Annotated in this window: 56 protein-coding genes (1 of these 56 cut by a window edge); 20 read left to right on the top strand and 36 right to left on the bottom strand. The window is 74.6% G+C overall.

Annotation, left to right across the window (positions count from 1 at the left end):
• Positions 1-79, top strand: partial view of a phosphoenolpyruvate carboxykinase (GTP) gene (locus tag ACFQ8Y_RS09375; protein WP_430585290.1) — the end only. It extends 1,859 nt beyond the left edge of the window; 79 of the gene's 1,938 nt are visible here — the last part of the coding sequence; its start codon lies beyond the left edge, outside the window; its stop codon occupies positions 77-79.
• Positions 80-149: 70 nt separating this feature from the next.
• Here ACFQ8Y_RS09375 and trpS read toward each other — a convergent pair whose 3' ends face one another.
• Positions 150-1,253 carry a tryptophan--tRNA ligase gene (gene trpS, locus ACFQ8Y_RS09370; protein WP_430550643.1) on the bottom strand — a complete coding sequence of 368 codons (1,104 nt, stop codon included), beginning with the start codon at positions 1,251-1,253 and terminating at the stop codon, positions 150-152.
• Positions 1,254-1,487: 234 nt separating this feature from the next.
• Between trpS and ACFQ8Y_RS09365 the strand changes: the two genes are divergently transcribed.
• Positions 1,488-2,678 (top strand): hypothetical protein, encoded by a 1,191-nt coding sequence (locus ACFQ8Y_RS09365; RefSeq protein ID WP_430585289.1) that lies wholly within the window; start codon positions 1,488-1,490, stop codon positions 2,676-2,678.
• A gap of 6 nt (positions 2,679-2,684) precedes the next feature.
• On the opposite strand, the gene ACFQ8Y_RS09360 is transcribed toward ACFQ8Y_RS09365, so the two are convergent.
• Entirely contained in the window at positions 2,685-3,731 is a 1,047-nt protein-coding gene (locus ACFQ8Y_RS09360; RefSeq protein ID WP_430585288.1) for a proline racemase family protein, read from the bottom strand.
• Positions 3,718-4,845, bottom strand: a complete 1,128-nt coding sequence (locus tag ACFQ8Y_RS09355) for an alcohol dehydrogenase family protein (RefSeq protein WP_430585287.1) — start codon at positions 4,843-4,845, stop codon at positions 3,718-3,720. The genes ACFQ8Y_RS09360 and ACFQ8Y_RS09355 overlap by 14 nt, the downstream gene beginning before the upstream one ends.
• 153 nt (positions 4,846-4,998) lie before the next feature.
• On the opposite strand from ACFQ8Y_RS09355, the gene ACFQ8Y_RS09350 reads away from it, so the two are divergent.
• Positions 4,999-5,451 carry a tRNA (cytidine(34)-2'-O)-methyltransferase gene (locus tag ACFQ8Y_RS09350; protein ID WP_430550774.1) on the top strand — a complete coding sequence of 151 codons (453 nt, stop codon included), beginning with the start codon at positions 4,999-5,001 and terminating at the stop codon, positions 5,449-5,451.
• Between the two features lie 30 nt (positions 5,452-5,481).
• Here the strand turns inward: ACFQ8Y_RS09350 and ACFQ8Y_RS09345 are convergent, their stop codons facing one another.
• Positions 5,482-6,384 carry a PhzF family phenazine biosynthesis protein gene (locus ACFQ8Y_RS09345; protein ID WP_430563223.1) on the bottom strand — a complete coding sequence of 301 codons (903 nt, stop codon included), beginning with the start codon at positions 6,382-6,384 and terminating at the stop codon, positions 5,482-5,484.
• Positions 6,381-7,139: a DeoR/GlpR family DNA-binding transcription regulator gene (locus tag ACFQ8Y_RS09340; protein WP_430585286.1), complete on the bottom strand. Its 759-nt coding sequence runs from the start codon at positions 7,137-7,139 to the stop codon at positions 6,381-6,383. The genes ACFQ8Y_RS09345 and ACFQ8Y_RS09340 overlap by 4 nt, the downstream gene beginning before the upstream one ends.
• A 51-nt stretch (positions 7,140-7,190) precedes the next feature.
• Here ACFQ8Y_RS09340 and ACFQ8Y_RS09335 point away from each other — a divergent pair, with 51 nt between their 5' ends.
• From ACFQ8Y_RS09335 to ACFQ8Y_RS09320, 4 genes are all read left to right on the top strand, one after another.
• Complete coding sequence (locus ACFQ8Y_RS09335) at positions 7,191-7,568, top strand: DUF4406 domain-containing protein (protein ID WP_430563221.1); 378 nt, start codon at positions 7,191-7,193, stop codon at positions 7,566-7,568.
• A complete protein-coding gene (locus tag ACFQ8Y_RS09330) occupies positions 7,565-8,215 on the top strand; it encodes an NUDIX domain-containing protein (RefSeq protein ID WP_430585285.1) in 651 nt (216 codons plus the stop codon). Before ACFQ8Y_RS09335 ends, ACFQ8Y_RS09330 begins: the two co-directional genes overlap by 4 nt.
• Positions 8,216-8,231: 16 nt before the next feature.
• Positions 8,232-8,903 (top strand): AIM24 family protein, encoded by a 672-nt coding sequence (locus ACFQ8Y_RS09325; protein WP_430563219.1) that lies wholly within the window; start codon positions 8,232-8,234, stop codon positions 8,901-8,903.
• Positions 8,904-8,964: 61 nt separating this feature from the next.
• Positions 8,965-9,417, top strand: coding sequence for a hypothetical protein (locus tag ACFQ8Y_RS09320; RefSeq protein ID WP_430585284.1), 453 nt, complete (start codon positions 8,965-8,967; stop codon positions 9,415-9,417).
• Positions 9,418-9,440: 23 nt separating this feature from the next.
• Here the strand turns inward: ACFQ8Y_RS09320 and ACFQ8Y_RS09315 are convergent, their stop codons facing one another.
• The 4 genes from ACFQ8Y_RS09315 to ACFQ8Y_RS09300 form a co-directional block, all read right to left on the bottom strand.
• Entirely contained in the window at positions 9,441-9,827 is a 387-nt protein-coding gene (locus ACFQ8Y_RS09315; protein ID WP_430563217.1) for a VOC family protein, read from the bottom strand.
• 31 nt (positions 9,828-9,858) lie between these two features.
• Entirely contained in the window at positions 9,859-10,059 is a 201-nt protein-coding gene (locus tag ACFQ8Y_RS09310; protein ID WP_430585283.1) for a hypothetical protein, read from the bottom strand.
• A gap of 1 nt (position 10,060) precedes the next feature.
• Entirely contained in the window at positions 10,061-10,780 is a 720-nt protein-coding gene (locus ACFQ8Y_RS09305; RefSeq protein ID WP_430550655.1) for a ThuA domain-containing protein, read from the bottom strand.
• Positions 10,781-10,865: 85 nt separating this feature from the next.
• On the bottom strand, positions 10,866-11,453 hold the full coding sequence (locus tag ACFQ8Y_RS09300; RefSeq protein WP_430585282.1) for a TetR/AcrR family transcriptional regulator: 588 nt from the start codon (positions 11,451-11,453) through the stop codon (positions 10,866-10,868).
• 91 nt (positions 11,454-11,544) lie between these two features.
• Here ACFQ8Y_RS09300 and ACFQ8Y_RS09295 point away from each other — a divergent pair, with 91 nt between their 5' ends.
• Positions 11,545-11,985, top strand: coding sequence for an anthrone oxygenase family protein (locus ACFQ8Y_RS09295; protein ID WP_430550657.1), 441 nt, complete (start codon positions 11,545-11,547; stop codon positions 11,983-11,985).
• A gap of 46 nt (positions 11,986-12,031) precedes the next feature.
• Here the strand turns inward: ACFQ8Y_RS09295 and ACFQ8Y_RS09290 are convergent, their stop codons facing one another.
• From ACFQ8Y_RS09290 to ACFQ8Y_RS09240, 11 genes are all read right to left on the bottom strand, one after another.
• Positions 12,032-13,207: an acetyl-CoA C-acyltransferase gene (locus ACFQ8Y_RS09290; protein WP_430585281.1), complete on the bottom strand. Its 1,176-nt coding sequence runs from the start codon at positions 13,205-13,207 to the stop codon at positions 12,032-12,034.
• Positions 13,204-13,908 (bottom strand): 3-oxoacid CoA-transferase subunit B, encoded by a 705-nt coding sequence (locus tag ACFQ8Y_RS09285; RefSeq protein ID WP_430550659.1) that lies wholly within the window; start codon positions 13,906-13,908, stop codon positions 13,204-13,206. The genes ACFQ8Y_RS09290 and ACFQ8Y_RS09285 overlap by 4 nt, the downstream gene beginning before the upstream one ends.
• Entirely contained in the window at positions 13,905-14,693 is a 789-nt protein-coding gene (locus ACFQ8Y_RS09280; protein ID WP_430585280.1) for a CoA transferase subunit A, read from the bottom strand. Before ACFQ8Y_RS09280 ends, ACFQ8Y_RS09285 begins: the two co-directional genes overlap by 4 nt.
• The gene (locus ACFQ8Y_RS09275) at positions 14,690-15,634 is read right to left on the bottom strand and encodes an HpcH/HpaI aldolase/citrate lyase family protein (RefSeq protein WP_430563210.1); all 945 of its coding nucleotides are present in this window, start codon (positions 15,632-15,634) and stop codon (positions 14,690-14,692) included. The genes ACFQ8Y_RS09280 and ACFQ8Y_RS09275 overlap by 4 nt, the downstream gene beginning before the upstream one ends.
• Positions 15,631-16,149, bottom strand: coding sequence for a MaoC family dehydratase (locus tag ACFQ8Y_RS09270; protein ID WP_430550662.1), 519 nt, complete (start codon positions 16,147-16,149; stop codon positions 15,631-15,633). The genes ACFQ8Y_RS09275 and ACFQ8Y_RS09270 overlap by 4 nt, the downstream gene beginning before the upstream one ends.
• A gap of 90 nt (positions 16,150-16,239) precedes the next feature.
• Complete coding sequence (locus ACFQ8Y_RS09265) at positions 16,240-17,427, bottom strand: acyl-CoA dehydrogenase family protein (protein WP_430550663.1); 1,188 nt, start codon at positions 17,425-17,427, stop codon at positions 16,240-16,242.
• The gene (locus ACFQ8Y_RS09260) at positions 17,424-19,676 is read right to left on the bottom strand and encodes an acetyl/propionyl/methylcrotonyl-CoA carboxylase subunit alpha (protein WP_430585279.1); all 2,253 of its coding nucleotides are present in this window, start codon (positions 19,674-19,676) and stop codon (positions 17,424-17,426) included. The genes ACFQ8Y_RS09265 and ACFQ8Y_RS09260 overlap by 4 nt, the downstream gene beginning before the upstream one ends.
• Positions 19,677-19,681: 5 nt before the next feature.
• Complete coding sequence (locus ACFQ8Y_RS09255) at positions 19,682-21,319, bottom strand: carboxyl transferase domain-containing protein (RefSeq protein ID WP_430563208.1); 1,638 nt, start codon at positions 21,317-21,319, stop codon at positions 19,682-19,684.
• Positions 21,316-22,683, bottom strand: a complete 1,368-nt coding sequence (locus ACFQ8Y_RS09250) for a dihydrolipoamide acetyltransferase family protein (protein WP_430585352.1) — start codon at positions 22,681-22,683, stop codon at positions 21,316-21,318. Before ACFQ8Y_RS09250 ends, ACFQ8Y_RS09255 begins: the two co-directional genes overlap by 4 nt.
• Complete coding sequence (locus tag ACFQ8Y_RS09245; RefSeq protein ID WP_430585278.1) at positions 22,683-23,708, bottom strand: alpha-ketoacid dehydrogenase subunit beta; 1,026 nt, start codon at positions 23,706-23,708, stop codon at positions 22,683-22,685. Before ACFQ8Y_RS09245 ends, ACFQ8Y_RS09250 begins: the two co-directional genes overlap by 1 nt.
• The gene (locus tag ACFQ8Y_RS09240) at positions 23,705-24,979 is read right to left on the bottom strand and encodes a thiamine pyrophosphate-dependent dehydrogenase E1 component subunit alpha (protein WP_430585277.1); all 1,275 of its coding nucleotides are present in this window, start codon (positions 24,977-24,979) and stop codon (positions 23,705-23,707) included. Before ACFQ8Y_RS09240 ends, ACFQ8Y_RS09245 begins: the two co-directional genes overlap by 4 nt.
• A gap of 140 nt (positions 24,980-25,119) precedes the next feature.
• On the opposite strand from ACFQ8Y_RS09240, the gene ACFQ8Y_RS09235 reads away from it, so the two are divergent.
• Entirely contained in the window at positions 25,120-25,593 is a 474-nt protein-coding gene (locus ACFQ8Y_RS09235) for an Lrp/AsnC family transcriptional regulator (RefSeq protein ID WP_430550669.1), read from the top strand.
• Between the two features lie 23 nt (positions 25,594-25,616).
• Here the strand turns inward: ACFQ8Y_RS09235 and ACFQ8Y_RS09230 are convergent, their stop codons facing one another.
• The 5 genes from ACFQ8Y_RS09230 to ACFQ8Y_RS09210 form a co-directional block, all read right to left on the bottom strand.
• The gene (locus tag ACFQ8Y_RS09230) at positions 25,617-26,075 is read right to left on the bottom strand and encodes a hypothetical protein (RefSeq protein WP_430585276.1); all 459 of its coding nucleotides are present in this window, start codon (positions 26,073-26,075) and stop codon (positions 25,617-25,619) included.
• A gap of 83 nt (positions 26,076-26,158) precedes the next feature.
• On the bottom strand, positions 26,159-26,800 hold the full coding sequence (locus ACFQ8Y_RS09225) for a nucleoside/nucleotide kinase family protein (protein ID WP_430563203.1): 642 nt from the start codon (positions 26,798-26,800) through the stop codon (positions 26,159-26,161).
• A complete protein-coding gene (locus ACFQ8Y_RS09220; RefSeq protein ID WP_430585275.1) occupies positions 26,797-27,771 on the bottom strand; it encodes a PfkB family carbohydrate kinase in 975 nt (324 codons plus the stop codon). Before ACFQ8Y_RS09220 ends, ACFQ8Y_RS09225 begins: the two co-directional genes overlap by 4 nt.
• Before the next feature lie 35 nt (positions 27,772-27,806).
• Positions 27,807-28,868, bottom strand: a complete 1,062-nt coding sequence (mgrA, locus tag ACFQ8Y_RS09215; protein WP_430550673.1) for an L-glyceraldehyde 3-phosphate reductase — start codon at positions 28,866-28,868, stop codon at positions 27,807-27,809.
• 43 nt (positions 28,869-28,911) lie between these two features.
• Positions 28,912-31,212 carry an LLM class flavin-dependent oxidoreductase gene (locus ACFQ8Y_RS09210; RefSeq protein WP_430585274.1) on the bottom strand — a complete coding sequence of 767 codons (2,301 nt, stop codon included), beginning with the start codon at positions 31,210-31,212 and terminating at the stop codon, positions 28,912-28,914.
• A gap of 112 nt (positions 31,213-31,324) precedes the next feature.
• On the opposite strand from ACFQ8Y_RS09210, the gene ACFQ8Y_RS09205 reads away from it, so the two are divergent.
• On the top strand, positions 31,325-31,843 hold the full coding sequence (locus tag ACFQ8Y_RS09205; protein WP_430585273.1) for a MarR family winged helix-turn-helix transcriptional regulator: 519 nt from the start codon (positions 31,325-31,327) through the stop codon (positions 31,841-31,843).
• Positions 31,844-31,930: 87 nt separating this feature from the next.
• Here ACFQ8Y_RS09205 and ACFQ8Y_RS09200 read toward each other — a convergent pair whose 3' ends face one another.
• The 3 genes from ACFQ8Y_RS09200 to ACFQ8Y_RS09190 are packed head-to-tail and all read right to left on the bottom strand — an operon-like array spanning position 31,931 to position 35,146.
• A complete protein-coding gene (locus ACFQ8Y_RS09200) occupies positions 31,931-33,253 on the bottom strand; it encodes an ABC transporter substrate-binding protein (RefSeq protein WP_430585272.1) in 1,323 nt (440 codons plus the stop codon).
• A gap of 29 nt (positions 33,254-33,282) precedes the next feature.
• Entirely contained in the window at positions 33,283-34,230 is a 948-nt protein-coding gene (locus ACFQ8Y_RS09195) for a carbohydrate ABC transporter permease (protein WP_430563198.1), read from the bottom strand.
• The gene (locus tag ACFQ8Y_RS09190) at positions 34,223-35,146 is read right to left on the bottom strand and encodes a carbohydrate ABC transporter permease (protein WP_430550678.1); all 924 of its coding nucleotides are present in this window, start codon (positions 35,144-35,146) and stop codon (positions 34,223-34,225) included. Before ACFQ8Y_RS09190 ends, ACFQ8Y_RS09195 begins: the two co-directional genes overlap by 8 nt.
• 190 nt (positions 35,147-35,336) lie before the next feature.
• Between ACFQ8Y_RS09190 and ACFQ8Y_RS09185 the strand changes: the two genes are divergently transcribed.
• The 3 genes from ACFQ8Y_RS09185 to ACFQ8Y_RS09175 all read left to right on the top strand — a co-directional run bounded on the left by ACFQ8Y_RS09185 (position 35,337) and on the right by ACFQ8Y_RS09175 (position 40,038).
• On the top strand, positions 35,337-37,298 hold the full coding sequence (locus tag ACFQ8Y_RS09185) for a DUF6807 family protein (RefSeq protein WP_430550679.1): 1,962 nt from the start codon (positions 35,337-35,339) through the stop codon (positions 37,296-37,298).
• A 39-nt stretch (positions 37,299-37,337) separates the two neighbouring features.
• A complete protein-coding gene (locus ACFQ8Y_RS09180) occupies positions 37,338-38,495 on the top strand; it encodes a Gfo/Idh/MocA family protein (RefSeq protein ID WP_430585271.1) in 1,158 nt (385 codons plus the stop codon).
• A 67-nt stretch (positions 38,496-38,562) separates the two neighbouring features.
• Positions 38,563-40,038 carry a polysaccharide lyase family 1 protein gene (locus ACFQ8Y_RS09175; RefSeq protein ID WP_430585270.1) on the top strand — a complete coding sequence of 492 codons (1,476 nt, stop codon included), beginning with the start codon at positions 38,563-38,565 and terminating at the stop codon, positions 40,036-40,038.
• Positions 40,039-40,133: 95 nt separating this feature from the next.
• On the opposite strand, the gene ACFQ8Y_RS09170 is transcribed toward ACFQ8Y_RS09175, so the two are convergent.
• From ACFQ8Y_RS09170 to ACFQ8Y_RS09155, 4 genes are all read right to left on the bottom strand, one after another.
• Positions 40,134-41,513 (bottom strand): Gfo/Idh/MocA family protein, encoded by a 1,380-nt coding sequence (locus tag ACFQ8Y_RS09170; RefSeq protein WP_430585269.1) that lies wholly within the window; start codon positions 41,511-41,513, stop codon positions 40,134-40,136.
• Between the two features lie 132 nt (positions 41,514-41,645).
• Positions 41,646-42,692, bottom strand: coding sequence for a beta-ketoacyl-ACP synthase III (locus ACFQ8Y_RS09165; protein WP_430550683.1), 1,047 nt, complete (start codon positions 42,690-42,692; stop codon positions 41,646-41,648).
• A 101-nt stretch (positions 42,693-42,793) separates the two neighbouring features.
• Positions 42,794-43,471: a SprT-like domain-containing protein gene (locus ACFQ8Y_RS09160; RefSeq protein WP_430585268.1), complete on the bottom strand. Its 678-nt coding sequence runs from the start codon at positions 43,469-43,471 to the stop codon at positions 42,794-42,796.
• A 130-nt stretch (positions 43,472-43,601) separates the two neighbouring features.
• Positions 43,602-44,306: a FadR/GntR family transcriptional regulator gene (locus ACFQ8Y_RS09155; protein WP_430550685.1), complete on the bottom strand. Its 705-nt coding sequence runs from the start codon at positions 44,304-44,306 to the stop codon at positions 43,602-43,604.
• A gap of 197 nt (positions 44,307-44,503) precedes the next feature.
• On the opposite strand from ACFQ8Y_RS09155, the gene ACFQ8Y_RS09150 reads away from it, so the two are divergent.
• The 3 genes from ACFQ8Y_RS09150 to ACFQ8Y_RS09140 are packed head-to-tail and all read left to right on the top strand — an operon-like array spanning position 44,504 to position 47,669.
• The gene (locus tag ACFQ8Y_RS09150) at positions 44,504-45,325 is read left to right on the top strand and encodes a (Fe-S)-binding protein (protein ID WP_430563190.1); all 822 of its coding nucleotides are present in this window, start codon (positions 44,504-44,506) and stop codon (positions 45,323-45,325) included.
• Positions 45,322-46,896: a LutB/LldF family L-lactate oxidation iron-sulfur protein gene (locus tag ACFQ8Y_RS09145; protein WP_430585267.1), complete on the top strand. Its 1,575-nt coding sequence runs from the start codon at positions 45,322-45,324 to the stop codon at positions 46,894-46,896. Before ACFQ8Y_RS09150 ends, ACFQ8Y_RS09145 begins: the two co-directional genes overlap by 4 nt.
• Positions 46,893-47,669: a lactate utilization protein C gene (locus tag ACFQ8Y_RS09140; protein ID WP_430585266.1), complete on the top strand. Its 777-nt coding sequence runs from the start codon at positions 46,893-46,895 to the stop codon at positions 47,667-47,669. Before ACFQ8Y_RS09145 ends, ACFQ8Y_RS09140 begins: the two co-directional genes overlap by 4 nt.
• Here the strand turns inward: ACFQ8Y_RS09140 and ACFQ8Y_RS09135 are convergent.
• Both ACFQ8Y_RS09135 and ACFQ8Y_RS09130 read right to left on the bottom strand, forming a co-directional pair.
• Positions 47,634-48,671, bottom strand: a complete 1,038-nt coding sequence (locus tag ACFQ8Y_RS09135) for a CU044_5270 family protein (RefSeq protein WP_430585265.1) — start codon at positions 48,669-48,671, stop codon at positions 47,634-47,636. The two genes, ACFQ8Y_RS09140 and ACFQ8Y_RS09135, sit on opposite strands and share 36 nt — an antisense overlap.
• Positions 48,671-49,294 carry an RNA polymerase sigma factor gene (locus ACFQ8Y_RS09130; protein ID WP_430585264.1) on the bottom strand — a complete coding sequence of 208 codons (624 nt, stop codon included), beginning with the start codon at positions 49,292-49,294 and terminating at the stop codon, positions 48,671-48,673. The genes ACFQ8Y_RS09135 and ACFQ8Y_RS09130 overlap by 1 nt, the downstream gene beginning before the upstream one ends.
• Positions 49,295-49,407: 113 nt before the next feature.
• On the opposite strand from ACFQ8Y_RS09130, the gene ACFQ8Y_RS09125 reads away from it, so the two are divergent.
• Entirely contained in the window at positions 49,408-50,076 is a 669-nt protein-coding gene (locus tag ACFQ8Y_RS09125) for a uridine kinase (RefSeq protein ID WP_430563185.1), read from the top strand.
• 50 nt (positions 50,077-50,126) lie between these two features.
• The gene (locus ACFQ8Y_RS09120) at positions 50,127-50,501 is read left to right on the top strand and encodes a VOC family protein (protein ID WP_430585263.1); all 375 of its coding nucleotides are present in this window, start codon (positions 50,127-50,129) and stop codon (positions 50,499-50,501) included.
• A gap of 10 nt (positions 50,502-50,511) precedes the next feature.
• Here the strand turns inward: ACFQ8Y_RS09120 and ACFQ8Y_RS09115 are convergent, their stop codons facing one another.
• On the bottom strand, positions 50,512-51,081 hold the full coding sequence (locus ACFQ8Y_RS09115) for a DUF1697 domain-containing protein (RefSeq protein WP_430550693.1): 570 nt from the start codon (positions 51,079-51,081) through the stop codon (positions 50,512-50,514).
• A gap of 161 nt (positions 51,082-51,242) precedes the next feature.
• Between ACFQ8Y_RS09115 and ACFQ8Y_RS09110 the strand changes: the two genes are divergently transcribed.
• Positions 51,243-52,487, top strand: coding sequence for a glycosyltransferase (locus tag ACFQ8Y_RS09110; protein ID WP_430585262.1), 1,245 nt, complete (start codon positions 51,243-51,245; stop codon positions 52,485-52,487).
• A gap of 9 nt (positions 52,488-52,496) precedes the next feature.
• On the opposite strand, the gene ACFQ8Y_RS09105 is transcribed toward ACFQ8Y_RS09110, so the two are convergent.
• Positions 52,497-53,510 (bottom strand): LacI family DNA-binding transcriptional regulator, encoded by a 1,014-nt coding sequence (locus tag ACFQ8Y_RS09105; protein ID WP_430563184.1) that lies wholly within the window; start codon positions 53,508-53,510, stop codon positions 52,497-52,499.
• Between the two features lie 188 nt (positions 53,511-53,698).
• Here ACFQ8Y_RS09105 and ACFQ8Y_RS09100 point away from each other — a divergent pair, with 188 nt between their 5' ends.
• On the top strand, positions 53,699-54,406 hold the full coding sequence (locus ACFQ8Y_RS09100; protein ID WP_430563183.1) for a GntR family transcriptional regulator: 708 nt from the start codon (positions 53,699-53,701) through the stop codon (positions 54,404-54,406).
• Positions 54,407-54,415 lie beyond the last annotated feature (9 nt).

The following is a 54,415-nucleotide window of genomic DNA, read 5'->3' as shown; positions in this document are numbered from 1 at the left end:
CTTCGAGACCTTCGGCGACCGGGTGCCCGACCAGCTCTGGGCGCAGCTCTCGCTGCTGCGCGACCGGCTCGGCGCCTGACCCACAGACCCGGGCCCGCCGGAGAGGCACCGGCGGGCCCGACCCCTCTCGCTCGGAGCGGTGCCTGCGGTCAGGCGTAGACCGTGCCCATGAGGTCGCGGACGTCGGCGAGGGTGCGCTCGGCGACCTCGTTCGCCCGCGCGTTGCCGCGGGCGAGCACGTCGCGCACGACGGCGGGACCGTCGGCCGCCAGCGCGGCCCGCCGCTCGCGCAGCGGGCGCAGGCCCTCGACGACGGCGTCGGTGACGACCGCCTTGAGCCGCCCCGCCCCGGCGTCCCCGACCGACGCGGCCAGGTCCTGCGGCGTCGTGCCCGCGAAGTGCGCGCCGATGCGCAGCAGGTTCGCCACCTCGGGCCGCGCCTCCGGGTCGTAGGAGATGTGCCGCTCGGAGTCGGTGCGGGCGCGCCGGAAGAAGCGCACCGTCTCGTCCTCGCCGGCCCGCAGCTCCAGCGCGTTGCCGCGCGACTTGCTCATCTTGGCGCCGTCGTTCCCGAGCACCGTCAACGACGGCGTGAGCAGGGCATCCGGCTCCGGGAAGTACGGGCGGGCGCCGGCGTAGCGCTGGTTGAAGCGGCGCGCCACGGTCCGCGTCGTCTCGAGGTGCGGCAGCTGGTCCAGCCCCACGGGCACGAGGTTGCCGTGGCAGAACAGGATGTCCGCCGCCTGGTGCACCGGGTACGTGAAGAGCAGGCCGGACATGCCTCGGCCCTGGCGCCTCTCGGCGTCCGCGGCCTCCGCCTTCACGGTGGGGTTGCGCTCCAGCTCCGCCACGCTCACCAGGGACAGGAACGGCAGCAGCAGCTGGTTCAGCGCCGGCACGGCCGAGTGCGTGAACACCGTGGAGCGCGCCGGGTCCACGCCGGCGGCGAGGTAGTCGAGCACCACCTCGCGCACGACGGCGGGCAGGTCGCCCGCGTCGTCGCGGTCGGTGATGACCTGGTAGTCGGCGACGACGAGCACGACCTCGACGCCGGCGTCCTGCAGACGCACCCGGTTGTCGAGCGTGGCGAGCAGGTGGCCCAGGTGCAGGGCGCCGGTCGGCCGGTCGCCGGTGAGGACGCGGAAGCGGCCGGGGTCGCGCGCCAGCTCGGCCTCGATCTCGGCGGACCGGGCCTGCGCGACGGCGGCGGTGGGGGTGGGTGTGGGCGTGGTCAGGACGGACGGTGCGGTCATCGGGTCGGCTCCTCTGGGGGATCGCCGCCCGTCGGTCCGGTCCGGACACAGAGGCGTCCCGGCTGCGACGGGCAGCTCGGGACGGGGACGTGGGCGCGTCGGGTCAGGGCTGCGGAGGCAGCCACCACCAGCACGCGCGCGTCGTCATGGCGCCAGGATACGCCCGGTCGGACGAGGCACGACGCCGGCGACGGCCCTGGCCGAGGACCCCGGACGGCCAGGCAGAATACGGTCGTGATCCGCTGCCTGTTCGCTCTGTCCCTCGGCGTGCTCGCGGCGTCGATCCTCGGCGACGCCCTCACGGGCGATCCCCTGTACGTCACCCTGCGCATCGTCGCGATCGTGGTGGCGAGCCTCTGCCTGCCGCTGACCATCATCGGCAGCGTCACGAGCGGGATGGGGCTCAAGGACCCGAAGAAGGTGGCCGAGGCGAAGGCCGCGGGCCGCACGACGCTCGCCCGCGTGACGGGCATCAGGGCCACCGGGTCGGCGGTCGACGACCAGCCGGTGTGCGAGATCGGGCTGCTGGTCGTCCCCCGCCAGGGGCACGGGCCGTACCGCACCACGGTCCGGCAGGTCGTGAACCTCGCCCAGCTGCCGTCGATGCAGCCGGGGGCGGTGCTCGTGGTGACGCAGCTCCACCCGGAGCGCCCCGAGGTCGTGCTCGACGACGCCTCCGACCCCGACTGGGTGCGACGCGCCGGGTCCGACCGCCAGGTCCGCGAGCTGCGCGACGCCGACGTCTGGGCGCTGCCGCAGAAGGGCCGCTCGGCCGGCGGTATCCGGCACATCCCGTTCGTCGTCTTCCCCGTGCTGGCCGTCGTCGGCTTCGCCGCGGCGCTCTACCCCGTGTGGGACGACGCCGGCCGCCTGGTGGAGACGCGGTCGATCGACACCGTCCGCGCCGAGCACGACGCCGCCGCGGCCGCCGAGACGTCGATGTTCACGCCGGGGAACCTGCGGCCCGCGATCGACGCCGTCCTCGCGCTGTCGGGCGACGAGGTCACGGAGGTCTACGTGTTCGACCAGTGGGTGCAGGTCACGGCCCCCACGTCGCCGGGCGCCACCACGACCGACGAGTGGCACTACCGCGACGGCGAGGCCACCCACGAGGGCGCGTCCCTCATCCAGCCGGAGCCCGAGGACGTGCCCAGGGAGCTGTTCGACGCCTCGGAGATCGGCTGGGAGGACCTGCCGCCGCTGTTCGACGAGGCCGAGCGCCTCACGGGGATCGACGACACCGACGACCCGATGCTGTGGGTCGCGCGCGAGGTCTGGTCCGACGAGAAGCCCAGCGACCCGCGGGTCCGCGTCTCGGTCTCCGACGACTACTACGACGGCTCGGTGGTCTTCGCCACCGACGGCACCGTGGTCGGCACGAACGGCGGGGCCCCCGGCTCCGAGGCGGCGGCGGGCGACGCCTGAGCCCGCTCAGGCGGGCGGCGTGAGCAGCGGCTCCAGGTCGGAGGCGTCGACCAGCGGGTCGTCGAGGTCCACCGTGATCTGCGAGCGCGCCATCACCCGCGCCGCGCCCGTGACGGCGGAGCGCAGCGCCGGGTAGTCGCCCACCCTGGTGCGCTCCAGCACCGTGCCGACGAACCGGCTGCCGCGCGGCGAGACCGTCTCCAGCGACTCCCCCTCGCGGATCTCCCCGCGCTGCGCCATGAGGGCGAGCCGCGCCGACGTGCCCGTGCCGGTGGGGCTGCGGCAGAGGACGCCGGGATGCACGTAGGTGGCCGACGGCGACTCCCAGCGGCCGTCGCCCGCCCGGCGCAGGGGACCCATGAAGTGCGCGAACGGCAACGGTCCGACGTCGCCCAGGTCGGGGTGCTCCCGGCGCAGGCCGGGCCGCGCCGCGCGGACGAAGGCGTCCCCGAACGCGGTCAGCGCGACCTGCTCCGTCGGTCCGATGTCGAACCCGTAGCGGGACGCGTCGATCAGCGCGTAGTACGCCCCGCTCCAGACGAGGTCGAAGAGCACGTCGCCGTGGTTCGGCACCTCGACGCTCAGCGCCTCGTCGGCCACGTACGCGGGTTCGCCCTCGGTGGTGATGGACACGACCCGCCCGTCGACCACCCGGGCGCTGACCCGGGCCAGGCCTGCCGGGGACTCCAGCGTCACGTCCTGCAGCCCGTCGCCGTCGCGCAGCGGGATGGCCCCGCTCTGCAGCAGCGCGGTGGCCGTGCAGATCGTGTTGGAGCCGGAGTACAGCGGGTACCCCATCGCCTCCATGATCACGTAGCCGGCCTGAGCCCTCGGGTCGCCGGGCTCCACGACGAGGTCCACCGACATCGCGGGGTCGCCGTACGGCTCCGAGAGCAGCAGGCGACGCAGCCCGTCGCCCTGCCGCTCCAGGTAGCGCGCCTTCTCCAGCACCGTACGCCCGGGCAGCGGCTCGACGCCGGACATGACGACCCGGCTGACGTCGCCGCCCGACTGCGCGTCGATCAGTTCGATGGTGCGCTCACGGCTGCGCATACGGTGCCCCCACGGCGTCCCAGTGCCGGTCCGGCACGACGACGAGCTTGCCGACGTAGGACTTCGCCAGGAACGCGCGCTGCGCGTCGTGCAGGGCGGAGAGCCGGAACGTGCGGTCCAGGAGGGGCCGGACCTCGCCGTCGGAGACGTAGCGCACCAGGCGCCGGAACGCGGTGCGCGTGCCCTGCGACGAGCCGTGCAGCTCGAGCTGCTTGAGGTACATGGTGCGCAGGTCGAGCTGCACGACCGGCCCGCCGATGGCCCCCGCCGTCGTGTACCGGCCCTCGGGCCGCAGGATGCGCAGCAGGTCGTTGAACATCGGCCCGGCCACCAGGTCGGCCACGACGTCGACCGGGCCGTCCACGACGCGCTCCACCTCCGCCACGAGGTCGGGCACGTCGCGCAGGACGACGTCCTGCGCGCCGATCTCCCGCAGCGCGGCCTCCTTGCCCGCGCTCGTCACGGCGTAGGGGACGGCGCCGCGCACGCGCGCCAGCTGGACGATCGCCGAGCCCACCCCGCCGGACGCCCCGGTGACGAGCACCCGCTCCCCCGCGCCGAGCCGGGCCCGGTCGAGCATCTGCTCCGCGGTGAGGTAGGCGCAGCAGAACGTCGCGAGCTCCGCGTCCGCGAGGTCTGCCGTGATCTCGTACGCGTTCTCCGCGGGGGCGGTCATGTACTCGGCGTACCCGCCGTCGCGTCCGTGCCCGATGTAGTCGATGTCCGCGAGGCTGTCGTCGCCCTCGGGCCGGTGGTAGAGCGAGAAGTCCACCATCACGCGCTCACCGACCCGGTCGGCGGGCACGCCGTCGCCGACGGCGGCGATCACGCCGACGGTGTCCGCGCCCTGGATCCGCGGAAAGGTGAGGGTGGATCTGCCGCGTCTCCACGTCGAGACGGAGCCCGGGTCCGTCTCCGTGCCGTACGCGCCCTCGCGGACCCACACGTCCGTGTTGTTCATGCCGCAGGCATGCACGTCGATCAGGACCTCGCCCGCCGCGGGCACGGGCGTGGGCACGTCGTCGCGGTACACCAGCCGGTCGAGGCCACCGTGGCCGACGAGCTGGACCGCTGCCATCACCGCCGGGATCTCCGCCGTCAGTGTCGCTCCCATCATGTGAGCCTAGGGGCGGGAGGCCCGTCGCGTCATCGGGACGGCCGCACGTCGCCCGGCCCCCGGGCGACCGGTGGGAGAATCGGGCCCGTGCCCGACCAGCTCCCGCCCACGCCACCGGTCTCCCCCGAGCCGTCCCCGTTCGCCCACGTCGTGTACTACGAGCCGCGCATCCCGGGGAACACGGGCTCCGCCATCCGCCTCGCCGCCGTGACCGGCGCGCGCCTGCACCTCGTGGAACCGCTGGGCTTCGACCTCTCCGAGGCGAAGCTCAAGCGCGCCGGGCTGGACTACCACGACCTCGCCGTCATGGACGTGCACCCCACTTTCGACGCCGCGCTCGACGCCCTGCCCGGGGCGCGCGTCTTCGCGTTCACCGCGCACGCCGACACCACGTACACCGACGTCGTGTTCCGGCCCGGCGACGTCCTGCTGTTCGGCCCCGAGCCGACCGGCCTGCCCGACGAGGCGATGGACCACCCGCGCGTCACGGACCGCGTGAAGATCCCCATGCTGCCCGGACGGCGCTCGCTCAACCTCACGAACGCCGCGTCGATCGTCGTGTACGAGGCGTGGCGGCAGGCGGGCTTCCCCGGCGCCGTCTGATCCCGGGACGGCCGCGGCACGGGCCGCCCCTCACCCCGGCAGCACGTCCAGGGTCGCCCGGGCCACCATGCTCACGGCGCCGCCGACGCGGACGTCGCGCAGCGCGTCGGGGCTCCCCTGCGGGAGCACCGACAGCAGGCTCGGGCGTCCGGTGAAGCGGCCCTGCCGCAGGACGAGCTCCTCCCCGACGGGCACGACGCCGTGGCGGGCCAGGTAGGCGCCGACGCAGCCCGCTGCGCTGCCCGTCGCAACGTCCTCCAGCACTCCGTCGTTGTTCCAGTGCCGGCCCTCGAGCGCGTCGACGTCGAGCACGTACGCGTACTGCGCGCCGTACCGAGCGACCAGCTCCCCGAAGTCGGGGCGGACGATCCTCGCCTGCGCCAGTCCGTCCACGACGGGCACCACCAGGTAGCGCAGACCGGTGGAGACGACCTGCAGCGGGAGGTCGGCGAGCCCTCCGGCGGGCAGGTTCAGCGCCGCCGCCACCTCCGCCCGGTCCTCGGGCGGCACGGTCGCGAGGAACGCGGGGGCACCCTGGTCGAGCTCCGCGTGGTACCCGGTGGCGGTGGGCCGGGTGGAGACCTCGACCGTCCTGGTGGGCAGCCGGAGGGACCAGCGCCGCGGACCGGCGGAGCCGTCGCGCTCGTGCAGCACGGCGGCCGCGCCCAGCAGCGGGTGCCCGGCGAACTCGAGCTCCCCGAAGAGGTCGAAGACCCGGGCGGCGACGGCCTCCTCACCGTCGTCCGTCCGCAGGAAGATCGCCTCGAAGTGGCGCAGCTCCTGGGTGATCGCGAGCATCTGCGTGGCGGTGAGGCCCGGGTGGTCCCAGAAGACCGCCAGCGAGTTGCCGGTGTACGCCCGCGCGGCAAAGACGTCGACGTGCCGGTACGACAGCGGCGCACGATCGTGCACGTTCTCGCCCGCCCGGGTCATGCGCCGGCCCGCACGACACGGACGAGCTCGCCGAGCCGACCCATGACCTCGGAGCCCGGGGCGGCGTCCGTGACGAGGCCCGCGACGGCGTCGAACCCGATCACCTCGTACGGCGACGCGGCCCCGATCTTCTCGGACGAGCCCAGCACGTACGTCTCGGCGGCACGCCCGGCCAGCGCCCGCTTCATGGCGGCCTCGTCCGGGTCGCCGGTGGTCAGTCCGGCGTCGGGGTGGATGCCGGTGACGCCGAGGAGGAAGAGGTCCGCCGAGACCCGCTGCGCGGCCTCGACCGTAGCCGCGCCGCTCGCCACCGCGGAGTGCTTGAAGAGCCGGCCACCCAGCACGAACACCTCGGCGACCGGGTGCTCGACCAGCGCCGCCGCGACCGTCGGGCTGTGCGTGACGACGGTGCAGCGCAGGCCGGGCGGCAGCGCCCGGGCGACCGCGAGGGCCGTCGTCCCGCCGTCGAGGATGACCGTGCTGCCCGGGTCGATCAGCCGCACCGCCGCCGCGGCGACACGCTGTTTGCCCGTCACCTCGACCCGCTGCCGGCCGGCGTAGTCGGCGACCGCCGGGGACACCGGCAGCGCCCCGCCGTAGACCCGCTGGCACAGCCCCTCGGCCGCCAGCTCGCGCAGGTCCCGGCGGATGCTGTCCTCCGAGAGGCCGAGCTCGGCCGCGGCCGTCTTCGCCACGACCTTGCCGTCGCGGCGAAGGGTCTCGAGGAGGTGGTCACGCCTCTCGGCAGCGAGCATCGTCGTTCTCGTTTCTTCGTAGTTCTGCATGTTTGTGTCTAGTCTACGGGGATGACCCGACCACTGCTCATCCTGATCGCCGGCCCCTATCGCTCCGGCACCGACGGCGACCCCGCCGCGATGGAGGCCAACCTCCGCCGGCTCGAGGAGGCGGCCTGGCCCGTCTTCGCCGCGGGACACGTCCCCATGATCGGCGAGTGGGTGGCGCTGCCGGTGCTGCGCTCGGCCGGCGCCACGCTGGACGACGAGCTCGCGGACGACGTGCTCTACCCGACGGCGCAGCGGCTGCTCCAGCACTGCGACGCCGTGTTGCGGCTGCCCGGCGAGTCGACCGGGGCCGACCAGGACGTCGCGATCGCCGAGAGCCGGGGTCTCCCGGTCTACTACGACGTCGCCGACGTGCCGCGTCTCGCGGACGCCGACCGGTGACCGGGCGGCCCGGGGTCGACGTCCCCGACCACCGTGGCCGGACGGGGCTCGACCGGGTGGGGCGGGCGCTGGACCGCAACCCGGACGTCGTCGTCCGCGAGGTCGAGGTCACCTCCGACGGCTGGCACGTGCTGCGCCGCACGACCTTCGACCACCGCAGGCGCGACGGGAGCTGGCACACCCTGCAGCGCGAGACCTACGACCGCGGGGACGGCGCCACGATCCTGCTGTACGACGACGCGCGGTCCACCGTGCTGCTCACGCGTCAGTTCCGATTCCCGGCCTACGTCAACGACCACCCCGACGGGATGCTGATCGAGACGGCCGCGGGCCTGCTCGACGACGACGACCCCGAGACCGCGATCCGGCGCGAGGTCGCCGAGGAGCTCGGTGTCGCCGTCGGGCCGGTCGAGCACGTCTTCACCGCGTACATGAGCCCCGGCTCGGTCACCGAGAAGGTCCACTTCTACGCGGCGCCGTACACGCCGCACGACCGCGTCGGCCCGGGCGGCGGGGTCGCCCACGAGGGCGAGGACATCGAAGCCGTCGAGCTCCGCCGCGACGACGCCCTGGCCATGGTCCGCGACGGCCGCATCGTCGACGGCAAGACCATCATGCTGCTCCAGTGGTGGGCACTGCGGGGCTGACGACAAGATGTCCACCATGCGCAGCAGCCTCTTCCACCACACCGAGCCGCAGGGCGAGCCCGGTAGCTTCCAGCTCGTCAACCCGCGGATGCTCAAGGTCGACCTCGCCGGCTCCGGCGGGTTCTTCTACGCCAAGCAGGGGTCGATGGTCGCCTACCAGGGCGACGTGGACTTCGCCTACGAGGGCGCGGGCGGCATGACCAAGCTCTTCAAGAAGGCGTTCACCGGCGAGGGCATGTCGCTGATGAAGGTCTCGGGGAGCGGCGACGTCTTCCTCGCCCAGGACGCCGACGAGGTGTTCGTGCTGTACCTGGAGAACGAGAGCGTCACCGTCTCCGGCAGCAACATCCTCGCGTTCGAGAGCACGCTGACCTGGGACATCAACCGCGTGCAGGGCGCGTCCATGCTCAGCGGCGGGCTGTTCAACACCACGTTCACCGGCTCGGGCGCGCTCGCCGTCACCGCGTACGGCACCCCCGTCGTGCTCGAGGTCGACGAGCCCACCTACGTCGACATGCAGAGCGTGGTGCTCTGGTCCACGACCCTCTCCAGCACCGTGCGCAAGACGGCGAAGCTCGGCGCGGCCATCGGCCGCGGCTCGGGCGAGGCGTACCAGCTCGGGCTCACCGGCCAGGGGATCGTCGTCGTGCAGGCCTCCGAGGGCCACCCGCTGCCGAACCAGGGCTGACGAGGCCTACGGCGGCGCCGCGGCCGTTTGCACATCCGGGGGCTCCTGGGATGCTCGGCCCATGACGCCTCGCGACCGTGCGCTGCCGAGCGACCCCGAGCGTTCCCGCGGACTGGTCCTGCGCTGGGCCGGTCCGACGACGACGCGGCCCGACATGGAGCTCCTCGCCGTCGACCTCGTCAACGAGAGCACCGAGGTCTGGGCCCCGCGGGAGGAGGAGCTCATCGTCGCGGGAGGCCTGCTGCTGTCTCCCGGGGAGGAACGGGCGTCCTTCGACTTCGCCTTCTTCGGGAGCCAGGGGGTCGCCGTCCCGTTGGGACCCGGCGACTACGCACGCCTCCCGGTGTCGATCGGTGGCTCCGAGTGGGCGCGTGCGAAGCCCGGCCCAGCGCACGTCCGCGCCGTGCTCCCCGCGCTCAGCCTCTGGACGGAGGATCCGCTCCCGGTGGACTTGACCGCCGACGTCATCGACCGGCACCGCCTGGAGGACCTGCCTCTCGCGGAGCCGGAGTAGGGCGTCCTGGCCGTTCACCGGCGTCAGGCGGGCGCGAGCACCTCGACGCGGTTGCCCGCGCCGTCGCGCGTGTGGAACCTCAGGTAGCCGGCGAAGCTCTCGCGCTCGGAGCGGTCGACGGCGAAGCCCGCGGCCTCCAGCCGGTCCGCGGTCTCGTCGAGCGCGGCGACGTCGTCCACCACCAGGGCCGGGTGCGCCTTGCGCGCCGGCGCGAACGGGTCCTCCACGCCGACGTGGATCTCGGCGACGACCGCACCGCCGTGGTCGACGCCGCGGAACCAGCAGCCGCCGCGGCCCGCCAGCTCCGGCGGCTTGGCCACCTCCGTCAGCCCCAGACCCGTGGCGTAGAACGCGCGGGCCGCGTCCTCGCCGCCGGGCGGGCACGCCACCTGCACGTGATGCAGCCGCATCGGTCCCCCTCGCCGTCGAAGTATCTTGACGTCAAGATACCTCGTCGCTCCGCCGCTCCCGACGACGGCGCTCCGCGGCGGCCCGGACGGCCCATCCGCCGCCCACGAAGATCGGCACGCTGACCAGGAACCGGCCGAACGGAGAGAGGTCGGGCGCGAGCGCCTCGATCACGTAGACCGACGCGCCCGCAAGGGTCACGAACAGCGCGCCGATGAGGAAGACACGCACCACCTCACCCCTCCAACAGCCAGGTCGCCGCGCGCCGCAGCAGCTCGGCGTGCGACGACGAGTCGTAGGCGCGCACGTCGTGCCCCAGCCCGGAGTACACGGTGCGGCCGCCGTGCGCGTCGGCGACCCAGACGGCGGGGTGCCGCTCGCCGTCGTCGTCGCTCACCCACCCCAGCACCTGCGACGACGGCGCCACGCGCAGGTGGCAGTACCGCTCGTCGACCACGTCGACGGCGCCCAGCCCCTCCGTGATCGGGTGCGCGCCGACCGCCAGCGGCACCGTCGTCGGGCCCAGCGGCGGGTGCATCGACTCACCCGGCACCCATCGGCCGCCGAGCACCTCCTCCCACTCCGGATGGTCGCCGAACGCGTTCGCCGCCTGGTGCACGGCGAGGATCCGGCCACCGGCGCGCGCCCAGACGTCGAGGCGGGCGTGGAACGGGGCCCACGCCGCGTCGTCGGGACCGATGCCGGCCTCCCGCAGCCCCGGCCACGGCGTGCCCGCGTTGACCACGAGCAGGTCGACGTCGTCCAGGTCGTCGAGGCTGTCGGGGAACGTCGAGCGCACGACGACGTCGGGGGCACCCGCGGCGAGGTCCAGGCCCGCGAGCACCAGTGCCAGCCGGTGCGAGGTGGCCGCGTGGTCGTGCCAGGGGTCCTCGTGGCGGCCGCGGCCGGCGAGGATGAGGATGCGGGGCGGTCGGGAGTCGCGCGTCGTCGTCACGACACCCCATCCTGCCCGGCCGCGCAGGTCCGCGGCCACCGACCGCACAGGAACGATCGCCCGGTCGCGCGATCCCGCGGACGACTCAGCCGACGACGAGCCGCACGAGCGCCTCGACCCGAAGGTCGTCGTTCCCGGCCGACAGACGCCCCGCCCGGTGCAGCGCGACGAGGCCGTGCACAGCGCCCCACAGAACCTCGGCCACGGTCGCCGTGTCGGGGGGCGGCGCTTCGAGCCCCGTCAGCGCGCCCTCGATCGCCACGAAGCCCGCGCGGACGGTCTCCGGCGTGTCGTCCGAGGCGAACGGGATCACCACCGGCAGCAGGAACATCGCGTCGTAGGTCGCGGGGTGCTGCGCGGCGAAGTCCAGGTATGCCGTCACCAGCGCGCGCACCCTCTCGGCGTCCGCGCCGGCCTGCCCGGACGTCGCGGACGAGAGCACGCTTGCCAGCTCCTCGAAACCCGCCATCGCGACGGCGGTGACGATCTCCGTGCGCCCCTGCGGGAAGTGCCCGTAGAGCACGGGCTGGCTGTACTCGATCGCGCCTGCGAGCCGGCGGGTCGTCACGGCCTCCCACCCCTGCTCTTCCGCGAGCGCCCGGGCGGCAGTCACGATGCGCTCCCGGCGGTCGGCCACCTCGCGGGCTCGGCGTGCTGCAGCAGGCGTCGTCATGCCGGCGACTCTAGCACTGCTAGGAGTTCGCTGATATGTTCTCTAGCGCTGCTAGATCTAGCAGCGCTAGTCACCAAAGGGAGCGTGGGTCATGGAGTGGTTGCCGATCGTCGCCGTCGTCGTCACCGGGCTGCTGGTCGGCGTGGAGGCGTCCGTCGTGTTCGTCATGAACCCGATCTTCGACGGCCTGCCCGACGACGCCGCGGTCCTCGCCCGCGCGCACGGCGGCCGGATGCTCGGGCGCCTCATGCCGTTCTGGTACATCGGCGCGACGCTGCTCATCGCCGGCACCGTGGTGGTCGTCCCCCAGGCCGCGGCGCTCGCCTGGACCTCGGTGGCCCTGATGCTCGTCAGCGTCGTGATGTCCGTCGCGCTGCTCGTACCGATCAACAACCGCTCGAAGACGTGGACGCCCGACACGCTCCCCGCGGACTGGCGCGAGCAGACGGACCGGTGGAACCGCCTCCACCTCGTGCGCGTCGCCGTCATCGTCGCAGCGTTCGTCCTCGTGACCGCGGCCGCCGTCCGCTGAGCTGCCACGGCTCCCGCACGCTCGATTCATGGTGCGGTCCGGGCGGTCAGGCCTCCAGGAGCACCGCCGACCCCTGGCCGCCGCCGCCGCACAGCGCGGCGGCGCCCACGGACCCCGGCCCGAGCAGCTCCAGCCGCCGCGCGAGGTGCCCGACGACGCGGGCCCCGGACGCCCCGATGGGGTGCCCCAGCGCGATCGCGCCGCCGTGCGCGTTCACCAGCTCCGGGTCCAGCCCCAGCAGGTCGACCGACGCGAGCACGACCGCGGCGAACGCCTCGTTGATCTCGACGGCGCCGAGGTCGCGCGGCGCGACGCCCGCACGCTCGCAGGCGGCCGTGATCGCGTTCGCCGGCTGCGCGTGCAGGCCGACGTCCGGCCCCGCGACCAGCGCGTGGGACCGCACGCGCACCCCGGTCAGCCCCCGGGCCTCCGCGACGTCGTCCGCCACGAGCACCAGGGCCGCCGCGCCGTCGGAGATCTGCGACGCGTTGCCGGCCGTGATCGTGCCGTCCTCGCGGAACGCCGGTCGCAGCCGCGCGAGGCCGTCGAGCGTCGAGTCCGGGCGCACGCCGTCGTCGGCCTCGACGCGGACCGTGCCGCGCCGGCCGGGCACGTCGTAGGGCGCGATCTCCTCGGCGAGCAGCTCCGCCGCCTTGGCGGCCCGCGTGTGCGACGCGACGGCCAGCGCGTCCTGCGCCTCGCGCGTGTTCCAGGCCGCGGCGGCCATCGCCTCGCCGTGCCGCTCGGTGCTCAGCCCCATCGAGTCGTGCTCGAACGCGTCGGTCAGCCCGTCGTGCGCCATCGTGTCGATCAGCTCCACGGGGCCGAACTTCTGCCCCGCGCGCGAGCCCACCCAGGCGTGCGGCGCGAGCGTCATCGACTCCATCCCGACCACCGCGACGATCCGCGCCTCCCCGCCCGAGATGAGGCGGTGCGCCTGCACCACCGCCTCCGCCCCGGACAGGCAGACCGCGTTGAGCGTCACTGCCGGCACCGTCATCGGCACCCCCGCGCCGACGGCCGCCTGGCGGGCCGGGTTCTGCCCGGCGCCGCCCTGCAGCACCTGCCCGCCGACGACGACGTCCACCTCCCCCGGCCCCACGCCGGCCGCCGCGAGCGCCGCCGCCAGCGCGTGCGCGCCCAGCGTCGTCGCCGGCACGGCCGCGAACGCCCCGTTCGAGCGCACGAACGGCGTCCGCCGGTACCCCGCGATCACGGTCATCGTCGTCCCTCCTCCGCCACGGCCGGCGAGCCGTCGCCCGTCCCGGCCTCGTCCTCCAGCTCCACGACCAGCTCCGCCTCCGTCGCCTCGCGCACCTCGTCGACCGTGACGCCCGGCGCCAGCCGGCGCAGCACGAACGCGGCCTCCAGGCCGTGGTCGGCGACGTCGAGCACGGCGCGGTCGGTGACGATCCTGTCGACGACGCCCTCCCCGGTCAGCGGCAGGGTGCACCGGCGGCGCAGCTTGGGCGAACCGTCGCGGGCGACGTGGTCCATGAGCGCGACGATGCGCCGCGCCCCGACCACGAGGTCCATCGCGCCGCCCATGCCCTTGACGAGCTTGCCCGGCACGGTCCAGCTCGCCAGGTCGCCCGTCGCGGACACCTGCAGCGCACCCAGGATGGCGATGTCGATGTGGCCGCCGCGGATCATCGCGAACGAGTCGGCCGCGTCGAAGAAGCTCGCGCCCGGCACGGCGGTGACCGTCTGCTTGCCCGCGTTGATCAGGTCGGCGTCCTCGGTGCCCTCGACAGGGAACGGGCCGATGCCGAGGAGGCCGTTCTCGCTCTGCAGCGTGATGCCGACCCCCGGCGGCAGGTGGTTCGCCACGAGCGTCGGGATGCCGATGCCGAGGTTGACGTAGTCGCCGTCGCGCAGCTCCGCCGCCGCGACGGCGGCCATCTCGTCGCGCGTCCAGGTCATGCCGCACCTCCCTGCTCGACGGGCTCGACGGGCTCGACGGGGTCGGCGGCCTCGACCCGCGGGCGCACCGTGCGCTGCTCGATGTCCTTGACCCGCTCGCGCGCCAGCACGAGGCGGTGCGTGTAGATGCCCGGCGTCACGACGACGTCCGGGTCGATCGGCTCGTCGGTGATCTCCTCCGCCTCGACCACCGTCACGCGCCCGGCCGTCGCGATCACCGGGTTGAAGTTGCGCGCCGTGTACCGGTAGACGAGGTTGCCGAACCGGTCCGCGCGCCGGGCGTGCACCAGGGACAGGTCGGCCACGATCGCCCGCTCCAGCACGTACCGGCGGCCGTCGATCTCGTCCACGGGCTTGCCCTCGGCGACGGGCGTGCCGACCCCGGTGGGCGTGTAGAAGGCGGGGATGCCGGCACCGCCCGCCCGCAGCCGCTCGGCGAGCGTGCCCTGCGGCACGAACTCGACCTCGAGCGCGCCGTCCAGGTACCGCTGCGCGAACAGCTTGTTCTCCCCCACGTACGACGACAGCACGCGCCGCACCTGGTCGTTCTCCAGCAGGATGCCGAGCCCCTTGCCGTCCACGCCCATGTTGTTGGACACGACCGTCAGGTCCTTGACCCCGGAGTCGCGCACCGCCTCGATGAGGTCGGTCGGGTTGCCGCTCAGGCCGAACCCGCCGACGGCGATCGTCATGCCGTCGCGCAGCAGGCCGTCCAGCGCGGCCACGGCGCTGGGCTGCCGCCGGTCCACCGTCCTCGACACGGTCCTCGACACGGTCCTGGTCATCGTCGTCCCCCGTTCTCCTCGACCGTACGTCCGACGGCGGGGCCGTCGGGAGTGTCTTCCACGCCCTGCTCCGCCCGCTCGGAACGGCGCAGCACCGCCTCGGCGTGCCGCAGCAGCGGCGCGTCGACCATCTGGCCGCCCACGGTGAGCACGCCGGCGTCCGCCGAGCGCCCGGCGGGCAGGTCCGCGAGCGCTTCCGCCCGGCCGGACGCCGCGGCGAGGACCTCGCGCGCCCGCTCCACCTCGGCCTCGGACGGCGCGAACGCGGCGCGCACGACGGCGACGTGGCTCGGGTGCACGCACAGCGACGCGACGAAACCGCTGGCCGCGGCGTCGAGCGCCTCAGCACGCAGACCGGCGAGGTCGTCGAGCTCCAGGTGCACGGCGTCGATCGCCGCCTTGCCCGCCGCGCCGGCCGCGAGCAGCACCGCCGACCGGGCGTGCCGCGCGACCTCGCGGTAGCGGCCGTCGTCGAACCGGCTGGACGTGCCGTGCAGGGACGCCACCAGGTCCTCGGCGCCCCACGCGAGCGCGACGACATCCGGCCGGGCGGCCAGCGCGGGCGCGGCGAGCACGCCCGCGGCCGTCTCGCACAGCGCGACGACGGCGTACGGGCCGCCGTCCGGCGCGAGCAGGGGCCCGACGAACCGGCCGTCCGCCTTCGGCAGCATCACCGTGCGGTACGGCGTGCGCGCGAGCGCGGCGAGGTCGGCGTCGTGCTCCGGGGTGCCGACCGCGTTGACCCGCACGATCACGCGTTCCGGGTCGAGCACCGTGTCGACGAGCGCGGCGCGGGCCGCGTCCTTGCGCCCGGGGGCGACGGCGTCCTCCAGGTCGAGGATCGCCGCGTCGGCGCGGTCCAGGGCCTTGGCGAACCGGTCGGGCCGGTCGGCCGGGCAGAACAGCAGCGCCGGGCCGAGCGCGAACGGGACGGGGTTCACAGCACGCCCCCGCCGTGCTCGCTCGCGTTCTTGTGCTCGTGCTCCTCGTGGCCCTCGCGCGTCCACATCAGCATGGTCCGCCCCGCCTGGGCCACGACCTCGCCGTCCTGGTTGCGGCCCACGTGCTGCACGGTCACGACGCCCGTGCCGGGGCGCGAGCGCGACAGCCGCCGGTCGACGACCGTCGTCTCCCCGTACAGCGTGTCGCCGTGGAACATCGGGTGCGGGAACGCCACCTCCGTGAAACCGAGGTTCGCCACGAGCGTCCCGCGCGTCAGGTGCGCCACCGACAGGCCCACCAGCGTGGCCAGCGTGAGCATCGAGTTCACCAGCGGACGGCCGAACGGCTGGGTCGCCGCCCACGCCGCGTCCAGGTGCAGACCCTGCGGGTTCATCGTGACGGACGTGAACAGCACGTCGTCCGCCTCCGTCATCGTGCGACCCGGCCGGTGCACGTACCGCACGTCCGGCTCCAGCTCGTCGTAGTACAGCCCGCGCTGCACCTCGTCACGCATGACGTGCTCCTTCCTCCCTGCCGACCAGGCGGTTCTGCACCTTCTGAGCCGTCAGAACGTGCGGAACCACCTGTTCGACGCCGGACCTGCTCACGACGCCAACCCCAGGTCGCGGGCGATGATCATGAGCTGCACCTCCGTGGTGCCCTCGCCCACCTCGAGCACCTTGGAGTCCCGGTAGTGCCGGGCCACCGGGTTCTCGTTGAGGAAGCCGTAGCCGCCGAAGATCTGCGCGGCGTCGCGGGCGTTGGCCATCGCGGCCTCGCCGCCCACCAGCTTCGCCACCGAGGCCTCCGCCTTGAACGGCTTGCCGTGCACCTGCTTGAGCGCGGCGTCCAGCCAGCACAGCCGCGCCGAGTGCACGCGCGCCTGCATGCGCGCCAGCGTGAACGCGATGTGCTGGTTGCCGCCGATGGCGTGGCCGAAGACCTCCCGCTCCTTGGCGTAGCGCAGCGCCTCCTCGAGACAGCCCTGCGCGGCGCCCGTCGCGAGGGCGGCGAAGGCGATCCGGCCCTCGTCGAGCGCGCGCAGGAAGTTCGCGTACCCGCGGCCCTGCTCGCCCAGCAGGTGGCCGGCCGGGACGCGGACGCCGTCGAGCGTCAGCGGGTGGGTGTCCGACGTGTGCCAGCCGACCTTGTCGTAGCTCGGTCCCACGGTGAGGCCCGCCGTGCCCGCGGGGACGAGGAACGACGAGAGCTCGGGATGGGTCGCGCCGTCCGCCCCGGTGCGCGTGCCGGTCACCGCGGTGACCGTGATGACGCTGGTGATCGACGTGCCGGAGTTGGTGATGAACTGCTTGGAGCCGTCGATCACCCACTCGCCGGTGCTCTCGTCCCGGCGCGCGGTGGTGCGCGTGGCGCCGGCGTCCGACCCGGCCCCCGCCTCCGTGAGGCCGAAGGCCGCGAGCGCGCGACCGTTCACCAGGTCGGGCAGCCAGCGCTGCTTCTGCTCGTCGGTGCCGTGCCGGAAGATCGGCATGATCCCCAGCCCGACGCCCGCCTCGAGCGTCACGGCGATCGACTGGTCCACCCGCGCGAGCGCCTCGACCGCGAGGCACAGCGACACGTAGTCCTTGCCCTGCCCGCCGACGTCCACCGGGAACGGCAGCCCGAACAGCCCCAGCTCGCCCATCTGCTCGATGATCTCGACCGGCAGGCGCCGCTCGGTGTCGTACGTGTAGGCGGCGGGGGCCACCACCTGGTCCGCGAACTCGCGCACCACGGCGCTGAGCTTCCGCTGCTCGTCGGTGAGCACGGTGGACTGGGTCTCGCTGATCATGACGCTCCTCGGGTGGCTGGGTCTGCCGGAGTGTGTGCTGCCGCCACGGCGGGGTCTGCCGGCGCGGGAGCGTGGTCTTCGGGGGTGTCGACGGGTGGGTCGACGGGTGGGTCGACGGGTGGGTCGACGGGTGGGTCGACGACGGCGACCACCTGGTCCAGGCGCACCTGGTCGCCGGCGCGCACGTCGAGGCGGACGACGCCGGCGACGGGCGCGAGCAGCGGGTGCTCCATCTTCATCGCCTCGACCACGACGACGGGCTGGCCGGCGGCGACGACGTCGCCGTCCGCGACCGGCACGGCGGACACCGTGCCGGGCATCGCCACGCGCACCACGGCACGGGTGGGGCCGTCCGCCGCACCGTCGTCGCCGTCGGCACCGAGCGCGCGCTCCTCGCGTCGCCGTGCGGCCAGCGCGGCGCGGTCGAGCACGGTGAACGACGCCGTCCGCCCGTCCCCGTGCACCCACACCACCGCGGGCGCCGCGGTGAGCGGGGTCGCGGCGCCGTCGGCCGGCGTGTCGTGGGCCGTTCGTCCGCTCACGGCACCGACCTGGCTCCTGGTGGTGCCGTCCACGGTGAGCAGGTGGCGGCCGTCGGCGAGCGGGCGCAGGCACGCGCGCACCGGCTCGCCCTCGTCGAGGGTGACGACGGCGTCCTCGGGCCTTCTGGTGAGGGCGACGGCGTGCTCCGCGCCCGCCGCGTCGACGAGCACCGCGCGGCGCGGCGCCGGCGAGCCGTTGAGCCGCCAGCCGTCGACGGCGGCCCAGGGCCCGGACGCGCCCGCCGTGCTCGGGGCCAGGGCGAGCAGCGCCGCCGCGACCAGCGCGCCGTCGGACGCCCGGTCCGCCCCGGCGGGCTTCGAGTCCGGCATCGCGCGGACGAGTCGGTCGATGAGGCCGGTGTCGAGCCGGCCGGCGCGCACGTCGTCGTCGGCGAGCAGGTCGCGCAGGAAGCCGGCGTTGGTCTCGACGCCCAGCACGACGACGTCGGCCAGCAGGCCGTCGAGCCGCGTGATCGCCTCGGCCCGCGTGGGCGCCCAGGCCACGGCCTTGGCGAGCATCGGGTCGTAGTCGCCGGTCACCTCGGCGCCCGGCACCAGCCCGCTGTCGAGACGCAGCGGCGTCGCCCCGGGGCCGGCGGGCACGCCGGCGTCGTCGTACCGGAGCACGTGCCCGGCGGCGGGGAGGAACCCGCGCGCGGGCTGCTCCGCGTACAGGCGTGCCTCGACGGCGTGCCCGTCCAGCCGGACGTCCTCCTGCCGGAGGCCGAGCGGCTCCCCGGCCGCGACGCGCAGCTGCTGCTCCACGAGGTCCAGGCCGGTGACCATCTCGGTCACGGGGTGCTCCACCTGCAGGCGGGTGTTCATCTCGATGAACCAGAACGTGCCGGGGTCGTCGCCGGGCGCCAGGAACTCCACGGTCCCCGCGCCCACGTAGCCCACCGACCGCGCCACCGCGCACGCGGCCTCCCCGAGCCGGGCCCGGGTCGCGTCGTCGACGACGGGCGACGGCGCCTCCTCCACCACCTTCTGGTGGCGGCGCTGCAGGGTGCACTCGCGCTCGCCCAGGTGCACGACGGCGCCGTGCGTGTCGGCCAGCACCTGCACCTCGATGTGCCGCGGCCGCTCGACGAGCCGTTCCAGGAGCAGCCCGTCGTCGCCGAACGACGCGGCGGCCACGCGACGGGCCGAGGCCAGCGCGCCGGGCAGCTCGTCCCCCGCGCGCACGACCTCCATGCCCTTGCCGCCGCCGCCCGCGACCGGCTTGACCAGCAGCGGGAAGCCGACGTCGCCGGACGCGGCGACCAGGGCCGCGTCGTCCAGACCGTCGTCGAGCGTGCCGGGCAGCACGGGGACGTCGTGGGACGCGACGAGCCGCTTGGCCGCGGCCTTGTCCGCCATGGTCTCCAGCGCCTCGACCGACGGCCCGACGAAGACGATGCCGGCGCGCTCGCACGCCCGCGCCAGGGCGGGGTTCTCGGACAGGAAGCCGTAGCCGGGGTGGATCGCGTCGGCGCCGGTCGCGACTGCCGCCGCCACGACCGCCTCGACGTCGAGGTAGCTCTGCGGGGCGGGCGCCGGGCCGAGGCGGACGGCCAGGTCGGCCTCCCGCACGTGCCGGGCGTCCGCGTCGGCGTCGGAGTACACGGCCACGGAACGGATCCCCAGCCGGCGCAGCGTGCCGATGACGCGGCACGCGATCTCGCCGCGGTTCGCGACGAGCACGGTGCGAAGCTCCCGGGTACCCATCCCGCTCACATCCGGAAGAGCCCGAAGCGGGGCTCGGTCGGGTCGGGTGCGGGCAGCGGCGTGCGGGCGCAGACGCCCAGCGCCAGGCCGAGCACACGACGGGTGTCGGGCGGGTCCACGATGCCGTCGTCCCACAGGCGCGACGTGGCGTGGTACGGGTCGCCGGCCACCTCGTAGCCGTCGCGGATCTGGGCGCGGAACGACTCCTCCTCGCCCGCGTCCCACTCCTCGCCGCGGCGCGCGAGCTGGTCGCGCTTCACGGTGGCGAGCACCGACGACGCCTGCGCCCCGCCCATGACGGAGATCCGGGACCCGGGCCACGACCACAGGAACCGGGGCGAGTACGCCCGCCCGCACATGGCGTAGTTCCCCGCGCCGAACGAGCCCCCGACGATGACGGTGAGCTTCGGCACGCGGGTCGTCGCGACGGCCGTCACCATCTTGGCGCCGTCCTTCGCGATGCCGCCCGCCTCGGCGTCGCGGCCCACCATGAAGCCCGAGATGTTCTGCAGGAACAGCAGCGGGATGCCGCGCTGGTCGCACAGCTCGACGAAGTGCGCCCCCTTGAGCGCCGACTCGCGGAACAGCACGCCCGCGTTGGCCAGCACCCCGACCGGGTGGCCGTGGATGCGCGCGAACCCCGTGACGAGCGTCGTGCCGTACTCCGGCTTGAACTCGTGCAGCTCGCTGCCGTCGACGATCCGGGCGATCACCTCGCGCGGGTCGTAGGGCTGCTGCACGTCCACGGGGACCGCGGCGTACAGGCCCTGGGGGTCGACGACGGGCTCGCGGGAGGGCGCGACGTCCCACGCGGGCTCCGGGTCCGGCGGCAGCGTGCCGACGATGTCGCGGACCAGGTCGAGCGCGTGCTCGTCGTCCTCGGCGAGATGGTCGACGACGCCGGAGCGCCGCGCGTGCAGCTCCCCGCCGCCCAGCTCCTCGGCGCTGACGTCCTCGCCGATGGCCGCCTTCACCAGCGGCGGCCCGCCGAGGAAGATCGTGCCCTGGTTCCGCACGATGACGGTCTCGTCGCTCATCGCGGGCACGTACGCACCGCCCGCCGTGCAGGAGCCGAGGACCGCGGAGATCTGCGGGATCCGTGCCGCCGACAGCTTCGCCTGGTGGAAGAAGATCCGGCCGAAGTGGTCGCGGTCGGGGAACACCTCGTCCTGCCGCGGCAGGAACGCGCCCCCCGAGTCCACGAGGTACACGCAGGGCAGCCGGTTCTCCAGGGCGATCTCCTGGGCCCGCAGGTGCTTCTTCACGGTGAGCGGGTGGTAGGTGCCGCCCTTGACGGTCGCGTCGTTGCAGACCACCATCACCTGCCGCCCGCTCACCAGCCCGATGCCGGCGATGACGCCCGCCCCGGGCCACTCACCGGCCTCGCCCGGGCCGGCGTCGACCCCGAAGGCCGCCAGGGGCGCCACCTCGAGGAACGGGCTGCCCTCGTCGAGCAGCCGGGCCACGCGGTCGCGGGGCAGCAGCTTGCCGCGCGACGTGTGCTGGTCGCGGGCCCGCCGGGTGCCGCCCTCGGCGGCGACGGCGGTGCGCTCGCGGAGGCGGTCCGCGAGCGCCCGCTGGGCTTCGTCGTTGGCGCGGGCGGCGTCGGCGCGGGGGTCGACGGCGGAGTCGAGGACGGTCACGGGGCCTCGCTCTCGTCGGTCGTCCCGGTCGCGGGCTCGCCGCCGAGCAGGAGGACGAGCGCCGGGTCGGCGAGCACCGCCCCGAGCTCGGCGAGGAAGCGGGCGCCCTGCTCGCCGTCGACCACGCGGTGGTCGAACGTGAGGCTGAGCGTGGTCACCTGGCGCAGCGCCACCTCGCCGTCGTGCTCCCACGGGCGGCGCGCCACCTGGCCGAGGGCGAGGATGGCGGGCTCGCCCGGGTTGAGGATCGGCGTGCCCGCGTCGACGCCGAAGACGCCGACGTTGGTGATCGTCAGCGTGCCGTTCACGAGCCGCTCGGGCGTGGTGCGGCCCGCCCGCGCCGTCGTCGTGAGGTCGGTGAGCGCGGCGGCCAGCCCGGTGAGGGACAGCGTGTCCGCGGCAGGGACGTGCGGCACGACCAGCCCGCGGTCGGTCGCGACCGCGATGCCGAGGTTCACGTGCGCGGGCCGCACGATCTCCGCCTCGCCACCCGGCAGGTCCGCCCACCGGCTGGTGAGCGCCGGGTGGTTCGGCAGCAGCGCCAGGACGGCGCGCGCCACCAGCGCGAGCACCGTGATCCGCTGCCCGCCGGCCATCGGGTGCGTCTTGAGCCGGGCCAGCAGCTCCATGCTCGCCGTGACGTCCACGGTGAGGAACACCGACGCCTGCGGCGCCGCCGCGCTCGCGACCATCGCCGCCGCCGTGCGCCTGCGCACGCCGCGCACGGGGGTGCGGGACTCGCCGCCCGCCGCGCGCGCCGTCGTCGCCGGTGCCTCGACCTCCGCCGCGCCCGACGACGCCGACTCGACGTCGTCGCGCGTGATGCGCCCGTGCGGGCCGGTGCCCGTGATCGTGGCGAGGTCGATCCCGCGCTGCCGCGCCAGCGCCCGCACGACCGGCGTCGACCGCGGCCGCTCCATGTGCCCGTCCGGCGACGAGACGGACGAGACGCCGTTCGTGGCGAGGGCGGGTGCCGCCGGCACGTCCCTCCGCCGGCGTCGCGCCGGGCGTCCCGTGCGCGCGGGCCGCGCGCCGTACCCGACGAGGTTCGGCTCGGGCCCGTCCTCCCCCGCCGGACCCACGGAGCTGTCAGGGCCAGGCGCGGGTTCCGGTGCACCTGGTCCGGACAGGTCGAAGGTGACCAGCGGCTCGCCGACCTCGACGGTCTGGCCCTCCTCGGCGTGCAGCACCCGCACGACGCCGGCGCACGGCGAGGGCAGCTCGACCAGCGCCTTGGCGGTCTCCACCTCCGCGATCACCTGGTTGAGCTCGACGGCGTCGCCCACGGCCACGCGCCACTCGACGACCTCGGACTCCGTCAGCCCCTCGCCCAGGTCGGGCAGCTTGAACTCGCGGGTCGCCATCACGCTCCCACCTCCACGCCGGCGCCCGACGCCGGCACCCGGCCGAGCGCGCGGTCGATCCCCACGAGCACGCGGTCGAGGTCCGGCACCTGGTTGCCCTCGAGCTTCGCGGGCGGGTACGGGATGTCGTACCCGGTGACGCGCACGGGCGGCGCCTCGAGGAAGTCGAAGCACCGCTCGGTGACCGACGTCGCGATCTCCGCGCCGACGCCCGCCTGCCGCGGCCCCTCGTGCAGCACGACGAGCCGACCGGTGCGCCGCACGGACGCCGCGATCGTCTCGTGGTCGACCGGGGACAGCGAGCGCAGGTCGATCACCTCGACCGAGACGCCCTCGTCGGACGCCGCGGTCGCGGCGTCGAGCGCGGTCGCGACGTGCGAGCCGAACGTCACGAGCGTGACGTCGTCGCCAGGCCGGACCACCCGCGCGGCGCCCATCGGGGGTGCGTCGTCGAGCGGCAGGTCCGCGTCCACCTCGCCCTTGACGTGGTAGAGCCGCTTGGGCTCGAAGAAGACGACCGGGTCGTCGCAGGCGATCGCCTGCCGCAGCACGGTCGAGGCGTCCTGCGGGTTCGACACCGACACCACGCGCAGCCCGGCCGTGTGCACGAAGTACGCCTCCGGCGACTCCGAGTGGTGCTCTGCCGCGCCGATGCCGCCCGCCACCGGGATGCGGATCGTCACCGGGAGCGTGACCTTGCCGTTGGTGCGGGCGTGCATCTTGGCGAGCTGGCTGACGATCTGGTCGAACGCCACGTAGACGAACCCGTCGAACTGGATCTCCACGACCGGCCGGTAGCCGCGGTACGCCAGCCCGACGGCGGTGCCGAGGATGCCGGACTCCGCCAGCGGCGTGTCCACCACGCGGCGCGGCCCGAACTCCGCCTGCAGGCCGTCGGTCACGCGGTACACGCCGCCGAGCCGGCCGATGTCCTCGCCGAGCACCATGACGGTCGGGTCGTCGGTCATCGCGCGGCGCAGCCCGGCGCCGAGCGCCTTGGCCAGGGTGAGCGTCTGGGCGGTCATCGGTCGGCCCCCTCGCCGCTCGTCGTCCCGGTGATCGTGCCGGTGGTCGTGCCGGTGGTCGTGTCGGCGAAGCCCGCCAGGTACGCCGCGTGCTCGGCGCGCTCGGCCGCCACCGTCGGGTGGGGCTCGGCGTACACGTGGTCGAAGACGCTCAGCGGCGGCGGGTCCTCCAGGGCGACGACGCCGGCCCGCAGCTCGGCGGCGACGGCGTCGGCCGCCGCGCGCACCCGCGCCTCGTCGCCGTCGTCGAGCAGGCCGCCCGCCCGCAGGTACGCGGCGAGCCGGGCGACGGGGTCGCGCTCGGCCCAGACGTCCAGCTCGGCCGGGTCGCGGTAGCGGGTGGGGTCGTCGGCGGTGGTGTGCGGTCCCATCCGGTAGGTGACCGCCTCGACGAACGTGGGGCCGCCGCCGGTGCGGGCGCGGTGCAGCGCCTCGCGCGTCACGGCGAGGACGGCGAGCACGTCGTTGCCGTCCACGCGCACGCCCGGGACGCCGAAGCCGTCGGCCCGGCGGACGAGCGGCACGCCCGACTGCAGGGACACCGGCTCGGAGATCGCCCACTGGTTGTTCTGGCAGAACAGCACCAGCGGCACCTGCCAGGTCGCCGCGAAGACGAACGCCTCGTTGACGTCGCCCTGGCTCATCGCGCCGTCGCCGACGTACGCCACGACGGCGGCCGTGCCGTCGCCGCCCACCTCCACGGCGCCGCGCTCGACGTCCGCCTGGATCCCCAGCGCGTAGCCCACGCCGTGCAGGGCCTGCGCACCGATGATGACCTGCGGCGTCGCCATGTTCACCGCGTACGGGTCCCAGCCCGACGCCGTGATCCCGCGCCACACGCGCAGCAGGTCGACCGGCGCGACGCCGCGCTTGCGGGCCACCGCGTGCTCCCGGTAGCTGGAGAACACGAAGTCGTCGCCGCGCAGCGCCGTGGCGGAGCCCACCTGGGCCGCCTCCTGACCCTGCAGCGGCGGCCACAGCGCGAGCTCGCCCTGCCGCTGCAGCGCCGTCGCCTCGGCGTCGATGCGCCGCGCCACGACCATGTCCTCGTACAGCGCCAGCAGCGCCGACCGGGCCTCGTCCGTGCCCGCGTCGACGTCCGTCAGCCAGCGGTCGAGCGCCGGGTCCGGGTGTCGCACGCCCTTCTCGTCGAGCAGCCGGACCGTGCCGTCTGCATATGCCTCGTCCGTCGTACCGGACGCCGTCTCCGTCCGCGCTCCACCCGCTCGTGACAGGTCGTCGCGGGACGTCGAACCCATGGTGCTGGGCATCGTCGCCTCACCTCGTGTGTCGCCGGCCGCTCCGCGTCGAGCGCCGGATACCGCGAACGTAACGCCGCTCACAGAGTGCGACCAGCACCCCGCGACACGTTGAGCAGAGTGCTCAGGCCGACCCCGTTAGGCTGGTCGATGTGCGCAGCTACGACGCCGTGGACCTGAGCCTGCTGACGGCGCTCGCCGACGACCCGCGGGCCACCATCGCCGCCCTCGCGGAGCGCCTGCGCCTGTCCCGGAACACCGTGCACGCACGGCTGACCCGGCTCGAGGAGTCGGGCGCCTTTCTCGACTTCGACCGCCGCATCAACCCCGCCGCGCTGGGACACCCGCTGACCGCGTTCCTCGAGGTCACCGTGCGCCAGCGCGAGCTGCCCGCCATCGTCGACCGGCTGGCCGAGATCCCCGAGGTCGTGCAGGCGTACGGGCACAGCGGCGCCGCCGACCTGCGCGTGCACGTCGTGTGCCGGGACACCGACCACCTGTTCCGCATCGACGCCGCCATCCTCGCCATCGACGGCGTGGAGCGCACCGAGACGTCGCTGTCCATGGGCGAGCTGATCCCCTACCGCATCCGCCCGCTCATCGAGGCCGCGCGGCGCGCCCTCTGAGCCGGGCCTGCGCCTGCTCGCGATCAGCCGGTGCGGCTGATCCAGCCCTCGGGACGCACGCCCGGCGCCGCCCAGACGAGGCCCAGACGGATGCCCGGGTCGACGTCCTGGGTGAACTCCAGCTCCTGGGTGCCGGCGCCCAGTCCGTTCTCCGCGGATCCCGCGACGCGCGAGGTCAGGGTCCACCCGGCGGACTCCACGCGATCCTCGAGGTCGGCGAGGTCCCCGACGACCTCCAGCTCGACGTCGACCGAGCCGGGCGGGCCCGCGGAGTCGTCGCACCAGAACTCGCCCTCGGTGCTCCCCCCGAGCGCGTCGACGAGGGCCGCGGCCTCCTCGACCAGGCGGTCGCCGTACTCGTGCTGTGCCGCCGCGCACTGCTCCTCGTAGCCCGACCAGGCACCGGCCACGTCGGCCGAACAGCCGGACACCGCCAGCCCTCCGGCCACCGCCACGACGCCCGCCCAGGCACGCCCTCTCACCCGTGCCTCGTGGGCCACGGGCTGCCGACCGGAGCCTCGTCGGCGCGACGTTCTCCGGGCCGCGCGGGACCGGGCTGACGTCGTCACCCGGCCCACCGCACGACGACGTCGGCGCCGTCGCGCGTGGCCTCGATCAGCTCGGCGTTGCGCTGGTCGGAGCCGTTCGCCCAGCGGCGGGCGTCGTCGCGGCTCTTGCCGAAGGCGTGGTGCCGGTCCTCGAGGCGCGCGAGGCGGACGACGTCGGGCACGTCGAGGTACCAGACCTCGGTCATGCGGGCCCGGGCGGCGGGCCACGCGCCGGTGGGCGCGAGCAGGTAGTTGCCCTCCGTCACGACCAGCGGCACGTCGGCCGGCACGGCGACCCCCGCCGCCACGGGCTCCTCGATCTCGCGGCGGAAGACCGGAGCGTAGACGGGCGCGTCGCCGGGACGCGCGTCGGCGAGGCGGGCGACCAACGCCGCGTACCCGGCGTCGTCGAACGTGTCGACCGCGCCCTTGCGGTCGCCGCGGCCGAGGTCGGCCAGGACGGCGTTCGACAGGTGGTACCCGTCCATCCCGACCTCGACGGCCAGCGCCGGGCCGAGCGCCTCGACGATCGCCCGCGCGAGCGTCGACTTCCCCGCCCCCGGCGGGCCGACGATCCCGAGGACGCGCCGCTCGCCGGGCACCGCCAGCCGCCGGGCGCGCGCGACGAGCTCCGCCGTCGTCGCCCCGACCGTCGTCACCCCTCGTCCCGCGAGCTGTCAGGGCCAGGAGCAGCAGAACCTGCACGTGGCTCTGACAGCTCGGGGAGGTGCGCGAGCCAGGCACGCGGCCCGACCTTCCGCACCCGGACGCTCGCGACGCGCACGGCGGCGGCGCAGGCGTCCTGCAGCCCGGCCCCGCGGGCGACCGCCACGGCCAGCGCGCCGTGGAACGCGTCGCCCGCGCCGAGGGTGTCCTGCACGTCGACCCGGGGCACGGGCACGGTGCCGTGCTCGCCGACCACGACGGCGCCGTCGTCGCGCCGGCGCGGCAGCGCCCAGGTCACCGGGTCCCCGCCGTGGGTGACCACCACGGACCGCGCCCCCAGCAGCAGCGCGCCGTGCGCGGCGTCGGCCGCGCCGGGCGCGACGTCCGCCGGCACGGTGAAGTCCGCGCTGAGGGCGGCGACGTCCGCCGCCGGCAGCAGGTCGGCGAACACGGGCCGCCACCGGCCGCCGTCCACCACGATCAGCGGCCGGGGACGCAGCTCGTCGACGTGCGCGAGCACGGCCCGGGCGATCGCGGGGTGGTGGCCGTCGACGAGGACGACGTCCGGTCGGGGGAGCCCCGCGAGGGCGTCGGGCCGCGGCGCGCGCACCGCGACCAGCGCCGCGTCGGGCGAGACCACGGAGCGCTCCCCCGTCGCGTCGTCGACGAGCACCGCCGAGACCGCGACGGGGAACTCCTCGTCCGGGCCCGCGACGTCGTGCACCTGCACCTCGCGGTCGTCGAGGTCCGCGCGCACCGCCTGGGCGATCGGCCCGGCGCCGAGCGCGCTGACCAGGATCGCGTGCGCCTCGAGCGCGGCCGCCGTCACGGCAGCGTTGGCCGCCGGGCCGCCGGCCGCGACGTCCTGCCGCGTCGCGGTGACCTTCTCGTTCGCGCCCGGGCGTCCCGACGCCCGGTGCACCACGTCGAGCGTCGTCAGCCCGACGAACCAGCAGACCACCATCGGCGCTCCTCCTCCCGGTCGGTGGCGACGAAGGCTCAGCGGCCGGTGCCGTCCACGGCGTGCGGCTCGATGGCCGCGATCTCGTCGTCGGTGAGCGCCGGCGCGGACAGCGCGGCCACGTTGTCCTCGAGCTGCGCCACCGACGAGGCGCCGATGAGCGCCGACGTCACGCGCGCGTCGCGCAGCACCCACGAGAGGGCGAGCTGCGCGAGCGTCTGGCCGCGACCCTCGGCGATCGCGGCGAGGGCCCGCGCGCGGTCGAGGTACGTGTCCGTGAGGTTCGACGACGACAGGAACGGCGAGTCGCTGCGGGCGGCGCGCGAGCCCTCCGGCGCCGAACCGCCCAGGTACCGCCCGGTCAGCAGGCCCTGCGCCAGCGGGGAGAAGACGATCGTGCCGACGCCCAGGTCCTCGACGACGTCGAGCAGCGACTCGCTCTGGTGGCCGTCGTAGGCGTCGTCGCGGTCGGCGATCTCCACGTGCCGGTTGAACATCGAGTAGCTGGGCTGGTGGATGAGCAGCGGCACGCCGAGGTCGGCGAGCACCTGCGCCGCCTCGCGCGTGCGCGACGGCGAGTAGTTCGAGACGCCGACGTACGTCGCCTTGCCCTGCTGGACGGCGGACGCGAGGGCGCCCATGGTCTCGGTGAGCGGCGTCGAGGGGTCCGGGCGGTGGTGGTAGAAGACGTCCACGTGGTCCAGGCCCATGCGCGTCAGGGACTGGTCGAGCGACGAGAGCAGGTACTTGCGGGAGCCGTGGTCACCGTACGGGCCGGGCCACATGTCGTAGCCGGCCTTCGTGGAGATGACGAGCTCGTCGCGATAGGGAGCGAGGTCCTTGGCCAGGTGCCGGCCGAAGTTCTCCTCGGCCGAGCCGTAGGGCGGGCCGTAGTTGTTCGCGAGGTCGAAGTGCGTGATGCCCAGGTCGAACGCGCGGCGCAGGATGGCGCGCTGGTTGTCGAAGGGGTTCACGTCGCCGAAGTTGTGCCACAGGCCCAGCGACAGGGCGGGCAGGTCGAGGCCGGAGCGGCCGGTGCGGCGGTAGGTCATCGACTCGTAGCGGGCGTCGTCGGCCAGGTACCGAGGTGCGAGAGGCATGGCCCCATCCTCGCGCACCCGGCCGACGCGTCGCGCGGTGCGATCACTCGGCGGGCGGCACCGGGAAGTTCGCACGGAACACGTTCTCCGGGTCCCAGTCGCGCTTCACCTCGCGCAGGCGGGTCAGCGTGGGCTCCGGGAAGGCGTCCGTGATCCGCTCGGGCCGGGTGTCCGTGTCGAACGACAGGTACAGCCCGTCGGTGTACGGCGCCATCACGTCGTCCCACACGGCGTCGAGCCTGGCCTGCGACGACGACATCGCCGACAGCAGGAAGTTCTGGTGCCGGTGCGCGTACGCCGTCGCGCCCTCCTCGACGTCGTTCGCGGCGCCGCCGGTGGCGCGGACCTGCAGGAAGTACGCCTCCCCCGACAGCGCGAGCTTCTCGAACGCGCGGGCGGTCGCGGTGTCCAGGTGCGCCACCAGCCCGGAGCGCACGGCGGGGTCGCCGCCGCCCTGGTGGTGCTTCTCCCCCGCCTGCACGACGCCCGCGTAGGGCAGCAGGTACGCCTGGTGGCCCAGCAGCGGCCCGGCGCCGGCGAGCCGCTCGAGCTGCTCGACGGCGGCGTCCGTGTCGTCGCCCGCCCAGACGGTCATGAGCTGGGCGACCGGGCCCTGGTCGTCGCTGCCGTCGGCGAGCCGCCCCCGACGGCCGGGCGAGAGGATGAGGAAGCTCGTCAGCTCGCGCGGCGCGGACTCGACGACGGCGCCCCACCGCTCGAGGGTGCCCGCGACGTCGGTCGCGTCGAGCGTCATCTGCGAGAACACGACGGCGCCCTGGTCCCCCAGCGCCATCGCCTCGATCTCCACCCACGTGACGACGCCCAGGTTGCCGCCCGCGCCGCGCAGCCCCCAGAACAGGTCGGGGTGCTCGTCGGCGGACGCGCGCACCACGCGCCCGTCGGCCGTGACGACCTCCGCCGCGACGACGTGGTCGATCGTCAGCCCGTACAGGCGTCCGAGGAAGCCGACGCCGCCCGCGGTGGCCAGCCCGCCGACGCCCACGCCACCCGAGTCGCCGGAGCTGATCGCCCAGCCTCGGGGCGCGAGCACCTCGGCGACACGACCCCACGTCGCGCCGACGCCGACCCGCACGCGCCGGGCGGCCTCGTCGACCACCTCGACCTGGTCCAGCGCGCCCAGGTCGACGACGATCCCGCCGTCGTTGGTCGACCGGCCGCTGATGCCGTGCCCGCCGGACCGCACGCCCAGCGGCACGTCCTGCGACCGCGCGAACCGCACGGCCTCGGCCACCTGCGCGGTGTCGCGGGGACGCAGGACGAGGCCGGGCGCCCCGGAGCGCAGGTAGTTGTGCCGCACGCCGTCGTACGCACGGTCGCCGGGCTCGACGGCGGAGGCCGCGAGCGCCGCGGGCACCGCCGCGTAGTCGATGCCGGGCCGGCGCAGCGCGATCGCCCGCGCGCCGCGCTGCGTGGCGGCGGGCGTCGTGCCCGACGACGCACGCTCGCGCGCCACCAGCTCGCGCACCGCCGGCGCGACCTCCTGGCCGTACACCTGGATGAGGGTGGGGTCGTCGGCGGCAAGGATCACGGTGCCGATGCCGTCCTCGAGCGCGAGCGTCGCCAGCTCGTCGACCCACTGCTCCACCGGGCCCTGGAGGAAGCCCTGCGACTGCGCGGTGACGGCGCCCTGCACGTTGAGCAGGCGCCGGATCTCGGCCGGGTGGCGCCCCGCCTCCGCGGCGGCCTCGTCGATGATCGCGTGCCCGCGCTGCAGGTCGCCGTCCTTGAGGTACGCGAGCGAGGGAAGCCAGCCGTCGGCCTTGCGGGCGATCAGCCGCAGCATGCGGGGCTTGAGCGCGCCGAGCCAGATCGGGACGTCGTGGGCCGGCTCGGGACCGCGCTTGGCGCCGGCGACGCGGTGGTGGGTGCCGTCGACCCGCAACGAGCGGCGCTCCCGCCCGTCCCAGATCCCGCGGATGATGTCGAGCGCCTCGTCGAGGGCGTCGACGGACTCGCCGGGGGTGAGGCGCGTGCCGCCCATCGCGACGATCGGGTCCCAGAACCCGCCGGCGCCGAGGCCGAGCGCGGTGCGGCCCCCGGACAGCAGGTCGAGCGACGCGACGGCGCGCGCGAGCACGGCGGGCGGCCGCAGCGGCAGGTTGAGCACGTTGCCCGCGACGGTCACCCGCTCGGTCTGCGCGGCCACCCAGGACAGCAGGGTCCACGTGTCGAGGAAGCCCGGCTGGTACGGGTGGTCCTGGAACGTCACCAGGTCGAGCCCGGCCGCCTCCGTGGCCTGCGCGAGCCGCACCGGCTGCTGCGGGTCGCGGTTCGTGGGGGTGAGGAACGTGCCGAAGACCAGGTCGTGGCCGTAGTCCGTCATGCGGGACCTTTCGCGGGAGGACCGCTCCCGTCGTCCGGGAGATCGTCTGTCGTACAGACGATATCAGCGGCAACTCTTCTGCCGCGCCGCACATTCCGCTTACCATGGCACGGTGAGCACCACCGCCGACACGACCCGCAGCACCGCGGAGACCGCCACCAGCGCGGACGCCCCGTCCCCGCTGGGCTGGTCCCTCGCCGCGCTGCTGCGCGAGTGGAGCGCCCGCGTCGCGGCCGCCTGCGCCGACGTCCCGCACGGGGGCCGCGGCTACGAGGTCCTCGCCGCCGTCACCCACGACGCCCCGCCCACCCAGGCGGCGCTCGCCGCCCGGCTCGGCATCGACCGCACCGTGATGACGTACCTCCTCGACGAGCTGGCCGGCTGCGGGCTGGTCGAGAGGCAGCCCGACCCGGCCGACCGCCGCGCGCGCCGGATCGTCGTGACCGACCACGGCCGTGCCGTCCTCGCCGACCTCGACGCCCGCGTGCGGACCGCCGAGGACGAGCTGCTCGCCGGGCTGGACGACACCGAGCGCACGGCCCTGCGCCACCTGCTCGTGCGCGCCGCCACCGGCGCCGCGCCGGGCGACGACCGCTGCGCCGTCGTCGCGCGCGTCGTCGACCCCTCCTGACCCTCCGGTGGACGCGATCGAGCGTGCTGACCCGATCCCCGAGCGAACCGTGGAGGAATCAGGTCAGCACGCTCGGCGCGAGAGCCGTCAGCCGCCGATCGCCGCGCCCACGTCCTGGAGGAAGGCGTCGGCCGCCTCGTCGGGCGTCATGCGCTCGAACAGCACCTCGGTGTTGATCCGGATCATGATGTCCTGGATCTCGTTCGCGCCGCTCGGCGGCACGGCCGGGTTGTCGACGATCTCGGGCTCCAGGGCCGCCATGAAGTCCGCGACCTTCTGGTCCGCGGCCGTCAGCTCGGGCAGGACCCCCTCGCGCACCGTCAGGTTGGCCGGCAGGCCGCGGTCGGTGAGCTGCAGCTCGGCGACCTCCGGGTCGTTGAGCAGGAAGTCCACGAGCTTCGCCGACTCCTCGGGGTGCTCCGTCTTCGCGGAGACCGAGTAGTACATGGCCGGCTTGAAGTACATGCCGGTGCGCTCGAACTCCGACTCGCCGGGCAGGCGGAGCAGCTCCAGCTCGTGGCCGGACGCGTCGGAGAGCGCGCCGAGCTGGTTGGACCACCACACGCCCATCGCGCCGGCGTTGGTGCCGAGCAGCGAGCCCTCCGGCCCGGCGTTCTGGTACTCCACCGACCTCGACGCGTCGGGCTGGCCGCCGTTCGCCATGAGGTCCAGCGACGTCTGGAAGAACTCCGCGACCGTCTCCTTCGAGACGCCCAGCGTGCCGTCCGCGTCGTAGAGGGTCTCGCCCTTCTGCCGTGCCAGCACGTTGAGCCCGGCCTCGTTGAAGCCGTAGTCCTGCGCGCCCCAGACGCCGTCGCCCGCGCCCTTCGCGACCTGCCCGGCGATGTCGACGTACTCGTCCCAGGTCCAGGTCGTGTCGTCGGGCATCTCGACGCCGGCGTCGGCGAAGATCTGCGGGTCGGCGACCATCGCGTACGCGTTGACGCCCGTCGGGATCCCGACGAGCTTGCCGTCGACCTCCCCCGTGCTGAGGATGTCCTCGGGGATCTCGGACGTGTCGACGCCGCTCAGCTCGCCGATGACGCCGCGCGACGCATAGTCGGACAGGTACCGCTCCTCCTGGGTGATGACGTCCGGGGTGTCGCCGCCCGCCGTGGCCGTGGCGAGCTTGTCCCAGTAGCCGTCCCAGTCGGTGTAGTCCGGCACGACGGTGATGCCGGGGTTCTTCTCCTCGAACAGGTCGATGATCTGCTGCGTGGTCTTGTGCCGGTCGTCCGACCCCCACCACGCGAAGCGGATCTCGACGTTCCCGTCGCCGCCGTCGTCCTCGTCGGACGGCAGGGCGCCGGAGTCGCCGGAGCAGGCGGTGAGGGCGAGAGCCCCCGCCGCGGTGAGCGCGACGAGCGCGACACCGCGGCGCCGCGGGGCCCGGGTGGCTGTGACTCGCATGAGGTTCTCCTTCGAACGACGGGTGCGAACTACTTGATGCCGGTGGTGGCGATGCCCTTGACGAGGTACTTCTGGCCGAACAGGAAGACGAGGAACACGGGGATCAGGGAGACGATCGACATCGCGAACAAGGGCCCCCACGAGCTGTTGCTCGTGGCGTCCACGAAGGTCCGCAGCGCGATGGGCACGGTGTACATGTCCGGCTTCGTCAGGAAGATGAGCTGGCTGAAGAAGTCGTTCCACGTCCAGATGAACGTGAAGATCGCGGTGGTGGCGAGCGCCGGCAACGACAGCGGCAGCATGATCCGCAGGTAGATGCGCACGTGCCCGCAGCCGTCGAGGCGGGCCGCCTCGTCGAGGTCCTTCGGGATGCCGCGGAAGAACTGCACCATGAGGAATACGAAGAACGCGTCCGTGGCCAGCAGCTTCGGCACGATCAGCGGCAGGAACGTGTTGATCCACGACAGCGACGAGAACAGGATGTACTGCGGCACGATGATCACGTGGATCGGCAGCATGATCGACATGAGCATGATCGCGAACCACAGGTTGCGGCCCCGGAACTTCAGCCGGGCGAACGCGTAGGCCGCCATCGAGCACGAGACCAGGTTGCCCAGCACCGAGCCGAGCACGACGATCGCCGAGTTCAGCAGGTAGTGGCTGAACGGGTCCAGCAGGGCGTTCCAGCCATCCGTGTAGTTGCCGAGGTCCCACTCGGTGGGGATCAGCCCGGGCTCGCGGAAGATGAGCTCGGTCGGCTTGAACGAGCTCGCCAGCATCCACAGCAGCGGGTAGAGCATGACCAGCCCGAAGGCGATCAGCGCGACGTGCCGCAGCACGCGGCGGACGGCGGCCCAGGCGCGGCCGCGGGGCGGACGCCGCTCGGGGTAGGTCGCCGCCACCTCGGAGAGCGTGGGACGGGGACCCGTGGGGTGCGACCCGGGGCGCGGCTCGGTCCGCGCGGGAGCGTCAGTCATCGTAGAAGACCCAGAACTTGGAGGCGAGGAAGTTCACGGCGGTCATCCCCGCCACGACGAGCAGCAGGAACCACGCCATCGCGGACGCGTACCCCATCTGGTAGGAGCTGAAGCCCTTCTCGTAGAGGTACAGCGTGTAGAAGAGCGTGGAGTCGACCGGCCCGCCCGTGCCCCCGCTGACGATGAACGCCTGCGTGAACGACTGGAACGCCCCGATGAGCTGCAGCACCAGGTTGAAGAAGATGATCGGCGTGAGCAGCGGCACCGTGATGCTGCGGAACCGGCGCCAGCGGCCGGCGCCGTCGATCGACGCGGCCTCGTAGTACATCGCCGGGATCTGCCGCAGCCCCGCCAGGAAGATGATCATCGGCGCGCCGAACGTCCAGACGTTGAGGATCATGAGGGTGCCGAGCGCGTAGTCGGGGTGCGACACCCAGCCGACCCCCTCGATCCCGAAGAACCCGAGGACCTGGTTCACGAGGCCGTCGGCCCCGAACACCTGGCGCCACAGGATGGCGATGGCGACGCTGCCGCCGAGCAGCGACGGCAGGTAGTACACGGACCGGTAGAACGCGAGGCCGCGCAGGCCCTTGTCGAGCACCATGGCGAGGGCGAGCGCGGCGGCGAGCTGCAGCGGCACCGAGACGAGCACGTAGGTGAACGTGACCTTGAGCGCCTGGAAGAACCGCGGGTCGGAGAACATCGCCGTGTAGTTCTCGAGCCCGATCCAGCCCGGGGCCTCGAGCAGGCTGTAGTCCGTGAAGGAGAGGTACAGGGACGCGACGAGCGGGAACGCCGTGACGAGGACCAGCCCGACGAACCACGGGGCGAGGAAGAGCGCCGCGGCCTTGCCGTCCCCCTTGCGCCGCTCCCGGGCGGCACCTCGGGCGCGCGCGACCTCCTGGATCACCGCCATCGCGGCACCCCGCCGGTCCCGCTGCCGATCGGCGTGCTGGTGGGCGTCATCGCCGGCCTCCTGATCTTCGTCGATCCGAGGTGTCCAGGAACCCGCTCCTCCTGGAAACCGGTTGCTTCTCGGGAACGTACCACGAGAGGAACCGGTTTCCAATGGTGTACCGTCGGCTCGTGAGCACGAGGAGGCATCGATGCCTGAGCTGAACGTCCGGCGCCCGTCCGTCACCATCGCGGACGTCGCCGCCGCCGCAGGCGTCTCGCGCGCCACGGTCTCCCGCGTGATGAACGGTCGCAGCACCGTCGACCCCGCCATCGCCGCGCGCGTGCAGGAGGCGGCGATCGACCTCAACTACCGCCCCAGCAACGTGGCGCGCAGCCTGTCCCTCGGGCGCACGGAGACCGTCGCCCTCGTCGTGCCCGACCTGGGCAACCCGGTGTTCCAGCAGATCCTGCGCGGCGTGACCTCCGCCGCCGCGGAGGACGGCTACCGCGTGCTCGTCGCCGACGCCGCCGAGGACCCCTCGGAGGAGGCGGCCATCGCCCGCGAGGCGCGCATGCGCTGCGACGCGCTCATCCTGGTCGCGCCGCGCATGCCCGGCACCGCGCTCGACGCGCTGCTCCCCCTCGTGACGCCGGCGGCGGTGATCAACCGCGCGGTCGAGCACCCCGCCACCCCCAGCCTGGTCATCGACTACGAGGACGCCACCGTCCAGGTCGTCGAGCACCTCGTCGGCCTCGGGCACCGCCGCCTCGCCTATCTCGCCGGCCCGCGGGCCGCCGCGACCGACGTCGCCCGGCGCGCCGGGCTCGCCACCGCCCGCGACCGCCACCCGGACCTCGAGATCGTCGAGCTCCCCGTGGGTGCCGACCTGGCGTCCGGCCACGCCGCCGCGGGCGAGGTGCTCGCGAGCCGCGCCACCGCCGTCGTCGCCTACAACGACCTGGTGGCGTTCGGCCTCCTGGCCGCGCTCAACGAGGCGGGCGTCGCCGTGCCCGGCGACATCTCGGTGGCCGGCTACGACGACATCGACCTCGCCCGGTACGCGACGCCCGGCCTGACCACCGTGTCCGTGCCCCAGGCCGAGCTGGGCCGCCAGGCGTGGCGCGAGCTGCACGCCGTCATCGACGACGACGCGCACGCGGCCACCACCACCCGGTTCACCGCCCGCCTCGAGGCCCGCTCCAGCACCGGCCCGGCGCCGCGCGGCATCGCCCGGGCCGTCGTCGCGGAGCCCGAGCCCGCCGCGGCGCCCGAGGCCGACGTCGTCGACCCGGGCCCGACGTGGTCCGTGGAGCCGCGCGAGATCGTGCTGCGGCACACGCGCGACCGGGTGCCCCTGGCGCGTTACGTCGACGGCGAGCGGCTGCCGGCCATCCACTCCCCGCGCCCGTACCTGCACCCGGTGCACTCCCTGGCGGGCGTGGCCCTCACCGAGTCCGAGCCGGTGGACCACCGGCACCACTACGGCGTGAGCGTGGCGGTGCCCGACGTCAACGGCACGAGCTTCTGGGGCGGCCGCACGTTCGTGGCCGACGTCGGACCCACCCTGCTGCCCAACCACGGCCGCCAGGTGAGCACGCGCGCGGAGGTCGACCCGCTCGCGCCCCACGTGCTGCACGACGCGGTGCGCTGGGACGACGAGCACGGCAACCCCCTGCTGGACGAGCAGCGCCGGCTCGGCGCCCGCCTCCTCGACGACGGCACGTGGGTGCTCGACTGGCGCACCACGCTGCACGCGTCGTACCAGCCGCTGGAGATCCGCTCGCCGGCCACCAACGGGCGCCCGGGCGCCGGGTACGGCGGCGTCTTCTGGCGCGCGCCGATGTCGCAGAGCACGGTCGTGCTGTCGGCCGACGGCGAGGGCGAGGCGCTGGCCCACGGCAGCACCTCGCCCTGGGTCGCGTACGTCCAGCAGCACCACGACCCCTACGCCGAGGACCGCCCGACGACGCTGCTGCTGGCGCAGACGTCGCCGCCGCGCCCCTGGTTCCTGCGCGCCGCGGAGTACCCCGGCGCGGGGCCCGCGCTCGCCTGGGACACGCCGCTCGTCGTGCCAGCGGGCGGCACCGTCGAGACGGGCGTCGTGGCCGCGCTCGTGGACCGCGCGCTCGACCACGACGAGGCCGCGGCCCTCGCCGCCAGGCTGCGCTGACCCCCTCCCGGCACGCGCCACGACACGGACAGGACGACGATGACCGACCCGACCTCCGACGGACTCGCCCCGCAGATCGCGGTCGTGGGCCTGCACGGCCACGGCGCCTCCCACGTGCGCCGGGTGCTCGAGCTGCAGCGCGCCGGACGGGCCCGGCTCGCGGCCGTCGTCGACCCGCGCGAGCCGGGCCCCGGTCACGACGCGCACGACGCCGGGGCCCCCTGGTTCCCGACGCTCGGCGACCTGCTGTCCACCCCGCAGGCGCGCGTCGACGTCGTCGTGCTGAGCACACCCATCCCCACGCACCTGCCGCTCGCGCGCGCCGCCATGGAGGCGGGCATCGACGTGCTGCTGGAGAAGCCGACGACGGCGTCGCTCGCCGAGCACGCCGAGCTCGTCGCGGTGGCCGAGCGGACGGGCCGCCGTTGCCAGGTGGGCTTCCAGACCTTCGGGTCGCACGCCCTGCCCGCGGCCGCGGACCTCCTGGCCCGGGGCGAGATCGGCGAGGTGCAGGGGCTCGGAGCCGTCGGCACCTGGGTGCGCACCGCGTCGTACTGGAGGCGCGCCGCCTGGGCCGGCCGGCGTCGGCTCGACGGCCGCGACGTCGTCGACGGGGTGGTGACCAACCCGCTGGCGCACGCCGTCGCGACCACCCTGCGGCTGGGCGGGGCGACCACCGCGCAGGACGTCGCCTGGGTGGACACCGACCTGTACCGCGCCAACCCGATCGAGGCCGACGACACCTCCGCGGTGCGGGTCAAGGACGCCGCCGGACGCCGGTACGGCTTCGGCCTCACGCTGTGCGCGGCCGAGCGGGCCCCCGCGCGGGTGGTCGTGACCGGCACCCGCGGCGAGCTGGTCCTCGAGTACGAGCACGACCGCCTGCTGCTGCGCACGGACTCCGTGCAGATGGACAAGTCGTACGGGCGCGCCTCCCTGCTGGACGACCTGCTGGCCGCGCGCGCCGACGACCGCCGCCCCCTGCTGTGCGACGTCCGCGACACGGGCGCGTTCATGCGGGTGCTGGAGGCCGTGCGCACCAGCGCCGACCCGACGCCGATCGCGCCCGAGCACGTCGAGTGGCACGGCGACGGCGACGAGCGGCGCCCCGTGGTGCGCGACGTCGAGCACTGGTGCGCCGAGGTCGCACGCACGCAGCGCACGTTCGCCGAGCTCGGGGCGCCCTGGGCCGGCTGACGCGCCGCACCTCCCCGGCCGACACCGTCGTCGGACGGGTACCGCCGGAACGAAGGAGTTTCGCACCATGCCCCAGCCGTCCCAGCCCTCCCCTGCCCTCCCGGGCCGACGCCGTCCCCGCGCGGCCGCCGCCCTCGCCGCCACCGCGCTGCTCGTCACGGCCGGCGCCGGCGCCGCCTCGGCCCACGGCGGGCACCCCGGCCCCGGCCATCCCGCGCGCACCGATCTCGGCCGCCAGGTCGTGACCCCGGGCGCGGACGGGTGGGCGTCGGTCGCCACGACGACGGCGCCCGAGGGAGTCGCACGCGACTCCGCGCCGGTCACCGGGGGCGCCGCGGCCGCGGCGTCCGAGGTGTACGTCGTCGACACGTGGGCCGAGCTCCGCGACGCCCTGGGCGGCCGTGCCGGCGCCGACCTGGACGACGGGCGCGGGCTCGAGGTGCCGCGCATCGTCTACGTGCGCGGCACGATCGACGCGTTCACGGGCGAGGACGGCACGGCGCTGGACTGCCAGGACCTCGCCGGCCGGGTGCCGGTGGCAGGCACCGGGGACGCGTTCTCCATGGACGACTACGTCGCGGCCTACGACCCCGCCGTCTGGGGCACCGACGAGCCCGCCGGGCCGCTGGAGGACGCGCGGGTCGCCGCAGCCAAGGTCCAGGCCGCGCAGACGCAGGTGCACGTCGGCTCGAACGTCACGATCGTCGGCGTGGGCGACGACGCCCGGATCGTCGGGGCGAACCTGCGGATCCGCGACTCGCACAACGTCATCGTGCGCAACCTGACCCTCTCGGACGGCCGCGACTGCTTCCCGCAGTGGGACCCCACCGACGGCGACCTCGGGAACTGGAACTCCGCCTACGACAACCTGTCCGTCTGGACGTCCACCGGCGTGTGGGTGGACCACAACACCTTCGACGACGGGGACCACCCGGCGTCGTCGCTGCCGCAGGTGTTCGGTCGGCCGTTCGAGATCCACGACGGCCTGCTCGACGTCACGCACGGCGGCGACCTGGTGACCGTGTCGTGGAACCGCTTCGAGTCCCACGACAAGACGATGATCATCGGCTCGTCCGACTCACGGCTGCAGGACCGCGGCCAGCACCGCGTGACGATCCACCACAACCACTTCCAGGACATCGGCCAGCGCGCGCCGCGCGTGCGCTTCGGCGACGTGCACGTCTACGACAACTCCTACGCGCAGTCGACGGCGTCGACGTTCCAGTACTTCTGGGGCGCCGGCAAGGAGTCGAGCCTGGTCGTGGAGAACAACGCGCTGCGCCTCGCCCGGGGCGTCGACCCGGCGCGGGCGGTGGGCGCCTACGGCGGCACGATGCTGCGCGAGACCGGCACGCTGGTGAACGGACGGCCCGTCGACGTCGTCGGCGCGTTCAACGCCGCGGCCGACGCGCCGCTCGCCGACGAGGCGCGGTGGACGCCGTCCGACCACTACCGCTACCGGCTGCTGCCCACCCGGGCCGTGCCCGCCGTCGTGGACGCCGGCGCGGGTGCGGGCGTGCTGCGCTCCACGTCGCCGAGGTAGTGCCACCCCTGCCGAGGTAGCTCACCTCGCGCCGAGGTAGTTCCTGGCCTGGGGCAGGAACTACCTCGGCAGAGGGGTGCTCCCACGGCGCAGGGTCAGAGGTCGATGCCGAGACCCAGGTCGTCGAGGCGCACCGGGTCGCCGGTGGCCAGCGAACGGTTGCCGGCGTAGCCGATGCCGGACGCGCGCAGGCCGTCGCGGAAGCCGGCAGCGCGGCCGAGCGGGTCGGCCTCGGTGCGGCCGCGGAAGACGTCGGCGAGGAGCAGGGCGTCGCCGCCGCCGTGGCCGCCGTGCCCGACGGCGACGATCGGCCGCTCCTCCGCGCGCTCCCAGTGCTTCTGCACGACGAGCCGCTCGCCCTCCGGGCGCACCGTGTCCTCGCCGAACGTCGCGGTGAAGCTCGGGTCGACGGTCGCCTTGCCGTCGGCGCCGAAGACGACGGACCCGCGCTCGACCACCTCGAGCTCGGCGCGGCCGCGCGAGCCGTTGACGACGACCCGGTACCCCTCCCACGGCGCGCTGGCCGTGAGCGAGTAGGTGAGCACCGGCCCGCCGGCGTACTCGACGACGAGCCCGAGGGTGTCCTCGGTGGTGATGCCGGCGTCGAAGACGCTGCGGTCGCGGCGGTAGCCGTCCACGGCCTGCGCCTCGGGGCCGTACAGCTCGGAGAGGTACGGGTCCGCGTCGACGTCGATGCGCCACGGGTCCACGCCCTGCTCGTTCAGCGCCCGCTCCCCCGCCGTCGGCTCGTAGCCGACCTCGTGCGCGGCGTCGTCGCCGTAGAACCGGCGGCCGCCGCTGGCGAAGACCCGCTGCGGGACGGCGTCGATCCACCAGTTGACGAGGTCGAAGTGGTGGCTGGACTTGTGCACCAGCAGGCCGCCGTTGTTGACCTTCTCCCGGTGCCAGCGGCGGAAGTAGTCCGCGCCGTGCACGGTGTCGAGGGCCCAGTCGAAGTGGACGCTCAGCACCTGCCCGATCTCGCCGGACGCGATGACCTCGCGCAGCGCCGAGTTCCGCGGCGAGTACCGGTAGTTGAACGTCATCGTGAGGTCGCGGCCCGTCTCGGCGACGGCGTCCGCGATCTGCCGCGCCTCGTCCTCCGTGGCCGCGATCGGCTTCTCGACGACGACGTCGACGCCCGCGCGCAGCGCGCGGGAGACGAGGTCCGCGTGGGTGTTGTCGACCGACGTCACGATGAGGCGGTCGACCCGCTGCTCGTCGAGGGCCTTCTCCAGGTGGTCGGGGTGGTAGACGGGGCGCTCCCCGCCCACGGCAGCGGCCACCTTCGCCTCGTGCACGGCCGCGCGCACGGGGTTGGGCTCCACCCACGCGACGATCTCGCCGTCGGCGGCGTGGTCCCCGATCAGCGCGTTCACGTACATGCCGGCGCGGTGGCCGGCGCCCGCGACGGCGTAGCGGCGGCGCTCGGCGTCGGGGTGGCTGCCGGTCGGGGGGGCGGGGACGGAGGGCATCGTCGATCTCCTTGGGTGTCGCCGCGACGGCGACGTCGGGTAAGCGGTTTCCGACAGCCTACCCGAGCCGCGCGGTCAACCCCACCCCTGCCGAGGTAGCTCGAATCTCGAGCTACCTCGGCACGGCTGGAACTACCTCGACGGGGTGATGACGACCTGGCCGGCCCAGGTGAAGCCGCCGCCGAAGCCGAAGAGCAGCGCCGGCGTGCCCGCCGGGATCTTGCCGGAGTGCCACCACTTGGACAGCCCCATCGGGATCGACGCGGCCGAGGTGTTGCCGGACTCGGTGATGTCGGTGACGACGATGCGGTCCTCGAGGCCGAGGCCCTTGGCGAGCGGCTCGATGATCCGCAGGTTGGCCTGGTGGGCCACCAGCACGCCGATGTCGTCGAGCGAGAGCCCGGACGCCTCGACCACGCGCCTGGCGCGGTCCGCGGCGCGGGTGATGGCCCACTTGAAGACGGCGCGGCCGTCCTGCGCGAACTTCTCCTGCGGCGCCTCGATCACGACGGCCGGGGTCAGCTCGGGCTCGGAGCCCCACACGACGGGCCCTACGGCCGGGGTGTCGGCGGCCTGGAGCACGACCGCGCCCGCGCCGTCGGCGGTGAGGATGCAGCTGCTGCGGTCGGACCAGTCGGTCACGGCGGTGAGCTTCTCCGAGCCGACCACGACGGCGGTGCGCGCGGACCCGGCGCGGATCGCCTGGTCGGCGACGCCCACGGCGTACGCGAAGCCGGAGCACGCCGTGTTGAGGTCGATGACGGCGGGCCCGACGACGTTGCGCAGGTCGGGCACCTCCTCGCCCTCGGGGGTGCTCGCCCCGGGCTGGACACCGGTGCGCAGGGCGTAGGCGACGCGGCCCGCCGTGTTGGGCGACCGGTCGAACGCCGTGGTGGTCGCGACGACCACGAGGTCGACGTCGGCGGCCGCGACCCCGGCGTCGCCGAGCGCGTGCCGGGCGGCTTCCGTCGCCATGTCCGCGACGGTGACGTGGTCCGCAGCGACGTGGCGCGTGACGATGCCGGTCCGGGAGCGGATCCACTCGTCGTTGGTCTCGACGAGCTTCGCGATGTCGTCGTTGGTCATGACCTTCTCGGGCTGATGGTGCCCGATGCCGACGATCCTGGACCCGGCGGCACCCGCCGGCAGCGTCAGGGCGGGTGCGGTGGACTCACTCATGGGAGCGATCATCCCACCGCACCCGCCCTGCTCTCACCCGTGCTCGCGGGGCGGTCGGCTCCGTGGCCGGTCGTCGGCGTGTCCCGCCGGCCCGGCACCGGTCAGGGGCGCTCCACGAGGCCGAACGGCACCGTGAGCACCGACCTGCCGACGCGTAGGTGGAACCGTGTGCGCCCCCGCTTCACGAGCGTACCGACGACGCCGTCGTACCGCCCCGGGGCGACCACCCGCAGCCGCTCCCCCGGCCGGACGGCGGCCGGGTCCACCCGCGGCCCGGCCGTGATCGGGTCCGCCGGTCCCCCACCGTCCGCCGCACCGAGCTCGGGGACCGGTCGTCCGCGGTACGTCCACGACAGGAGGAAGCGCCGGTCGAAGTCCGGCGAGCAACGTGCGCACGCCTGCGGGCGCTGGGGGCGGCGGAAGCGCGTCACCCGGTGCCCCGTCGGGCACTCCCCGACCCAGTCGCCCTCCACCTCCGGGCTCCCCTCGCGCACCACCCGGCGGCCCGTGGAACCGATGGCCCGCGCCGTCGCGCGCCAGACGGCGTCGTGCCCGTGCCGCGCGCCGGCCAGCGCGTGGGCGATCTCGTGCAGCACCACCTCGCGCACGTCCGCCTCGTCGTACAGCGCGGTCAGCGGCCCCGACAGGCTGATCTCGCGGCGGTCGTACCGGCACAGGCCCGCACGCCGTCGCGCCCGGTCGAACCGGAACGTCCACCCCGACAGCCCGTGCTCGGCCATCAGGCCGCGCGCGAGCCGGGCGGCGTCCTCCCGCTCCATGCCTCACCCCCGCCCGTCGGGCCCGTCGCGTCCGGCCGCCGAACCGCGGCCACCGGCAGGACGCTAGCCGCCCCCGCGGACACCTCCGCGCCGGCCGTCCACAGGCCCCGTGCGGCCCGCCGGGCGGGCGTCAGACGCCGGCCTCCCGGGAGAAGCCCTCGATGTGCGCCTTGACCGCGGCGGAGGCGGCCGCGGCGTCCCCGGCGGCGACGGCGTCGAGCACGGCACGGTGCTCGACGCGCAGCCGGGTGGCGGTGCGCGGCCACGACGGCAGCCGCTCGATCCCGACGGCGACGTACCCGCCGATGGCGCCCCGCAGCCCGGTCATCACGGCCTCGACGAGCACGTTGCCCGCCATCCGCACGAACTCCAGGTGGAACGCCTGGTCGAGCTCGAGGAACTCCGCCGCCGGGACGTCGTCGTCCTCCATCCGCCCCAGGAGCCGGCGCGCCTCCTCGAGGTGCGCGGCGGTGCCGGGGGCGTGGTCGACCACCCGCTCGGCCGCCTGGGCCACGGCCCACGACTCGAGCAGCACCCGGGTCGCGACGACGTCCCGCACCGGCAGCGTGCCGGTGGCCACGTGCAGGCGCACCGCGGCGCCCAGGCCGGCGGCGGGACGATCGATGACGACGGCGCCCGCGGTCGGGCCGGAGCCGACGCCCGGGCGGACGATGCCGAGCGCGTCGAGCACCCGGATCGCCTCGCGGACGGAGGGCCGGGACACGCCGAGGTCCTCCGCGAGCGCCCGCTCGCCGGGCAGCCGCTCGCCGAGGCCCCAGCGGCCGGCGGCGATGCCCTCCTCGAGGTGGGCGAGGACTCGTTCGTGGGTGCGCACGGGCTCAGCGTAACGACCCTGCGGCACAGTGGTCAGACCACATCCGCTACAGTGGCCGCTCGGCGCCGCCGCCGTGGCGCCCCCGACCCGCCCGGGTCATGCTGGACCGAGCCGACCGGTGGCTGACCACAGCCGCACCGCAGCGGCCTCGCGCCGGCACCGCAGGAGCACGACCGCACGAAGCACAGAGGAGTCGTATGCGCATCGCCCTCGCCGCCACCTGTCTCGCCGACACCCTGTTCCCCGGGGCGCCGCGCGCGACGGTCCGGCTGCTGGAACGCCTCGGCCACGAGGTCGTCTTCCCCGCCGACCAGGCGTGCTGCGGGCAGATGCACGTCAACACGGGCTACTTCCGCGAGGCGGTGCCCGTGATCCGCAACCACGTGGAGACGTTCGCGCCCGTGGCGGACGGCGAGTGGGACGCCGTCGTCATGCCGTCGGGGTCGTGCACGGGGTCGGTGCGCCACCAGCAGGCGATGGTCTGCCGCCGCGCGGGCCTCGAGGACCTCGCCGCCACGGCGGAGGCCGTGTCCGCCAAGACGTACGAGCTGTCCGAGCTGCTCGTCGACGTGCTCGGCCTCACCGACGTCGGCGCCTGGTTCCCGCACCGCGTCACCTACCACCCCACCTGCCACTCCCTGCGCATGCTGCACGTCGGCGACAAGCCGCTGCGGCTGCTGCGCGCCGTCGACGCCATCGACCTGGTCGAGCTGCCCGCCGCGGACTCGTGCTGCGGCTTCGGCGGCACGTTCGCGCTGAAGAACGCGGACACGTCGGCGGCGATGCTCGAGGACAAGACGGCGAACGTGCGCGGCACCGGCGCCGAGGTGCTGACCGCGGGCGACATGTCGTGCCTGATGCACATCGGCGGCGGGCTGTCCCGCCAGGGCACCGGGATCCACGCCCTGCACCTGGCGGAGGTGCTCGCCTCCACCCGGGAGGAGCCCACGCCCCTGCCCGAGACGACGTTCACCCGCCCCGAGCGCGAGCGCCCGGCACGGACGGAGGCCGCCCGATGAGCCAGACCTTCCTCGGCCTGCCCACCCGCCGCCGCGCCGCCGACCCCGCGGACGAGCCGTTCGGCCCGGTCCCCCACCCGCAGGAGCCCCTGCGCTGGGGCGACGACTTCCCCGCCGCCGCGAAGCAGACCCTCAAGAACGACCAGCTGCGCCGCAACCTCGGCCACGCCACGCAGGTCATCCGCACCAAGCGGGCCGCCGTCGTCGGCGAGGTGCCCGACTGGGAGGCGCTGCGCGACGCCGGGTCCGCCGTCAAGCAGCAGGTGATGGCGCACCTGCCGGACCTGCTGCAACGGCTCGAGGAGAACGTCACGGCGCGCGGCGGCGTCGTGCACTGGGCGCGCGACGCGGCGGAGGCCAACCGGATCGTCGCCGACATCGCGAAGGCCAAGGGCGCCGACGAGGTGGTCAAGGTCAAGTCGATGGCCACCCAGGAGATCGGGCTCAACGAGGCGCTGGCCGACGAGGGCATCGCCGCCATCGAGACCGACCTGGCCGAGCTCATCGTGCAGCTCGCCGACGACATGCCGTCGCACATCCTCGTCCCCGCGATCCACCGCAACCGGTCGGAGATCCGCGACATCTTCCTCGCCCGCATGGGCGATGCCCCGCCCGACCTGTCCGACGTGCCGCGCGAGCTGGCCATGGCCGCCCGCGCGCACCTGCGCCGCAAGTTCCTGTCGGCCAAGGTCGCGGTGAGCGGCGCCAACTTCGCCGTCGCGGACACGGGCACGCTCGCCGTCGTCGAGTCCGAGGGCAACGGGCGCATGTGCCTCACGCTGCCCGAGACGCTCGTGACGGTGATGGGCATCGAGAAGCTCGTGCCCACGTTCGACGACCTCGAGGTGTTCCTGCAGCTGCTCCCCCGCTCCTCCACCGGCGAGCGGATGAACCCGTACACGTCCCTGTGGACGGGCGTGACGCCGGGCGACGGGCCGCAGGAGTTCCACCTGGTGCTGCTCGACAACGGCCGCACCGACGTGCTCGCCGACGAGGTCGGGCGGTCGGCGCTGCACTGCATCCGCTGCTCCGCGTGCCTCAACGTGTGCCCGGTGTACGAGCGGGTGGGCGGCCACGCCTACGGCTCCGTGTACCCCGGGCCGATCGGCGCCATCCTCACCCCGCAGCTCACGGCGGCGACGGGCGGCGTGTCCGGGCAGCACGACCCCAACGCGTCCCTGCCGTACGCCTCCACGCTGTGCGGCGCCTGCTACGAGGTCTGCCCCGTGAAGATCGACATCCCGTCGATCCTCGTGGACCTGCGCGCCCGCGAGGTGGACGCCGACCGGTCGTCGCGCGCCGTCGACCCGTGGAAGACGGCCATGAAGGCCGCCTCGTGGGTCATGGCGGACGGCGACCGGTTCGCCCTCGCCGGTCGCGCCGCCACGCTGGGCAGCGGGCTCGGCGGGCGGGACCACGCCGTCTCGGTCGCGCCGCCGCCCGCGTCGGCCTGGACGAGGTCGCGCGACCTGCCCGCCCCGCCCCGGCAGACGTTCCGGCAGTGGTGGAAGACCCGTGAGGACGACCGACCCGCCGGGACCACGTCCGTCACGACCGAGGAGGACGCATGAGCACGGCACGCACCGAGGTCCTGGCGCGGGTGCGCGCGGCGCTGGGGCAGACCGGCTCCGGCACGACGCCGTCGGGCAAGGTCGGCACCGCGCCGCACCCGGAGCCCGTGCCGCGCGACTACCGCGCGGCCGGCGAGCACGCCGTCGGTTCGCCCGAGGTGCTGGAGCAGCTCGTCGACCGGCTGGTGGACTACAAGGCGCACGTGCACGAGGTCGCCGCCGACGCCCTCCCCGCCACCGTCGCCTCCCTCGTCGCCGAGCTGTCAGGACCACACGCAGGTTCTGACGGTCCTGGTCCTGACAGCTCGCGCGGGGTGCGGGTGGTGGTCCCCGCCGGGCTCGACGACGCGTGGCTGGCCGCGCTGCCCGAGGGCGTCGACGTCGTGCGCGACTCGCGTGAGCACCCGCTCGCCGCGACGGACCTCGACGCCGTGGCCGCCGTCGTCACCGCCGCGCGGGTCGCGATCTCCGAGACGGGCACTATCGTGCTCGACGGCGAGCCCGACCAGGGCCGGCGCGCGATCTCGCTGGTGCCCGACGTGCACCTGTGCGTCGTGCGCGCCGACCAGGCCGTGCAGACGGTGCCGGAGGCCGTCCGGCTGCTCGGCGAGCACCCGGACCGCCCCCTGACCTGGATCTCCGGCCCCAGCGCGACGTCGGACATCGAGCTGGACCGCGTGGAGGGCGTGCACGGCCCGCGCACCCTCCACGTGCTCCTGGTCGCGTCCGGGATGTCGTCAGGGCGTGTCGCCCACGACATCGACAACCCCTGACCCGAGGAGCGCCCACCCGGAAGGCTCGGCGGCGCCGGGGTGGTCGGAGCGCGTCCCGAGGACCTCGTTCGTCCGCGGGTCGATGATGAGGTCCGTCCGCGCGCCCCTGGCGCTGGTCAGACCCACCCCCACGCCGGTGCGGCCGGCGACGTCCGTGAGCTCGCCCGCACCGGTGACCCCGGGGATCTTCGCGACGGCGCTGAGCAGGCCCGCCTCGATCTCGGGCGGCATCCCGCCGTTCTCGAGCAGCCGGACGATCTCGTCGAACACCGCCTGGTCAGGACGGTCCGCAGGGAGGCCCTCCGTCTCCTCGTACGGCTCGACGGTGTCCCGCAGGAACGCGAGCATGGCCCCCGCGTCGCCGTCGGTCGGCATGCCCGGAGGGAACGCGGGGATGTCGCCGCAGGCCTTCCAGGTCCCGTCGCAGGGCTCCAGCGCCGACTCCCACGGACCTCCCTCGGGGTCCCACGGGTCCTGATACGGCTCCGTCACGCCGCGGACGAGGCCCGGGTGCCGGGCGTCGACGGACTTCCACGACTCCAAGGTCTGGGTCACCATGGCGGTGACGTACTCGCCGTCGGGCCCCGCTCCCTCGCTGCTGGCCCGCTGAACGCCCCGGGAGTAGACGAACTGGTCCGGGCCCGGGTCCCAGGGCGTCTCCTGGGCGGCCTTCGCGGCCGCTGCCTCGAGGATCTCCACCGCCTCGGCGCTCGCCGCCGGCTCGTCGCCGAGCGTCGGCACGATCGCGAGCGCCCCCGCCGTGACGGCGGCGATCCCCGCCGCGATCACCACCTTGCTGCCGAACCGGTGCCGGTCCGACCGGTCGCGGCCCGGCCGGCGTCCCCGACCCGTCCCACCGACCAGCTGGAGCGTCGGCACCGGGTGGGCCGGGGTCGCGGCCTCCAGCTCCTCCAGGACCCGGCGGCGCAGCGCGACCGGGGGCCCCGCCGTCGGCGGGTCGAGCAAGGTGCCCGCCTGCCGGAGCATCGTCATCTCGTCCATCAGCTCTCCTCCGTCCGTCCCTGCTCCGTCCATCCCTGCGAACGCAGCCGCGCGCGCAGGATCCGACGTGCCCGGTGCAGGCGCGATCGCACCGTGCCGATCTTGATCTCGAGCGTGCCGGCGATCTGCTCGTAGGTGAGCTCGCCCCAGGCGGCGAGCAGGAGCACGTCCCGGTCGCCGGGGGCCAGGGACGCCAGCGCCTCGGTCAGCGCCGGGCCGGCGGCCCGCGCGCTGACGGCGTCGGCGACGGCGTCCGCCATGCCGTCGTCGGCCGGCGCCGCCCCCGACCTCGCGAACGCCCGGTACCGTGCGGCCTCCGCCCGGTGCCAGCGGGCGATCTCCTTCGTGGCGATCCCGAAGAGCCACGGCCGGGCGTCGGTCCGGGCCGTGTCGTAGGAGTCGCGACGCCGGAACGCCGCGACGAACGTGTCCGCCACGACGTCCTCGGCGTGCTCGGGCCCCACCCGCCGGTAGGCGTAGCGGTAGAGCTGGTTCGCGTACCGCCCGTAGAGCGCCGCGAAGTGCTCGGGCTCGTCGATCGACGCCGAGATGATCGCGGCGTCGCCGGCGACCGGCTCGCTGCTGGCGACCGCCGTCATGTCGCGCCAGGTCTCGTGTCGCACCGCTGGGCCATCCCTGCCTCCTCGCCGCCGTGCACCGTCACTGTCCCCTGGTATCTCCCCTCGTCCCCGGAAAAGTTCACGCCCGGGCGCGGCGGGCCCCACAATGGGTCCCCGTGAGTGACAGCGGAAGCGCGCCCGACGGCGGCGGGGAGCAGGTGTCGGACGCACTCTTCGAGGTGCCGCCGGGTGCCCGACGCCCGGCGCGCAGGATCGTGCTCCTCACGGGCCCGTCGGGGTCGGGCAAGACGGCGCTCACGCGGCGCCTGGGCCTGCCGGTGATGAACCTCGACGACTTCTACCACGACATCGACTTCCCCGGGATGCCGATGCGGTACGGCATCGTCGACTGGGACGACCCCCGCAGCTGGGACTCCGCCGCCGCCCTCGACGCGCTGCGCGCGGTGGTCCGCACCGGCCGCGTGGAGGTGCCCGTGTACGACATCCCCACGTCGCGGCGCACCGGAGGCGCGGTGCTCGAGGCGGGCGACGCGCCCGTCGTCGTCGCCGAGGGGATCTTCGCCGCGGAGCTCGTGGCGGCATGCCGGGCGGACGGGATCCTCGCGGACGCGATCTGCCTCAGCCAGCCGCGCGTCGTGAACTTCTGGTTCCGGTTCCTGCGCGACGTCGCCGAGTCGCGCAAGCCGTTGCCCACGCTGGTCCGCCGCGGCTGGGGGCTGCTGCGCGCCGAGCCCGCGCTGGTGCGCCGGTGGACCGACCTCGGCTGCCGCCTCGTCACGCCCGCGCAGGCCGAGCGGGACATCCGCGCGCTGCTCGCGCCCTGACCGCCTCGAATTCGCTTCGGGCACGCCGGCGCGGCGCCTACGGTGGGCACATGGCGACGGTGCGGAAGTTCCAGGTGACCTTCGACTGCGCGGACCCGGAGCGGGTCGCCCGGTTCTGGTGCGAGGTGCTGGGGTACGTCATGCCCGAGGGCGTGGACTGCGTCGCGCAGGACCCCACGGGCGAGGGCCCGCGCCTGTACTTCCAGCGTGTCCCCGAGGGCAAGGTCGTGAAGAACCGCGTGCACCTCGACGTCCGCGTCGGCACCGGGCTGGTGGGGGACGAGCGGCTGGCCGCGCTGCGCGCCGAGCAGGAACGGCTCGAGCCGCTGGGCGCCGTCTACCTGTACACGCAGTACGCCGACGGCGAGGAGGAGTCCTGCATCACCATGCAGGACGTCGAGGGCAACGAGTTCTGCATCGACTGATCCGCCGGCGCTAGGCGGGCAGCGGCTCGTCGAGCAGGGCGAGCAGGCGGGTGGTGGTCCGCCAGGTCCGCACGGTCATCCGTCCGAAGACCGGCATCGCCATGAGCCGGGTGATCCGCGTGCGCCGCGCCTCGGCCGCGACCCGCGAGAAGTAGACGACGCCCGGTCCGGCCGCGACGGCGTCGACGCCCTCGCGCAGCTCGGGCAGCTGGTCGAGCACCTCCCCCGCCGTGAGGGGCGCCTTGAGGAAGAGGACGTCGCTGCGCAATGCGTCCGAGCCGTGGTCGGGCGGCGCCGCCGCGACGGTGGCGGCCAGCTCCGCGCGCGACCGGACCAGCGTCGGGACCGCGAACCCGAACCGCTCCGCGAGGGCTTCCTCCAGCGCGCCCTCCAGACCCGCGCCGCTCGCCGGCCGCGCCGCCAGCAGCACGTTGCCACTCTGCAGGAACGTCCGCACCGCGCCGTGCCCGGCGTCGCGCAGGCACGCGGCGAGCTCCGCCATCGGGACGGCGTGCCGTCCGCCGACGTTGATGCCACGCAGCAGGGCGACCGACGTCGGCAGCCGCGGATCCGTGACCATGAGCCCACGATGGCACGCGCCCCGGACCTCGACGCCCCGGTCCGTCCCGCAGGACGCCAAGTGCTGTCCATGGGCGGCCCACGACGTGTCATGAGAATGTCACACGCCGGTCATCAGCCTCACACCATCACCACTCACGCTGGGGGCAGGAGGTGGTCCCCATGGCCCAGCAGCACGTCGAGCGCACGATCGAGAGGTACGTCGAGCACGGAGCGGTCCGCGTGCTCTCCCTCTACGAGGGCTTCTTCAGCGGCGGTGCACGGGTGCTGCACTCGTCGGTCGTCGCGGGCCTGCACGCGCAGGGCCGCCAGCGGCACACGGCGCTGAGCGTCCACGACGAGGTGCGGCGCGACGCCGCCCTGCAGCGGATGGTCGACGACCGCCGGTACCGGCAGCTGACGGCCGCGGGCGTCCGCGTGACGTCGCTGGGCCGGTCGTCGGAGGTGCCGCACGACCCGGAGGTCCTCACGGACGCCGAGGCCGAGGTCCTGGCCCGCGCGCTGCGCGATGCCGACGTGGTGCTGTCGCTCAAGGAGCAGCCGCTGCGCCTCCTCGCCCGGCCCGACCTGCTTCCCGACCGGCCGGTCGTCGCCTGCCTGCACCGGTCCGACCCGGAGCACCAGGGGTCGGGGCTGGGGCACCTGCTGCGCGCCGCCGACGACGGCCGGCTCGCCGCCGTGGTCTGCTGCGCCGAGTCCACCCGGGACGCCTACGAGGCCGCCGGAGTGCCCGCGCACCTGCTCCGCGTGATCCCCAACGGCGTCGACCTCACGCGCTTCCGCCCTGCCCGCCCCGCACGACGCCTCGCGGTCCGCGGGGCGCACCGGCTCCCGGCCGACGGGACGGTCGTCACGTACGCCGCCCGCTACGACGCGATGAAGAACCCCCGGCTGTTCCTCGCCGCGGCCCGCGAGCTGCTGGCGAGCGACGCCGACGCGCACGTCGTGATGTGCGGCTCGGGCATGAGCCCCGCCAACCCGGACCTCGCGGCCGACCTGCGCGACGCCTTCGCCGACCGGCCCGACCTCCTGGGTCGCGTCCACCTGCTCGGCGCGCGCCACGACATGGAGCAGGTGCTCGCGGCCTCGGACGTCGTCGCGCTGACGTCGGCGTTCGGCGAGGCCGCGCCGCTGTGCCTCATCGAGGGCGCCATGTGCGGCGCGGTGCCGGTGACGACGCCCGTGGGCGACAGCGCACGGCTGGTGGACGGCATCGGGCTCGTCACGGGCTTCGACCCGGCCGAGATCGCCGCGGCGTGGCGCGAGGCCGCCGCGCGCCGGGACGCCCTCACCGGGGCGCTCGTCGCGGCGCGGCCACGGTTCAGCCACGTGCGGATGCTGTCCGCCTACGGGGCCACGATCGAGCGCGCGCACCGCGGGCTGGGGCTGACGCTCGCGCGCGCCTGAGCCGGCCCGTCAGCGGGTCGAGTCGCGCAGCTGCACCTCGTAGCCGACCTCGGTGACGGCACCGGGCACGGCGTCGCCGACGGCGGCCTGCACGGCGAGGCTGCCCATCTCCTCGAGCGGGATGCGCACGGTGGACAGGGCGGGCGCGTGGTCGCGCAGCGTGGGGACGTCGTCGAACCCGGCGACGCGCACGTCGCGCGGCACCTCGACCCCCAGCTCGCGCAGGCGGGCGATGAGTCCGATGGCCATGACGTCGGTGACGGCGAAGACCGTCAGCGGCTCCTCGGCCGCACGCTCGCGCACCAGCTCGGCGACGTCGTCGCCGGCCGTGTAGCCGCCGTCGCGGGAGAACTCGGTGACCAGCACCTCCGTGACCTCGCCTCCCGCGGCGCGCACGGCGGCGGTGAACGAGTCGGTCCGCTCCCGGGACGTCACGACGCGGGCCGGCCCGCCGAGCACGACGAACCGCCGCTGCCCCTGCGCCAGCAGCGCCTCGGCGAGGGCGCGGGCGCCGGTCGCGTTCGGCGGCCGCACCACGGAGCCGTCGCCCACCGGCTGGCCGACGATGACGGACCGGCCCCCCGCGGCGACGAACGCGTCGAGCTCGGCCGCGAGGGCGGCGTCGTCGTCCGGGGTCCACCGGGTGCCGGCGACGACGACGGCGTCCACGCGCTGGGCGGCGAACGCGGCGACGGCCTCGCGCTCGGCCACCGGGTCCCGGCCGGTCGACGCGAGCAGCACGAGGCGCCCGCTGGCCCGGGCCGCGGCCTGCGCGCCGGCGGCGATCGACGAGAAGTAGGGGTCGGAGATGTCCTGCACGACGAGCCCGAGCAGCCCCGACCGGGCGCGCGCCAGGGCCTGCGCCTGCGCGTTCACGACGTAGCCCAGGTCCGCGGCCGCGGCCTTGACCCGCGCGACCAGCTCGGCCCCCGGCTGCCGCGCCGACCCGTTGAGCACCCGCGACGCCGTGGCGAGGGAGACCCCTGCACGGTCGGCGACGTCCTGCAGCCTTGCTCGGGCCACGAGCACACCTCCATCTCCGGGGCGGTCGGTACCCGCCCGACGCGCGGGCACTCCGGACGTGCTCGCCGGTGCACAGCCTATCGGCGCCCGGAAAACGTCTTCCGACCGTGCCCGCGAGCCCGACCGAGACGCTCGTCCGACCCGCGGCGCCGCAGGTCCGGCGAGGCCCGCACCGGTAGAATCGGCTCGTGCCCAGGACCAGCAACTCGACCGCGCGCGCCGTCCCGCGGCGGGCGCTCGCCGACCACGTGTTCGACGAGCTGCTCTCGTGGCTCATGGACGGCACCCTGACGGCGGGCAGCAGCCTCAACATCGACGGCATCGCCCGCGAGCTCGACGTCTCGCCCACGCCCGTGCGCGAGGCGCTCGCCCGGCTCGAGGCGACCGGCATGGTGCGACGGGTGGCCCTGCGCGGCTACTTCGTCACGCCGGCGCCGACCACCAAGGAGCTGATGGACCTCATGGACGCCCGGCTCGCCGTCGAGCCGGCGAACGCGTACTTCGCGTGCGAGCGCGGGGACGAGGCGTTCCTGACCGGGCTCGAGGAGGCCGTCGACGAGCTCGAGAACTCGTCCAACGGCCCCACCTACCAGGAGTTCCGCGACTACTGGGAGGCCGACGAGCGCTTCCACGCGCTGGTCGCACAGGCCGCGGACAACTCCTACCTGCAGGCCGCCTTCGCCGCCCTCGGCGGCCTGGCGCAGCGGTTCCGGCAGTTCTCGGGCAAGGGCGTCACCGACAAGGCGGTGGCGGTCGAGGAGCACCGCGCGATCCTCGACGCCATGCGGTCGGGGGTGCCCGAGCGGGCCCAGGAGCTCATGCGCCGGCACATCGAGGGCGTGCGGGCGCGATCCCGGTCGGAACGCGAGGAGCCGGCGCCCCCGCAGAGCGCGTAGCCCTGCGGG

It is taken from the genome of Isoptericola sp. NPDC056605 (genome assembly GCF_042792795.1).
GTDB lineage: Bacteria > Actinomycetota > Actinomycetes > Actinomycetales > Cellulomonadaceae > Isoptericola.
Note: the sequence above shows the minus strand (reverse complement) of the source record. Positions and strands in the feature narration are given on the sequence as shown.

Excerpts from the sequence above, each read along its gene's own strand:
- trpS (WP_430550643.1), bottom strand. The coding sequence starts at position 1,253 with ATGACCGCACCGTCCGTCCTGACCACGCCCACACCCACCCCCACCGCC.
- ACFQ8Y_RS09360 (WP_430585288.1), bottom strand. The coding sequence starts at position 3,731 with ATGCGCAGCCGTGAGCGCACCATCGAACTGATCGACGCGCAGTCGGGC.
- ACFQ8Y_RS09355 (WP_430585287.1), bottom strand. The coding sequence starts at position 4,845 with ATGGGAGCGACACTGACGGCGGAGATCCCGGCGGTGATGGCAGCGGTC.
- ACFQ8Y_RS09345 (WP_430563223.1), bottom strand. The coding sequence starts at position 6,384 with ATGACCCGGGCGGGCGAGAACGTGCACGATCGTGCGCCGCTGTCGTAC.
- ACFQ8Y_RS09340 (WP_430585286.1), bottom strand. The coding sequence starts at position 7,139 with ATGCTCGCTGCCGAGAGGCGTGACCACCTCCTCGAGACCCTTCGCCGC.
- ACFQ8Y_RS09335 (WP_430563221.1), top strand. The coding sequence starts at position 7,191 with ATGACCCGACCACTGCTCATCCTGATCGCCGGCCCCTATCGCTCCGGC.
- ACFQ8Y_RS09325 (WP_430563219.1), top strand. The coding sequence starts at position 8,232 with ATGCGCAGCAGCCTCTTCCACCACACCGAGCCGCAGGGCGAGCCCGGT.
- ACFQ8Y_RS09320 (WP_430585284.1), top strand. The coding sequence starts at position 8,965 with ATGACGCCTCGCGACCGTGCGCTGCCGAGCGACCCCGAGCGTTCCCGC.
- ACFQ8Y_RS09315 (WP_430563217.1), bottom strand. The coding sequence starts at position 9,827 with ATGCGGCTGCATCACGTGCAGGTGGCGTGCCCGCCCGGCGGCGAGGAC.
- ACFQ8Y_RS09300 (WP_430585282.1), bottom strand. The coding sequence starts at position 11,453 with ATGACGACGCCTGCTGCAGCACGCCGAGCCCGCGAGGTGGCCGACCGC.
- ACFQ8Y_RS09295 (WP_430550657.1), top strand. The coding sequence starts at position 11,545 with ATGGAGTGGTTGCCGATCGTCGCCGTCGTCGTCACCGGGCTGCTGGTC.
- ACFQ8Y_RS09290 (WP_430585281.1), bottom strand. The coding sequence starts at position 13,207 with ATGACCGTGATCGCGGGGTACCGGCGGACGCCGTTCGTGCGCTCGAAC.
- ACFQ8Y_RS09285 (WP_430550659.1), bottom strand. The coding sequence starts at position 13,908 with ATGACCTGGACGCGCGACGAGATGGCCGCCGTCGCGGCGGCGGAGCTG.
- ACFQ8Y_RS09280 (WP_430585280.1), bottom strand. The coding sequence starts at position 14,693 with ATGACCAGGACCGTGTCGAGGACCGTGTCGAGGACGGTGGACCGGCGG.
- ACFQ8Y_RS09270 (WP_430550662.1), bottom strand. The coding sequence starts at position 16,149 with ATGCGTGACGAGGTGCAGCGCGGGCTGTACTACGACGAGCTGGAGCCG.
- ACFQ8Y_RS09265 (WP_430550663.1), bottom strand. The coding sequence starts at position 17,427 with ATGATCAGCGAGACCCAGTCCACCGTGCTCACCGACGAGCAGCGGAAG.
- ACFQ8Y_RS09260 (WP_430585279.1), bottom strand. The coding sequence starts at position 19,676 with ATGGGTACCCGGGAGCTTCGCACCGTGCTCGTCGCGAACCGCGGCGAG.
- ACFQ8Y_RS09250 (WP_430585352.1), bottom strand. The coding sequence starts at position 22,683 with ATGGCGACCCGCGAGTTCAAGCTGCCCGACCTGGGCGAGGGGCTGACG.
- ACFQ8Y_RS09245 (WP_430585278.1), bottom strand. The coding sequence starts at position 23,708 with ATGACCGCCCAGACGCTCACCCTGGCCAAGGCGCTCGGCGCCGGGCTG.
- ACFQ8Y_RS09240 (WP_430585277.1), bottom strand. The coding sequence starts at position 24,979 with ATGCCCAGCACCATGGGTTCGACGTCCCGCGACGACCTGTCACGAGCG.
- ACFQ8Y_RS09220 (WP_430585275.1), bottom strand. The coding sequence starts at position 27,771 with ATGGTGGTCTGCTGGTTCGTCGGGCTGACGACGCTCGACGTGGTGCAC.
- mgrA (WP_430550673.1), bottom strand. The coding sequence starts at position 28,868 with ATGCCTCTCGCACCTCGGTACCTGGCCGACGACGCCCGCTACGAGTCG.
- ACFQ8Y_RS09210 (WP_430585274.1), bottom strand. The coding sequence starts at position 31,212 with ATGACGGACTACGGCCACGACCTGGTCTTCGGCACGTTCCTCACCCCC.
- ACFQ8Y_RS09200 (WP_430585272.1), bottom strand. The coding sequence starts at position 33,253 with ATGCGAGTCACAGCCACCCGGGCCCCGCGGCGCCGCGGTGTCGCGCTC.
- ACFQ8Y_RS09195 (WP_430563198.1), bottom strand. The coding sequence starts at position 34,230 with ATGACTGACGCTCCCGCGCGGACCGAGCCGCGCCCCGGGTCGCACCCC.
- ACFQ8Y_RS09190 (WP_430550678.1), bottom strand. The coding sequence starts at position 35,146 with ATGGCGGTGATCCAGGAGGTCGCGCGCGCCCGAGGTGCCGCCCGGGAG.
- ACFQ8Y_RS09185 (WP_430550679.1), top strand. The coding sequence starts at position 35,337 with ATGCCTGAGCTGAACGTCCGGCGCCCGTCCGTCACCATCGCGGACGTC.
- ACFQ8Y_RS09180 (WP_430585271.1), top strand. The coding sequence starts at position 37,338 with ATGACCGACCCGACCTCCGACGGACTCGCCCCGCAGATCGCGGTCGTG.
- ACFQ8Y_RS09175 (WP_430585270.1), top strand. The coding sequence starts at position 38,563 with ATGCCCCAGCCGTCCCAGCCCTCCCCTGCCCTCCCGGGCCGACGCCGT.
- ACFQ8Y_RS09170 (WP_430585269.1), bottom strand. The coding sequence starts at position 41,513 with ATGCCCTCCGTCCCCGCCCCCCCGACCGGCAGCCACCCCGACGCCGAG.
- ACFQ8Y_RS09165 (WP_430550683.1), bottom strand. The coding sequence starts at position 42,692 with ATGAGTGAGTCCACCGCACCCGCCCTGACGCTGCCGGCGGGTGCCGCC.
- ACFQ8Y_RS09160 (WP_430585268.1), bottom strand. The coding sequence starts at position 43,471 with ATGGAGCGGGAGGACGCCGCCCGGCTCGCGCGCGGCCTGATGGCCGAG.
- ACFQ8Y_RS09150 (WP_430563190.1), top strand. The coding sequence starts at position 44,504 with ATGCGCATCGCCCTCGCCGCCACCTGTCTCGCCGACACCCTGTTCCCC.
- ACFQ8Y_RS09145 (WP_430585267.1), top strand. The coding sequence starts at position 45,322 with ATGAGCCAGACCTTCCTCGGCCTGCCCACCCGCCGCCGCGCCGCCGAC.
- ACFQ8Y_RS09140 (WP_430585266.1), top strand. The coding sequence starts at position 46,893 with ATGAGCACGGCACGCACCGAGGTCCTGGCGCGGGTGCGCGCGGCGCTG.
- ACFQ8Y_RS09135 (WP_430585265.1), bottom strand. The coding sequence starts at position 48,671 with ATGGACGAGATGACGATGCTCCGGCAGGCGGGCACCTTGCTCGACCCG.
- ACFQ8Y_RS09120 (WP_430585263.1), top strand. The coding sequence starts at position 50,127 with ATGGCGACGGTGCGGAAGTTCCAGGTGACCTTCGACTGCGCGGACCCG.
- ACFQ8Y_RS09115 (WP_430550693.1), bottom strand. The coding sequence starts at position 51,081 with ATGGTCACGGATCCGCGGCTGCCGACGTCGGTCGCCCTGCTGCGTGGC.
- ACFQ8Y_RS09110 (WP_430585262.1), top strand. The coding sequence starts at position 51,243 with ATGGCCCAGCAGCACGTCGAGCGCACGATCGAGAGGTACGTCGAGCAC.